51 protein-coding genes and 1 tRNA gene (2 of these 52 cut by a window edge) are annotated in these 57,513 nt (G+C 57.4%); 26 read left to right on the top strand and 26 right to left on the bottom strand.

All coding sequences use genetic code 11. The features are described from left to right. Both EKL15_RS03170 and EKL15_RS03165 read left to right on the top strand, forming a co-directional pair. A protein-coding gene (locus EKL15_RS03170; RefSeq protein ID WP_060419630.1) for a TrkH family potassium uptake protein crosses the window boundary here: on the top strand, nt 1-351 show its 3' end. The gene continues 1,110 nt to the left of window position 1, outside the view; 351 of the gene's 1,461 nt are visible here — the last part of the coding sequence; its start codon lies beyond the left edge, outside the window; its stop codon occupies nt 349-351. Between the two features lie 152 nt (nt 352-503). Next, on the top strand, nt 504-1,304 hold the full coding sequence (locus EKL15_RS03165) for a DNA/RNA non-specific endonuclease (protein ID WP_038875289.1): 801 nt from the start codon (nt 504-506) through the stop codon (nt 1,302-1,304). Nucleotides 1,305-1,353: 49 nt separating this feature from the next. On the opposite strand, the gene EKL15_RS03160 is transcribed toward EKL15_RS03165, so the two are convergent. Beyond that, nucleotides 1,354-4,434 (bottom strand): MexW/MexI family multidrug efflux RND transporter permease subunit, encoded by a 3,081-nt coding sequence (locus tag EKL15_RS03160; RefSeq protein ID WP_203088770.1) that lies wholly within the window; start codon nt 4,432-4,434, stop codon nt 1,354-1,356. A gap of 10 nt (nt 4,435-4,444) precedes the next feature. Further along, nucleotides 4,445-5,530, bottom strand: a complete 1,086-nt coding sequence (locus EKL15_RS03155) for an efflux RND transporter periplasmic adaptor subunit (RefSeq protein WP_060440252.1) — start codon at nt 5,528-5,530, stop codon at nt 4,445-4,447. A 145-nt stretch (nt 5,531-5,675) separates the two neighbouring features. Between EKL15_RS03155 and soxR the strand changes: the two genes are divergently transcribed. Then, nucleotides 5,676-6,140, top strand: coding sequence for a redox-sensitive transcriptional activator SoxR (gene soxR, locus EKL15_RS03150; RefSeq protein WP_100396517.1), 465 nt, complete (start codon nt 5,676-5,678; stop codon nt 6,138-6,140). A gap of 53 nt (nt 6,141-6,193) precedes the next feature. Here the strand turns inward: soxR and EKL15_RS03145 are convergent, their stop codons facing one another. The 8 genes from EKL15_RS03145 to EKL15_RS03110 all read right to left on the bottom strand — a co-directional run bounded on the left by EKL15_RS03145 (nt 6,194) and on the right by EKL15_RS03110 (nt 13,735). Further along, the gene (locus EKL15_RS03145) at nt 6,194-6,715 is read right to left on the bottom strand and encodes a helix-turn-helix transcriptional regulator (protein ID WP_089185781.1); all 522 of its coding nucleotides are present in this window, start codon (nt 6,713-6,715) and stop codon (nt 6,194-6,196) included. Nucleotides 6,716-6,797: 82 nt separating this feature from the next. Then, a complete protein-coding gene (locus EKL15_RS03140) occupies nt 6,798-7,322 on the bottom strand; it encodes a hypothetical protein (protein WP_145958023.1) in 525 nt (174 codons plus the stop codon). Between the two features lie 135 nt (nt 7,323-7,457). Continuing rightward, entirely contained in the window at nt 7,458-8,522 is a 1,065-nt protein-coding gene (locus EKL15_RS03135) for a fimbrial protein (protein WP_084826470.1), read from the bottom strand. A 15-nt stretch (nt 8,523-8,537) separates the two neighbouring features. Further along, nucleotides 8,538-11,033, bottom strand: a complete 2,496-nt coding sequence (locus EKL15_RS03130; RefSeq protein ID WP_100396516.1) for a fimbria/pilus outer membrane usher protein — start codon at nt 11,031-11,033, stop codon at nt 8,538-8,540. A 14-nt stretch (nt 11,034-11,047) separates the two neighbouring features. Next, nucleotides 11,048-11,743 (bottom strand): molecular chaperone, encoded by a 696-nt coding sequence (locus tag EKL15_RS03125; RefSeq protein WP_100396515.1) that lies wholly within the window; start codon nt 11,741-11,743, stop codon nt 11,048-11,050. A 48-nt stretch (nt 11,744-11,791) separates the two neighbouring features. After that, nucleotides 11,792-12,388 carry a fimbrial protein gene (locus EKL15_RS03120; RefSeq protein ID WP_369803984.1) on the bottom strand — a complete coding sequence of 199 codons (597 nt, stop codon included), beginning with the start codon at nt 12,386-12,388 and terminating at the stop codon, nt 11,792-11,794. A gap of 818 nt (nt 12,389-13,206) precedes the next feature. Next, nucleotides 13,207-13,419: a hypothetical protein gene (locus EKL15_RS03115; RefSeq protein WP_060419649.1), complete on the bottom strand. Its 213-nt coding sequence runs from the start codon at nt 13,417-13,419 to the stop codon at nt 13,207-13,209. 228 nt (nt 13,420-13,647) lie between these two features. Next, nucleotides 13,648-13,735, bottom strand: a tRNA-Ser gene (locus EKL15_RS03110). A 226-nt stretch (nt 13,736-13,961) separates the two neighbouring features. On the opposite strand from EKL15_RS03110, the gene yccA reads away from it, so the two are divergent. Then, a complete protein-coding gene (gene yccA / locus EKL15_RS03105; protein WP_004928091.1) occupies nt 13,962-14,621 on the top strand; it encodes an FtsH protease modulator YccA in 660 nt (219 codons plus the stop codon). A 111-nt stretch (nt 14,622-14,732) separates the two neighbouring features. After that, nucleotides 14,733-15,062: a sulfurtransferase TusE gene (tusE, locus tag EKL15_RS03100; RefSeq protein WP_100396514.1), complete on the top strand. Its 330-nt coding sequence runs from the start codon at nt 14,733-14,735 to the stop codon at nt 15,060-15,062. Between the two features lie 34 nt (nt 15,063-15,096). On the opposite strand, the gene yccX is transcribed toward tusE, so the two are convergent. After that, nucleotides 15,097-15,375: an acylphosphatase gene (gene yccX, locus EKL15_RS03095; RefSeq protein ID WP_100396513.1), complete on the bottom strand. Its 279-nt coding sequence runs from the start codon at nt 15,373-15,375 to the stop codon at nt 15,097-15,099. Between the two features lie 92 nt (nt 15,376-15,467). On the opposite strand from yccX, the gene rlmI reads away from it, so the two are divergent. Both rlmI and hspQ read left to right on the top strand, forming a co-directional pair. Further along, nucleotides 15,468-16,658 (top strand): 23S rRNA (cytosine(1962)-C(5))-methyltransferase RlmI, encoded by a 1,191-nt coding sequence (gene rlmI / locus EKL15_RS03090; RefSeq protein ID WP_100396512.1) that lies wholly within the window; start codon nt 15,468-15,470, stop codon nt 16,656-16,658. A gap of 60 nt (nt 16,659-16,718) precedes the next feature. Then, nucleotides 16,719-17,036, top strand: a complete 318-nt coding sequence (hspQ, locus tag EKL15_RS03085) for a heat shock protein HspQ (RefSeq protein ID WP_033637900.1) — start codon at nt 16,719-16,721, stop codon at nt 17,034-17,036. A 57-nt stretch (nt 17,037-17,093) separates the two neighbouring features. Here the strand turns inward: hspQ and EKL15_RS03080 are convergent, their stop codons facing one another. Continuing rightward, nucleotides 17,094-17,507: a CoA-binding protein gene (locus tag EKL15_RS03080; RefSeq protein ID WP_060419657.1), complete on the bottom strand. Its 414-nt coding sequence runs from the start codon at nt 17,505-17,507 to the stop codon at nt 17,094-17,096. Nucleotides 17,508-17,763: 256 nt separating this feature from the next. On the opposite strand from EKL15_RS03080, the gene EKL15_RS03075 reads away from it, so the two are divergent. After that, a complete protein-coding gene (locus tag EKL15_RS03075; protein ID WP_070913941.1) occupies nt 17,764-18,429 on the top strand; it encodes a DUF2057 family protein in 666 nt (221 codons plus the stop codon). Nucleotides 18,430-18,551: 122 nt separating this feature from the next. Then, nucleotides 18,552-19,010, top strand: coding sequence for a methylglyoxal synthase (locus EKL15_RS03070; RefSeq protein ID WP_100396511.1), 459 nt, complete (start codon nt 18,552-18,554; stop codon nt 19,008-19,010). Between the two features lie 33 nt (nt 19,011-19,043). Here the strand turns inward: EKL15_RS03070 and helD are convergent, their stop codons facing one another. Next, the gene (gene helD / locus EKL15_RS03065) at nt 19,044-21,098 is read right to left on the bottom strand and encodes a DNA helicase IV (protein ID WP_100396510.1); all 2,055 of its coding nucleotides are present in this window, start codon (nt 21,096-21,098) and stop codon (nt 19,044-19,046) included. 166 nt (nt 21,099-21,264) lie between these two features. Here helD and EKL15_RS03060 point away from each other — a divergent pair, with 166 nt between their 5' ends. Continuing rightward, nucleotides 21,265-21,717 carry a YccF domain-containing protein gene (locus EKL15_RS03060; RefSeq protein WP_004928120.1) on the top strand — a complete coding sequence of 151 codons (453 nt, stop codon included), beginning with the start codon at nt 21,265-21,267 and terminating at the stop codon, nt 21,715-21,717. 26 nt (nt 21,718-21,743) lie between these two features. Then, entirely contained in the window at nt 21,744-23,879 is a 2,136-nt protein-coding gene (gene yccS, locus EKL15_RS03055; protein ID WP_084826475.1) for a YccS family putative transporter, read from the top strand. Nucleotides 23,880-23,883: 4 nt separating this feature from the next. Here yccS and EKL15_RS03050 read toward each other — a convergent pair whose 3' ends face one another. Beyond that, entirely contained in the window at nt 23,884-24,540 is a 657-nt protein-coding gene (locus tag EKL15_RS03050; RefSeq protein WP_060419667.1) for a TfoX/Sxy family DNA transformation protein, read from the bottom strand. A gap of 229 nt (nt 24,541-24,769) precedes the next feature. On the opposite strand from EKL15_RS03050, the gene sulA reads away from it, so the two are divergent. Together sulA and ompA are read left to right on the top strand one after the other, a co-directional pair. Beyond that, nucleotides 24,770-25,276 carry an SOS-induced cell division inhibitor SulA gene (gene sulA, locus EKL15_RS03045; protein ID WP_047727899.1) on the top strand — a complete coding sequence of 169 codons (507 nt, stop codon included), beginning with the start codon at nt 24,770-24,772 and terminating at the stop codon, nt 25,274-25,276. 357 nt (nt 25,277-25,633) lie between these two features. Continuing rightward, on the top strand, nt 25,634-26,713 hold the full coding sequence (ompA, locus tag EKL15_RS03040; RefSeq protein ID WP_060419786.1) for a porin OmpA: 1,080 nt from the start codon (nt 25,634-25,636) through the stop codon (nt 26,711-26,713). A gap of 101 nt (nt 26,714-26,814) precedes the next feature. Here ompA and matP read toward each other — a convergent pair whose 3' ends face one another. After that, nucleotides 26,815-27,273, bottom strand: a complete 459-nt coding sequence (matP, locus tag EKL15_RS03035; protein ID WP_019454505.1) for a macrodomain Ter protein MatP — start codon at nt 27,271-27,273, stop codon at nt 26,815-26,817. Nucleotides 27,274-27,483: 210 nt separating this feature from the next. Between matP and EKL15_RS03030 the strand changes: the two genes are divergently transcribed. Then, on the top strand, nt 27,484-29,232 hold the full coding sequence (locus tag EKL15_RS03030; protein WP_060419669.1) for a Lon protease family protein: 1,749 nt from the start codon (nt 27,484-27,486) through the stop codon (nt 29,230-29,232). A gap of 68 nt (nt 29,233-29,300) precedes the next feature. Continuing rightward, nucleotides 29,301-29,819, top strand: a complete 519-nt coding sequence (gene fabA / locus EKL15_RS03025; protein WP_049200448.1) for a bifunctional 3-hydroxydecanoyl-ACP dehydratase/trans-2-decenoyl-ACP isomerase — start codon at nt 29,301-29,303, stop codon at nt 29,817-29,819. A 316-nt stretch (nt 29,820-30,135) separates the two neighbouring features. On the opposite strand, the gene rmf is transcribed toward fabA, so the two are convergent. The 6 genes from rmf to rlmKL form a co-directional block, all read right to left on the bottom strand. Beyond that, nucleotides 30,136-30,306: a ribosome modulation factor gene (gene rmf, locus EKL15_RS03020; protein ID WP_004928150.1), complete on the bottom strand. Its 171-nt coding sequence runs from the start codon at nt 30,304-30,306 to the stop codon at nt 30,136-30,138. 270 nt (nt 30,307-30,576) lie between these two features. Further along, the gene (gene pqiC, locus EKL15_RS03015; protein WP_049272921.1) at nt 30,577-31,137 is read right to left on the bottom strand and encodes a membrane integrity-associated transporter subunit PqiC; all 561 of its coding nucleotides are present in this window, start codon (nt 31,135-31,137) and stop codon (nt 30,577-30,579) included. After that, complete coding sequence (gene pqiB / locus EKL15_RS03010) at nt 31,134-32,780, bottom strand: intermembrane transport protein PqiB (RefSeq protein ID WP_060440264.1); 1,647 nt, start codon at nt 32,778-32,780, stop codon at nt 31,134-31,136. The genes pqiC and pqiB overlap by 4 nt, the downstream gene beginning before the upstream one ends. Further along, nucleotides 32,767-34,083, bottom strand: coding sequence for a membrane integrity-associated transporter subunit PqiA (gene pqiA, locus EKL15_RS03005; protein WP_060440265.1), 1,317 nt, complete (start codon nt 34,081-34,083; stop codon nt 32,767-32,769). The genes pqiB and pqiA overlap by 14 nt, the downstream gene beginning before the upstream one ends. Nucleotides 34,084-34,156: 73 nt before the next feature. Then, entirely contained in the window at nt 34,157-36,061 is a 1,905-nt protein-coding gene (locus EKL15_RS03000) for an ABC transporter ATP-binding protein (RefSeq protein ID WP_046686785.1), read from the bottom strand. A 5-nt stretch (nt 36,062-36,066) separates the two neighbouring features. After that, complete coding sequence (rlmKL, locus tag EKL15_RS02995; RefSeq protein WP_203088768.1) at nt 36,067-38,193, bottom strand: bifunctional 23S rRNA (guanine(2069)-N(7))-methyltransferase RlmK/23S rRNA (guanine(2445)-N(2))-methyltransferase RlmL; 2,127 nt, start codon at nt 38,191-38,193, stop codon at nt 36,067-36,069. 103 nt (nt 38,194-38,296) lie between these two features. Here rlmKL and EKL15_RS02990 point away from each other — a divergent pair, with 103 nt between their 5' ends. Next, the gene (locus tag EKL15_RS02990; protein ID WP_038874255.1) at nt 38,297-39,400 is read left to right on the top strand and encodes a YcbX family protein; all 1,104 of its coding nucleotides are present in this window, start codon (nt 38,297-38,299) and stop codon (nt 39,398-39,400) included. Nucleotides 39,401-39,406: 6 nt separating this feature from the next. On the opposite strand, the gene EKL15_RS02985 is transcribed toward EKL15_RS02990, so the two are convergent. Further along, nucleotides 39,407-39,955, bottom strand: a complete 549-nt coding sequence (locus EKL15_RS02985) for a cell division protein ZapC (RefSeq protein WP_004928171.1) — start codon at nt 39,953-39,955, stop codon at nt 39,407-39,409. 176 nt (nt 39,956-40,131) lie between these two features. Beyond that, nucleotides 40,132-41,142: a quinone-dependent dihydroorotate dehydrogenase gene (gene pyrD / locus EKL15_RS02980; RefSeq protein ID WP_019454516.1), complete on the bottom strand. Its 1,011-nt coding sequence runs from the start codon at nt 41,140-41,142 to the stop codon at nt 40,132-40,134. Between the two features lie 258 nt (nt 41,143-41,400). On the opposite strand from pyrD, the gene ssuE reads away from it, so the two are divergent. The 5 genes from ssuE to ssuB are packed head-to-tail and all read left to right on the top strand — an operon-like array spanning nt 41,401 to nt 45,714. Next, nucleotides 41,401-41,979, top strand: coding sequence for an NADPH-dependent FMN reductase (ssuE, locus tag EKL15_RS02975; RefSeq protein ID WP_060440267.1), 579 nt, complete (start codon nt 41,401-41,403; stop codon nt 41,977-41,979). Nucleotides 41,980-42,003: 24 nt separating this feature from the next. Further along, nucleotides 42,004-42,969 carry a sulfonate ABC transporter substrate-binding protein gene (locus EKL15_RS02970; RefSeq protein ID WP_197768604.1) on the top strand — a complete coding sequence of 322 codons (966 nt, stop codon included), beginning with the start codon at nt 42,004-42,006 and terminating at the stop codon, nt 42,967-42,969. Nucleotides 42,970-42,989: 20 nt separating this feature from the next. Next, nucleotides 42,990-44,138: an FMNH2-dependent alkanesulfonate monooxygenase gene (gene ssuD / locus EKL15_RS02965; RefSeq protein WP_060421802.1), complete on the top strand. Its 1,149-nt coding sequence runs from the start codon at nt 42,990-42,992 to the stop codon at nt 44,136-44,138. A gap of 11 nt (nt 44,139-44,149) precedes the next feature. Next, on the top strand, nt 44,150-44,944 hold the full coding sequence (gene ssuC / locus EKL15_RS02960; protein WP_060440270.1) for an aliphatic sulfonate ABC transporter permease SsuC: 795 nt from the start codon (nt 44,150-44,152) through the stop codon (nt 44,942-44,944). Continuing rightward, on the top strand, nt 44,941-45,714 hold the full coding sequence (gene ssuB / locus EKL15_RS02955; protein ID WP_159317868.1) for an aliphatic sulfonates ABC transporter ATP-binding protein: 774 nt from the start codon (nt 44,941-44,943) through the stop codon (nt 45,712-45,714). Before ssuC ends, ssuB begins: the two co-directional genes overlap by 4 nt. Nucleotides 45,715-45,770: 56 nt before the next feature. Here the strand turns inward: ssuB and pepN are convergent, their stop codons facing one another. Further along, entirely contained in the window at nt 45,771-48,389 is a 2,619-nt protein-coding gene (pepN, locus tag EKL15_RS02950; RefSeq protein WP_060440272.1) for an aminopeptidase N, read from the bottom strand. A 335-nt stretch (nt 48,390-48,724) separates the two neighbouring features. Between pepN and EKL15_RS02945 the strand changes: the two genes are divergently transcribed. The 5 genes from EKL15_RS02945 to EKL15_RS02925 all read left to right on the top strand — a co-directional run bounded on the left by EKL15_RS02945 (nt 48,725) and on the right by EKL15_RS02925 (nt 56,362). Next, nucleotides 48,725-50,425: a GGDEF domain-containing protein gene (locus EKL15_RS02945; protein ID WP_060440273.1), complete on the top strand. Its 1,701-nt coding sequence runs from the start codon at nt 48,725-48,727 to the stop codon at nt 50,423-50,425. 255 nt (nt 50,426-50,680) lie between these two features. Continuing rightward, nucleotides 50,681-51,886, top strand: a complete 1,206-nt coding sequence (gene pncB, locus EKL15_RS02940) for a nicotinate phosphoribosyltransferase (protein ID WP_203088765.1) — start codon at nt 50,681-50,683, stop codon at nt 51,884-51,886. Between the two features lie 213 nt (nt 51,887-52,099). Then, the gene (asnS, locus tag EKL15_RS02935) at nt 52,100-53,500 is read left to right on the top strand and encodes an asparagine--tRNA ligase (RefSeq protein WP_203088764.1); all 1,401 of its coding nucleotides are present in this window, start codon (nt 52,100-52,102) and stop codon (nt 53,498-53,500) included. A 301-nt stretch (nt 53,501-53,801) separates the two neighbouring features. Beyond that, nucleotides 53,802-54,926 (top strand): porin OmpC, encoded by a 1,125-nt coding sequence (gene ompC, locus EKL15_RS02930; protein WP_060421783.1) that lies wholly within the window; start codon nt 53,802-53,804, stop codon nt 54,924-54,926. Nucleotides 54,927-55,171: 245 nt separating this feature from the next. Beyond that, nucleotides 55,172-56,362, top strand: coding sequence for an amino acid aminotransferase (locus tag EKL15_RS02925; RefSeq protein WP_060421780.1), 1,191 nt, complete (start codon nt 55,172-55,174; stop codon nt 56,360-56,362). Between the two features lie 72 nt (nt 56,363-56,434). Here EKL15_RS02925 and EKL15_RS02920 read toward each other — a convergent pair whose 3' ends face one another. Both EKL15_RS02920 and EKL15_RS02915 read right to left on the bottom strand, forming a co-directional pair. Then, on the bottom strand, nt 56,435-57,082 hold the full coding sequence (locus tag EKL15_RS02920) for an MBL fold metallo-hydrolase (RefSeq protein ID WP_049195843.1): 648 nt from the start codon (nt 57,080-57,082) through the stop codon (nt 56,435-56,437). Nucleotides 57,083-57,146: 64 nt separating this feature from the next. Next, nucleotides 57,147-57,513, bottom strand: the 3' portion of a protein-coding gene (locus tag EKL15_RS02915) for a YcbK family protein (RefSeq protein WP_025302289.1). 182 nt of this gene lie beyond the right edge of the window; the window shows 367 of its 549 coding nt (coding positions 183-549); the start codon falls outside the window, past its right edge — the gene reads right to left on this strand; its stop codon occupies nt 57,147-57,149.

Below are 57,513 nucleotides of genomic sequence, written 5' to 3'. Positions count from 1 at the left end.
CTCGAGATCAACCAGCTGGTCCATCCCAACGCCATGTATACCATCAAGGTCGGCAATGCACCGATCCAGGATCGAACGCTGCGCTCCGTTTGGAGCTTCTTCTTTCTCTATGTGCTGTTCACCTGCTTGTTTATCTGGCTGCTGAATCTGATGGGCTATGATCTGGTCACCGCCTTCGCCACCGTCGCCGCCTGCATCAACAATATGGGGCTGGGGTACGGAGAAACCGCCGCCGGTTTCGGCACGTTGAACGATGCGGCGAAATGGCTGATGTGCGCCGCCATGCTGCTCGGCCGCCTCGAGATCTATCCGATGCTGATCCTTTGTTCACGCGCATTTTGGCGTTTTTGATCGGCCAAGCGGCGTGTAAGGCGCCGTTCCGCTCTGCTAACGCTGACACATTCGCAACATGAATATGTTGCATTGTTGTATTCGTTTCACTGCGATAAGTTTAATTTACTGTAAATATATACAGTATTTTTTAACTTATTGAGGATATGAATATGCGCTTTAACAACAAGATGTTGGCCCTGGCCGCCCTGCTGTTCGCCGTACAGGCGTCGGCCGACACGCTCGAATCCATCGACAACTGCGCGGTCGGCTGCCCGACCGGCGGCAGCAGCAACGTGTCGATCGTGCGTCATGCTTATACGTTGAACAACAACAGCACCACCAAGTTCGCCAACTGGGTGGCCTATCACATCACCAAAGACACGCCGGCCAGCGGCAAGACGCGCAACTGGAAAACCGACCCGGCGCTCAATCCGGCGGATACCCTGGCGCCCGCCGATTACACCGGTGCCAATGCGGCGTTGAAGGTCGATCGCGGCCATCAGGCGCCGTTGGCCTCGCTGGCGGGCGTTTCCGACTGGGAATCGCTGAACTACCTGTCCAACATCACGCCGCAAAAGTCCGATCTTAACCAGGGCGCCTGGGCGCGGCTGGAAGATCAGGAACGCAAGCTGATCGATCGCGCCGATATCTCCTCGGTCTATACCGTGACCGGGCCGCTGTATGAACGCGATATGGGCAAACTGCCGGGCACCCAGAAAGCGCACACCATCCCCAGCGCCTACTGGAAGGTGATTTTCATCAACAACAGCCCGGCGGTAAACCACTATGCCGCCTTCCTGTTCGATCAGAACACGCCGAAGGGCGCCGATTTCTGCCAATTCCGCGTGACGGTGGACGAGATCGAGAAGCGTACCGGCCTGATCATCTGGGCCGGTCTGCCGGACGACGTACAGGCCTCGCTGAAGAGCAAGCCCGGCGTCCTGCCGGAGCTGATGGGCTGCAAAAACTGACGAAAAAACCCGCCTCGGCGGGTTTATTTTTCATTCGGGCGCCGGCGGTTTATTCCGTCAGCGCCTTTTGCGCGGCGGCCAACTCACGCTGCCGGGGCGACGCCACCGCGTGATCGCGCGCCAACAGTGTGTACACCGTCGGCAGCACAAACAGGGTGAACAGCGTGCCCACCAGCATGCCGGACACGATCACCAGCCCCAGACCGAAGCGGCTGGCGGCGCCGGCGCCGCTGGCGAACAGCAGCGGGATCAAGCCGAACACCATCGCCCCGGTGGTCATCAGCACCGGCCGCAGGCGAATTTGCGCCGCCTGCAAAATCGCGGCGCGCCGCGTCAACCCCTGATGCATCTGCAGTTCGTTGGCGAACTCCACCATCAGAATACCGTGCTTGCTAATCAGCCCGATCAGGGTCACCAGCCCGACCTGGGTATAAATATTCATCGTGGCGTAACCCAGCGCCAGCGGCAATAAGGCGCCGCAGATCGACAGCGGCACGGTGATGAGGATGATCAGCGGATCCTTCAGGCTCTCATACTGCGCCGCCAGCACCAGGTAGATGATCACCAACGCCGCCAAGAACGCGAACGCCAGCGCGCTGCCTTCCTGGGTATATTGGCGCGAATCCCCCTGCCAGTCGTGGCTAAATTCGGCCGGCAGCGCATTGGCCTGCCGCTCGAGGAAGGCGACCGCTTCGCCCATCGAAACGCCGGGGGCGGGGATGGCCTGCAGGGTGGCGGCGTTCTGCTGGTTAAACTGGGTCAGCTTGTTCGGCTCGACCTTAACGGCCACCGACACCACGGTGGAGAGCGGCACCAGCGTATTGTCCTGCGTGCGAACGTACTGCCGCGCCAGCGCCTGCGGCGTCAGCCGCTGTTCACGCAGGCTCTGCGGGATCACGTCATAGGCGCGCCCGTCCATGCCGAAGCGGTTGAGGTAGTTCTCCCCCACCAGCACCGCCAGCGATTCGCCGATGTCGCTCATGCGTATCCCGAGGCTGTTGGCCTTGGCGCGGTCGATATGCACCTCCGCCAGCGGGTTGTTGTAGTCCAGATCGCTGTCCACCACCATAAACAGGCCGCTGTTTCTGGCATTCTGCTTCACCTCTTCCAGGGTGCGATACAGCTGCGGGTAGTCCTGCGGCGTGCGCAGCACCATCTGCACCGGCAGCCCGCCGGTGGAGCCCGGCAGCGCGGGCAGTTGGAAGGCGAAAATGCTGGTGCCTTCGACGTCGTTCACCGCCCGTTGCAGATCGGCCTGCACCGTCGACGCCGAGCGCTGGCGCGCCTGCCACAGCGTCAGGTTGATGCCGCCGATGCCGGACGCGGTGCCGTCGCTGCCGTTGATGATCCAGCGGCTTTCGGTTTCCGGCATGCGGTTGTAAACCTCGTCCAGCTTGTACGCAAAACGCTCGACATAGTTCAGGTTGGCGTGCTGTGGCGCCTTGATGGCGGTCAGTACGATGGCCTGATCCTCGGTCGGCGCCAGCTCGCGCTGCGGCATCAGGTACAGCAGCGGCAGGCTGATCATCACCAGCAGAGCCAGCACGCCGGTCACCCAACGGTGGTGCAGCGAGAAATCCAGCGCGCGCGCATAGCGCCGCGTCAGGCCGCCGAAGAACCACTCGGCGGCGCGCGCCACGCGCCCTTCGCTCTGTTTGGCCGGCAGTAGAAGAGAACTCATTACCGGCGACAGCGTCAGCGCGACTACGCCGGATACCACCACCGCGCCGGCTAGCGTCAGCGCGAACTCGCGAAACAGCGCGCCGGTCAGCCCGCCCATCAGGCCGATCGGCGCGTAGACCGCCGCCAGCGTCAGGGTCATGGCGATCACCGGCCCCGCCACTTCGCGCGCGCCGATCATCGCCGCCGCCAGCGGCGTTTTCCCCTCTTCGATATGGCGATGCACGTTCTCCACCACCACAATGGCGTCGTCCACCACCAGACCGATCGCCAAAACCATCGCCAGCAGCGTCAGCAAATTGACGCTGAAGCCGAAGGCCAGCATCAGCCCGGCGGCGCCAAGGATCGACAGCGGAATGGTCACCACCGGGATCAGCACGGTGCGCAGCGATCCCAGACACAGGTAGATCACCGCCACCACGATCGCCAGCGCTTCGAGCAGGGTATGCACCACTTCATCGATCGAGGCCTGGATAAAGCGTGCGGTTTCGAACGCCAGCGCCATCTTCACGCCCGGCGGCTGCATCTTGTCAATTGCCGGCATCAGGTGACGAATGCCGTCGACGATCACCAGCGGGTTGCCGGTCGGCGTGGGGAAGACGCCGAGAAACACCGCCGGTTCGCCATCCATCAGCGCGCTGGTTTCCGTGGCTGCGGCGCCCAGCTCCACGGTGCCGACGTCTTTCAGGCGCACCAGGCCGTTGCCGTCGTTGCGCACCACCAGGTTACGGAACTCCTCCACGCTGGTGAGATCGGTATTCACCCGCACGTTGGCAACCACATACTGCCCTTTCACCTTGCCCGGCGCCGCCTGGTAATTGTTGCGCCGCACCGCGTCGGCCACGTCGGCGGCGGTCAGGCCGCGGCCGGCCAGCCGATCGCTGTCCAGCCACAGGCGCATCGCCATTTTTTGCCCGCCGAACACTTCCACCTTGGCGACGCCGTCGATAGTGGTGAACATCGGCTCCACCACCCGCGTCAGGTATTCGCTCAGCGCCGGCGTGGACAGCGTTTTACTGGAAAAGCCGACATAGGCGACGGCGGTAGCTTCACCGGCGGAGCGCTCAATCACCGGATCGTAAGCCTGCTCCGGCAGCTTATAGCGCACCTGGTTGACCTTGGCCATCACTTCAGTCAAGGCCTGGGTCGAATCGCGGTTCAGCGCCATGCGCACCGTCACCACGCTGCGCCCCTGCACCGACGAGGATGAAAGGTAGTCAACGCCCTCGACGGACGACACCGCCTGGGCGATCGGCTGCGTGACAAAGCCCTGCATCAGCTCGGACGACGCACCGGGATAGTCGGTGCTGATGGTGATGGTGGAGTTTTCCAACAGCGGGTATTGACGGATCGGCAGTTGGCTGAGCGCCAGCGCGCCGAACAGCAGGATCAGGGTGCTGACCACCAGCGCCAGCACCGGCCGGCGCACGAACAGATCGGTAAATGTCATCGGTCTCTCCTCAAGAACCAGCCTGGGCGGCGTTCAACGTATCCTGCGCCACCGGCTCGGCCGCCATGCCGTCGCTCAGCTTGAGCTGGCCCGAGGTCACCACCCGATCGCCTTCCTGCAGGCCGCTGACGATCTCGACGCGCCCGTCGTTGCGCTCACCCACGGCGACCGAAACGCGTTTGACCGTCATGCCCTTTTCACCCTGCTGCGCCAGGAACACGGTATCGCCGTAGGCCGTGTAGGTCAGCGCCGTTTCCGGCACCGTCAACACCGCCACGCGCTGCTGCTGCGTGACGCGAATGCCGGCGTACATGCCGGCCTTCAGCAACCCCTGGCGGTTGGTCAACGTCGCCTGCACCTGCACGGTGCGGGATTTGCCGATCATCGGGTCGATAGCGGTAATGGCGGCAGGGAAAGCGCGATCGGGATACGCCCCAACCTGCACCGACACCGCCTGCCCCAGCGCCAGCCCGGCGCTGCTTTGTTCGTCCAGCGAGAAGTTGACGCGCAGCGTATCGGCGTCCACCAGGTTCGCCACCGCGTCGGCGGCGTTGAGGTATTGCCCTTCATGCACGCGGCGAATGCCGATGGTGCCGGCGAACGGCGCGCGGATCGCCTTTTGCGCGATTTTGGCCTGCGTTTCCTGCACCGCACCGAGCGCCATATCCCGTTCGGCCAGCGCATCGTCCAGCTGTTGCCGCGCGGTGGCGTTGAGGTTCATCAGCTTGCGCATGCGCGCCAACAGCAGATCGGCATTGCGCAATTGCGCCTGCAGGCGCACCAGCTCAGCCTGCTCGACCGCATCGTTGAGCTGCACCAGCAGTTGCCCCTGCCGCACCGTTTGGCCGGATTCGAACAGAATGCGCGTGATGCGGCCGCTGGTCTCCGCCGCCACAGCCACCTGGCTGGCCGCCTCCAGCTCGCCCACGCCGGCGTAACTGCGCGCCGCCTGTTCACGCAGGGCGGGCGCCAGCGCCACTTTCACCGGCGGATAGGCCGGCGCGCCTTCGTTTTGCCGCGCGGTGGATCGCATCGCAACGGCGGCGACGGCGAGCGCCGCCAGCAGCGCGGCAATAATGAGGTATCGTTTCATCATGTAACGGTTTCTTCCTGATTTTACAGCCAAAGCCATCCTTCCCCCGACGCAGCGCAGGCAGGTGACGAGAGATGCCGGTTGCCAAGCCTGGCTGGCTGCACTATAAAACCTCAGGTTAACTTGAGGTCAAGCTGAGGAACGTGGAATGACAAGAAATGAACCGATTGACACCTATCGGCTATTGACCGTGGGGGAAGTGGCGAAGCGCAGCGGCGTGACGGTATCCGCGCTGCACTTTTACGAAAGCAAGGGGCTGATTCAGGCAACGCGCAACGCCGGTAACCAGCGCCGCTACACGCCGGTGGTGTTGCGCTACATCGCGGTGATCAAAATCGCGCAAAGCGCGGGCATTCCGCTGGAGGAGATCCGCGCCACGCTGGGCCGCTTTCCTGCCGGCAGCAAGCTGACCGCCGAACAATGGGGAATTTTGTCCTCCGCCTGGCGCAAAACGCTGGATGAGCGCATTCAGCGGCTGACGGTGCTGCGCGACCATCTCGACAGCTGCATCGGCTGCGGCTGCCTGTCGCTCACCGACTGCCCGCTGCGCAACCCAAACGATATTTTGGGCCAACAGGGCGCCGGCGCGCATATTTTCGAACGCCCAGGCTAACACGGGTGAACAGGTGTTCTTCCTGCGGCCCAACGCTCCCTGTGGGATAGCGATTAAACTCGCTCATCCGCAGCCAAAATGAACTGATGAAAACGTTCAATCTCCAGCTTACGCATGGCATTCATTTTATGTTGGCTGACGGTTTTCTCGGAAATGCCTAATGCTTTGGCAATACGAGTATTGGGTTTTCCCGCCAACAGCATGGCCAATACCGCAATCTCTCTCGACGACAGACGCTGCCCTTTGGCGCTTGCAACAAACGACGTGATGGCCTCCGTGAACGCGACCAACCCGATGTTTTTTTTTAGGCAATTAAAATTCGAGAGGCGCGGCGTTTCCACACCGGTCAGCACGATAGCATGGTCAGGTCTGTCTATAATATGCGACAAAAAATTCATAATCCGGCAGATAGAAGAAAAAGAAACAATAACCATATCCGCATGACAATAAACGGCATGCATTCTACCACCGGCGGGTGAATAGAGATTAATGACCTCAATACCCTCAAAAGGTATCAAGAGCTGCGACATCCCATAAAATAAATAGTAATCGTCGGAAAAAATAGCCACTTGCATAAAGTCATTCCGTTGCCATTCGTGATGGGCCGTTTTTTAGACAGCCCATGAAAGCGATGTTAGTTAATCGGTGTTGGTTAACTTACTTCAGAGAAGTACATAATGAGCTCAACAACCCGGACAACGATGAAAGATAAAAATCATCCAGATACATAACACCTTCTTCACTGTATTTTACATTATTCTCTAAAATTTCATGAATACCCTCTACCGCACATACGGCATCCTTCCAGACGACACGCTGGCCAAATGGCGAAATACCTAGATATTGCGCATTCTGGCGGAATCCAACGACGAAATCGTGCAGTATATCGAGAATGATCAGCACCTCCCCCCTACTTATACTTTGTTTTAATTGGACTTTATCAAAAAATACGCGAAGTGTGTTCTGTAAGGAGAATAGGTTTTTGAACAAACCTCCGGCGATGTCCTTCGGTGTTTTCACACTGGTTGATATGACAAAAGGAAGTTCACCGTGCTGCGAAATATATTGATAGAGTCCATTTATCGCCGTCGTCGGTTTAATATCCAAACCGCGAAGAATTACGTCAACCTCATCTTTTAGCGACTTTTCCACCTTAACACCGATCTGGATTTGTTCCGTCATACAGTTCATCCTCAACATAGAGATCCTGATTAAAAACCAATATTATTCAAATAATAATATTTGCCATCAATTACCATGTTAAGATTTTTCTTATTCGTATCAACCTGTTTTTTATTATTAAAAATAACAGAAGATTTATTTATATATAATATTAAGCGTGGCGGATGTGTTAATCGTCCCGCTGCTCAGGGTAACCTTGTCGTAAGGATAATAATAGGCCGCCATGCCGATGGAAAATTGCGCATCTAACGCATTACCGACGCCAACATGAAATAATGATGTCGCCGAGCCTTGTACCGTGTTGGAAAGCGCTAACATAACGGGCGCATCTGGTGTTTTAGCATTCACCAGTCGAATACCTACACCTCTCGCCGCCCCAGCACTCTTATCAATCAAAACTGAATTATCCGATGACAGCAGGTTGTTGCTGGATAAAAACATATTGATATCACGATCGGTCTTCCCGTCATTTTGTCGATTCTGACAGCTGAAATTGAGCGTAAAAGGCGTCAGCCCATTTTGCACGCCCTGAGTTATCTGGGACACTCCCAGCGTCGGCAGTTTCACCGCCAAGCCGGCGTTGTCGAAAGAACAGGTCGTCATTTTAGGCGCATATTTGATAGTCATCGGCTGCCCGTACATGTCGCGCTGATCGTAAGGCCAGTTGAAACCGTTGAGCAGCCAGGTCAAAATCTTCAGCAACTGCTTGGCCGGCCATAAAATGATCTCCAGCAACGACATTCCGCTCAGATCGGTCACGAACATCACGTCCTTAAGGCTGACGGTATCGCCGGGTATCGATGTGCCTGTCTTGCTGACCAGACTGAAGCGAATATTCATCGGCTCATTCAATTCCGAGGCGTTGTGCGTTCCCCAGCCACTGAGTTTCTTGTTAGCGACATCGTTGATTATCTCTGCGCGCACCCAATACTTTCCATTACTGAACCCCAGAATGGTCGCTTTCGAGCTATCGGTTGACAGGATCCGGGTATAGCCGAATTCGCTGCTTGAGGTTGAACAGCTAAATGAACCACTGTATTGCGTATAAAAACTGCCTTCCCAGACCGGTGTCTTGGCGCTGAGCTTATCTGACAAGTCGACGTAGATAGGCGGCGCATATTGGATGCCGTTGCCGTAACATGAAGCGTAACTGTAACCGCTGAACACTAAGGACAGCGTCAGTGCGAGTATCCTGAGCATGGTGTAATTATCCTTTTATCGACAAATGTTGGCTGCGCTGTCCATCGAGATTTGCGGGCGTTCAATCTTGCAGATACCGTCATTCAGCCTGACTTCCAGCGACGTGGGTTGCTGTTCCACACGCAGATACAGGACGCTGGCCTGCCCGACGAAGCCAATGGCATGTCCGCTTTGATCCGCCACCTCCGCACCAAATGGCAAGGGGACATCGCCATGTTTAAAGGCGCGAAGCGTATAAGGCCGACGCTGATCGGTTTCGAATCTCAAATAGTTGACGGCGCCGGCATAAGGCACGCTGTTGGCGATATTGCCGACGATCTCCGCCCCGGAGCTATTGCCGGAATCCGACAACGTTACGGAGTTTTGCCGGTAAGGCGTCGCGTACGGCACCAAAGCCAATCCCTCGTCGTTAGTGACAATACTTTCGTCACCGTTCACCATCAGCCCTTTGGCTTTAGGCGCGTCCACCACCATCATGGTGTTACCCATTTCGTTTGACGCCAGCAAATGCCAAGGGATCGCCACCAGGCTGCCGCGGGCGCTCATACCCAATTGTCGATAGTCAGAGGATTCGCTGTAGGAGCCGCCGACGGTCGTCGCGTTGGTGCGATAGGCAGCATTCACACTCGCCATGCTGTTGCCACCGCTTTGATTACTGCCGGCAAGCGCATAACTCAGTCGGTTCGATTCCAGCGCATTACCGCTCAGGCTCAGCGTGCTTTGTTGATAATGTGAATCGGTAGCCGACAAGCCGGTGCTGAGATAGGCATTATTGTCGAATATCGACAGCGGCACGCTTAGCGAAAGATAAAATCGCGTCTCCTCTTTTCGATCGGAGTTTCTTACCCTGCTGGCGGAAACGTTATAGCTGATACGTTCAAAGGCGTTTGAATACCCCAGTTGATATTCCCGGCTTTTATTAGTATCCGACCAGTAATCACGCTGGGTGCCGGAAAAATACAGCGTTCCCCATCCCTCACCGAGCCGTTGATTAAGGTTCAGATTGAAGGTATTGCGCGGACGAGCGGCGCGAACGGCATCCCAAGTATTCAAATCCAGCGGTGTAAGCTCATCGTCATCTTGGCTGTTCCAGTAGTCATGGAAGCGTTTGTCGCGTTCTCGGTAACCTTGATGGGTATAGATGGCATCGTTGAAACTGTAATAACCTTTAGTCGAATAACGGTAAGCGGCCAGCGTGAAGTTGGTCGCGGTGGCATCCAGAAATTTGCTGTAGGCAATGCGGAAACTCTGCCCATCCTCTGTGCGATCCTGCAAAGACGTCGAGGCTTGAGTCACATCGACGGATACCGCGCCGATCGGCAAGTTCCAGCCACTGCCGAGCAGCCAGGCGCGGTAATCCTCACTGAGGATCGTGCCGGCATAACCGGTGACCAGATTATTGAATCCATACTGCAGCGTGCCCTGAACGAAAGCAGGAGAGTAGTCGGTATTTGCCTGATTGACTTTACCGGCAACCAGGCCGTATTTGCTGACGCCCTGCTTCAACATATTGGGTACGGCGGAAAACGGCACGGTAAAGGACTGCTCTCGCCCGTTAGCTTCCTTGACCACCACCAGCAGATCACCCGCGGAGCCGGTAGGCAAGATGTTGTCCAACGTAAAGGCGCCCGGCGGGACGTTCTCCTGATAGATAAGGTTGCCGTTTTGTAGCACTTTCACCAAGGCGTTGCTCTGTGCGACACCCCGCACTATCGGAGAAAACCCCTGCTGTGAATTGGGTCGCATATTGATGTCAGACGCTAAGGCGCCGCCCCGAACCCGGATAGAGTCGAACAAATCGCCCGGCGAGTAAAAATCGCCCATGGTCAAGTTTGATTTGATGGCAGCGAAGCCACGCTGCACATAGCGAGTATTATTTTGCCAATCGCTACCTTGCCGAGAACTGCTACGGAAATTGCTGCTGTCTCTGAATTGCCAGCCCGCAAGGTTGAATCCAGACTCCAGGCCGGTATAAAAATCGTCCGCAGACGCTTGATCGCCCTGCAACGATTGCACGTGGTAATAGGTCGCGTTATAAGCCAACAACAGCGCCGGTACGCCACGATCCCAAAACTTGGCATCAACATAGCCGGCTTCTGCGCGAATGACTCGCGACTGGGGCACTGTCAACTTCAGGCTAAGCGTTGCCACTTCAAAATCGAAACGCCCCCCTTGCACCAACTTATCAATGGGAATAAGGTCGTTGTCCACAACGGCGGGCAATGCGTCCAGATCGATGCCCAATAAAGCGGCATCGCGACCGGCAATGCGGATATCGCCTTGGTGCTCGCCGAACAGCAACGAGAATCGGCCTTTCCAGCTTTGGTTGACATAAACGTCGACAGTCTGGGTTCCCGCCGGCATATCATTGTTGAGGTAAAAGCGCGACAGGTCTGACTCGCGGGATGCCCCTGCCAATAAAGAGGTGTCAAATTTCATTGCCGATGCTTTATTCGGCGAGATGAATGCAGATACGGTCAGTATCGAAAGCAATTTTATTTTAAGCTTCATTGCTATTATTCACGTTAGCGGGCAGTAATGGCTTTGGATTTATAAGCCCCCAGGTCATCGATATACAGCAGGGTATAAGGGACGTTTCGGCTCACTCCAGACTTCGTCGCGGCAAATAGGCTGGAAAATGGCGCGACCATCACTGAATCGACCAACAGGTTTTTCTTGCCCTTCCGATCAACATTGGCCAACGTAAAAAAATAAGGGCTTTTGTTGATAACCTTAAATCCCGCTCCTGCCGCCTGTAACTCAATAAAATCCGTAATGGCATTAGCGTTGCTGCTTAACCCTGCCGGACGATAAAATAACTTGATACGCGATTTTATGGCTAACTGCAGCGTATTGACCCCCTGCAAATTCTCCGGCGTAGGTGGAATATCTAACACATTCAAATAAAATACAGACTCACGATCGCCAGGAAGCGCGGCACCCATTTTCTGTATGCGCAATTGCTGGCCATTATTTCCAGCCACTTTCACCACCGGTGGAGATAACAAGAACGGTACGTTTGCCGTCTCAGGCGTCGAGTTTATATCACCGTCATCAATCCATGCCTGCACGAGCGCCGGATCGTTACCGTTGTTCACCAACTGAACGATAACATCTTTGTTTTTTTCGGGATAAATAACACGTGTTCCATTAATTACAATATTGGCATCGGCGAAAAAGCTGCTGAAAAATAGCCCAACAAAGATTAAGCATTGTTTCATAGTCACCTCAGAAGCCAGGCCTCTGGCACAGGCCTGGCTTAATTGCGATTACAGGTAAGAAATGGTGTAAGTCACGTTGGAGCTCAATTCCCCTACTTTCGCCGCAGTCACATTGGTCTTGTAGTAATAGACGTCCAGCGTCAGCGTTTCGGCATCTGGCGCCGTTTTATCGCCTTTGATCTTGGTGACATAAGGTACGTTCAACGGAATCGGCGTGGATGAACCCGGCTCGGCAAGAGAGAAACCGACGTTTTTCGCTACGGCGGCGTCGCTTTCATTAACAGAGCTGTTTAACAGATATTTTCCGTCGGTAGAGATATTATTCGCCGAAGAGAAGTAGATCTTCAGCTTCGAATCCGCTTCCGATGCCGCCGGCTTACAGCCGGAGAACGTCAATGAGAAAGTTTTCTTGTTTTTGGGTATTGGCCCGACGACGGTGCCCGCATCAGTGACGGAAATAGGGCTGAGCGCAACGGTAAAGTCAGCGCTTTTTCCACCGTTGATGGTACAAGTGGTATCCGTCACGGCACCGCTAAACGAAATAACGCCACCGGCAGAATTATCTGCCGCCGTTGCGCTCACAGAAGTTAACGCGGCAGCCAATACCGCCAAAGAGATACCTTGCTTAATCATAATAAACTCCATTACTTTCTTCGCTGAAAGAGCATATATAAAACGACCTATACCATTAAACCGTTCAGAGGCTAACGAAGCTTAGACAATAGCAGAGCATTGACAGCATCCTGCCATCTCAAAGTTTATATTTGAAGGTATATGCTTATATATATCCAAGTGTATTTAAAAATATATCCAGCAATGGGAAAAATCTCATTCATCGCCAGACGCAGAACATATTAATTCCAAAGGCAAAAAGATTGCAACATCGAATCAAATAATTTTCACAACAATAAAAAAATGAATCAGGCAATAGATGGGAAGCTACGCATCATAAAAGAGTGGGCATGGTATGCATGCATACTACTCAGGTTAAATGAGTACACCCATTTTTTCATGAAGTATGATGTGAGATAAAAACAAAAAACCATTGAAAATAAAAAGAAAAATACACAGGAGAAAATCTTAAATTTCTTAATTAACCCTCTTAGCGCCCACGCAGGGTTAGCTTATTTCTACCTTAAAAATTATCTGGCCTACCGATATAGGAGTAGGACAAAAACGCGATACCATCTACGTTTGGGTATCTATACATATCAAGAATAATCCCCATTATTCCCTCTATCAGCCGATGAGGCTAAACGCGTCAGACTGAAATATATCTTTTGTTATAAATACAAAGCCATCTTTGAAGTATATTTTTTAATATACCGAGAGATAAATCACGCCAATAAAACGCTATAGGGGCTGATCAATGCTGGGTAGAGAAAAACTCAGAAAGAGAAAGGGCAGGAATAAAAAACCCGAACGCACTGGCTCGGGTTTATAGAAAGACAGGCATTTGACGCTCAGAGCTGTTTTTCAGCCCGAACGATGCCATGGTTTTTCATCACCTCTTCCATGGTGAGGTTCTCATCATACGGCTTATCGTCCACCACGACGTCTTGCGGGCGCACATAGGGTTTGGTCGCGCGTTTGAACATCCACCACCACACGAACACCAGGAAAGCGCCGGACTTCAAAAATATCATGGTCCATAGGGCGACTTGATACCAGTTCATCTCTGTCTCCATAAGAGCATTAAGCGAAATTGATAAGGTGGCGTTGATTATCACCCCGGCGGCGCCTGGCAGCAGCAGGCATCCGGGCAGCCAACCTTGATGACCGCATAATCTCACCGATGCGTGGCCCTTATCAATAGCCGATCGCGTTTCCTGCAAAAGCGCCCCAGTTTCTGAGCACGCAAAAGCAAAAAACCCCGTGCTCAGAGAGCACGGGGTCAGAATGTATGGCGGAGGAGCAGAGATTCGAACTCTGGAACGGTTTCCCGTCGACGGTTTTCAAGACCGTTGCCTTCAGCCACTCGGCCACCCCTCCGCAACGACGCGCACTATAAACAGACCTCATTCGCTTGTAAAGCCCAAGCGCGTTCAACCGCGCGAAAAATCGGCGAAGGCGCAGCAAACGGCGAACAAACGCGCACCTCCCCCCGCTGTTGCCGTAATGATAACTAAGGGTAAAGATTGGTAAACAAACTTTAATCAAGCGCTTGCGCTGCCTATTATCGGGATTATTTTGTGATGGCTTGATAAGAGAGAGCATTATGGACCGCATTGTCGTCTCATCTTCTTCGCGCGACTCGCTGCTCAGCACGCATAAAGTCCTGCGCAACACCTATTTCCTGTTATCCCTGACCCTGGCCTTCTCAGCCCTGACCGCAACCGCCAGCACGATGCTGGGTCTGCCGGCTCCGGGTCTGCTGCTGATGCTGGTCGGTTTCTATGGCCTGATGTTCCTGACCCATAAACTGGCCAACAGCCCGGCGGGCATTCTGGCGGCGTTCGCGCTGACCGGTTTCATGGGATACGCCCTTGGCCCAATCCTCAGCTCGTTCCTGAACGCCGGCGCGGGCGACCTGATCATGCTGGCGCTGGGCGGTACCGCAGCCGTCTTCTTCTGCTGCTCGGCGTACGTGCTGACCACCCGTAAAGACATGTCGTTCCTGTCCGGCATGATGATGGCCGGTTTTGTGGTGCTGCTGGTGGCGGTGATCGCCAACCTGTTCCTGCAGATCCCTGCCCTGCACCTGGCTATCAGCGCGCTGTTCATCCTGTTCTCTGCCGGCGCGATCCTGTGGGAAACCAGCAACATCATTCACGGCGGCGAGACCAACTACATTCGCGCCACCGTTAGCCTGTACGTGTCGCTCTACAACATGTTCATCAGCCTGTTGAGCATTCTGGGCTTCGCCCGCAGCAACTGATCGCACGTTACGCATGCCTTCCTGGCCCCGCTCCGGCGGGGCTTTGTTTTTTGCGGCCGAAAAAATTTGCTAAACTGGCGGCCGTTCCGAATTATCCGTTATCGAGGCAGTATGTTGGAGTTTGAAGGTCAGGTTATCGACACTGACGCGCAGGGCTATCTGAAAAACAGCGCCGACTGGCATGAAGGACTGGCGCCACTGCTGGCGGCACAGGAAGAGATCGTGCTCACCGAAGCACACTGGGAAGTGGTGCGCTTCGTGCGCAACTTCTATCAGGAATTTAACACCTCCCCGGCGATTCGCATGCTGGTCAAGGCCATGGCGCAAAAATACGGCGAAGAAAAAGGCAACAGCCGCTATCTGTATCGCCTGTTCCCGAAGGGGCCGGCTAAACAAGCCACCAAGATCGCCGGATTGCCGAAACCGGTAAAATGCATCTGACCGCTCCGCCCGCAGCGCCGCTGCAGCCCGGCATTCAATAGCGAATGCCAAACCCGGCGTAATCGACCACGCCCTGCGGCTCCACCAGCACGCGTTCGACGCGCGCGCTGCGCGGGCCGCCCTGTTTCAACCACGCCACCAGCTTGTCTACCTGCGCCTGCGTGCCGCAGGCCACCACCTGAACGCTGCCGTCATCAAGGTTACGCGCATAGCCGGTCACCCCCAGCGCCTCGGCCTGCCGCCGTGTGGAATAGCGGAACCCGACCCCCTGCACCACGCCATACACATACGCAGCTATGCAAACTTGTGTCATAATCGCCCCCTTATTCAGTTTTCGTTATGGCATTGCCGTGCTTTTGCACCGCCGTGTCACTCTTTTTCTCCTAGCTGGCAGCATTATTAATTATGACCGTACGCCTGTTTCTCGCCAAAGGACGTGAAAAGTCCTTACTCCGTCGCCACCCTTGGGTGTTCTCCGGCGCCGTTCAACGCGTTGAGGGCAAAGCCCACTCCGGTGAAACCATCGATATTCTCGACAGCCAGGGAAAATGGCTGGCGCGCGGCGCCTATTCGCCCGACTCGCAGATCCGCGCACGCGTCTGGACCTTCCAGCCAGATGAAGAGATTAACATCGATTTCTTCATCCGCCGCCTGCAGCAAGCGCAAAGCTGGCGCGATTGGGTCGCGCAGCGCGACGGTCTGGACGGATACCGCCTGATCGCCGGCGAGTCCGACGGCCTGCCGGGCATCACTATCGATCGTTTCCAGAATTTCCTGGTGCTGCAGCTGCTGTCCGCCGGTGCCGAATACCAGCGCCCGGCCCTGCTTTCCGCCCTGCAACATTGCTACCCGGAATGTTCGATCTACGATCGCTCCGACGTTGCGGTGCGCAAAAAAGAAGGCCTGCCGCTGGCACAGGGCCCGGTGCTGGGCGATCTGCCGCCGGAACTGCTGCCGATCACCGAACACGGCATGAAGCTGCTGGTGGATATTCAGCAGGGGCACAAGACCGGTTTCTACCTCGACCAGCGCGACAGCCGCCTGGCGGCGCGCAATTACTCCGCCGGCCGTCGGGTGCTGAACTGCTTCTCCTACACCGGCGCCTTCGCCGTTTCCGCTCTGATGGGCGGCTGCGCGCAGGTGATCAGCGTGGATACCTCGCAGGCGGCGCTGGATATCGCCCGGCAGAACGTCGAGCTCAACAAGCTGGATCTGAGCAAAGCGGAGTTCGTCCGCGATGACGTGTTCCAGCTGCTGCGCAACTACCGCACCCAGGGCGAGAAATTCGATCTGATCATCATGGATCCGCCGAAGTTCGTCGAGAACAAAAACCAGCTGGCTAGCGCCTGCCGCGGCTACAAAGACATCAACATGCTGGCGCTGCAGCTGCTGAATCCGGGCGGCATTCTGCTCAGCTTCTCCTGCTCCGGCCTGATGCCGACCGACCTGTTCCAGAAAATTTTGGCCGACGCCGCTGTAGATGCCGGACGTGATGTACAATTTATAGAGCAGTTCCGGCAGGCTGCCGATCACCCGGTGATCGCCACGTATCCTGAGGGGCTGTACCTGAAAGGATTCGCTTGTCGGGTGATGTAACTTGAAATGCGCTGCCTTGCCCCCATATATGAGCAAGGCATTGTTTCTCAGGAGGTCATCATGATTGCCAGCAAATTCGGTATCGGACAACAGGTTAGGCATAAACTGCTGGGGTATTTGGGTGTCGTGATCGATATCGACCCGGAATACTCTTTGGAACAACCCAAAGCTGACGAGATAGCGGCGAACGATGAACTGCGTTCCGCCCCTTGGTACCACGTGGTGATGGAAGACGAGGAAGGCCAACCGGTACACACCTATCTGGCGGAAGCGCAGCTGGATAGCGAAGCCCAGGAGGCACACCCCGAGCAACCATCGCTGGATGAACTGGCGGAATCCATCCGCCACCAGCTACAGGCGCCACGCTTGCGCAATTGACCGCGCCAAGACCTGAGAAACCCGAGAGGGCCTGGCATCGCGCCAGGCCCTTTTTATTCAACGCTCCAGCCCCAAACGCGGAATGTCGATTTTCGGACAGCGATCCATCACCACGCGCAGCCCGGCCTGTTGCGCCAGCTCCGCCGCCTGATCGTTAATCACGCCAATCTGCAGCCACAGCGCCTTGGCGCCGATCGCTATCGCCTCTTGCGCCACGCCGTAAGCCGCCTCCGAATTGCGAAACACGTCAACCATATCCACCGGCTGCGGTATAGCGGCCAGCGTAGCGTAAACCGGCTGCCCCAGCAGCGTCTGCCCCGCCAGTTTTGGGCTGACCGGGATCACCTGGTAGCCTTGCGCCAACAGATATGCCATCACCCCATAGCTGGGCCGCGACGGGTTATCGCTGGCACCGACCAGCGCGATAGTTTTCACCTGCTGCAACAGCTCGATAATCTCTTGATCTTGCATCTTTCAACTCCCGTTTATCACTCCACCACTCTCCGCTTCGAGTGTAACCGATCGGCACCCGCTCGGCTAAACGCAACGCGAGGGAAACTTCAGCACAATCTTATGGTCAGAGGCTGTCGCGGTTCAGCTGCCCATGGTCGTGTCTAATCGCGATAAAATATGTAAAAATGTGAACATAACGCCCGATTGAAAAATTTTGACACAACCTGTGCCGTGTTCAACACTTAGAGCTACGTCACTTTATAAGGAGATAATGATGAAATTTGGTCTGGTGGTTGCGGCGTTGCTCAGCATCAGCATGCCTGCCGCGGCTACGACCCTGAAACTCTCCCCGGACATCGACCTGCTGGTGGTCGACGGCAAGAAAATGACAGGTTCGTTGTTAAAAGGCGCCGACAGTCTTGAACTGGATGGCGGACAGCACCAGCTGCTGTTTAAAGTGACCAAAAACGTCCGCGCCGGCCAGCATACGCAGGCCTATGCTTCCCTGCCGCTGGTTGCCTCCTTCAATACGCAAAAGATCAGCCAGGTGGCGATCGAACTGCCGCGCATCGAGAACGATCGCGATGCGCAACGCTTTGACAAGACGCTGAATTATCTGGTGGTCGATAAAGACGGCAACGCCCTGCCGTTCCGGCATGACGTGCTGCATCCCGACAGCGTCACCTTCAATGCCGATTTGGAAAAGGTGATGACGGATTACAACCGCCAGAATCGCTCCGCCTCCGTCGCGTCCTTCGTTCAGGCGAACGCCGGTAATCCCTCAACGCCCTCGCTGGCCGGCACGCCGCTGAACGCTCCAACGGTCACGCTGAAAGGGGAAAACGTGTCGGAACAGATGCTGCAATATTGGTTCCAGCAAGCCGACAAGGAAACACAGAAGCGTTTTCTGCGGTGGGCCAATAAACAACCGGTTCGCTGATACTTCCCGGCGTCTTTCCCCGCAAAGGCGCCTTTTCTTTGCATTTTCAAGCGCAAACGCTAGGCAGTGAAAAACAGTTTCAGTAATCTGTCGCACATCCCCGATTAGCGAAGGACACCGAGATGGAATTGACCACCCGCACTATCGCCGCGCGCAAACACATTGCGCTGGTGGCGCACGATCACCGCAAACAGGCCCTGTTGGAGTGGGTAGAGAGCCACAAGACCATTCTTGCGCAGCATCAGCTTTACGCCACCGGCACTACCGGTAATCTGATCCAGCGCGCCAGCGGCATTCCCGTCGCCAGCATGCTGAGTGGCCCGATGGGCGGCGATCAGCAAGTTGGCGCACTGATTGCGGAAGGCAAGATAGACATGCTGATCTTCTTCTGGGACCCGCTGAACGCGGTGCCGCACGATCCTGACGTGAAGGCGCTACTGCGGTTGGCGACAGTATGGAATATTCCGGTGGCCACCAACCGCTCGACCGCCGACTTCCTGATCGACTCTCCGTTGTTCAAAAGCGAGGTGGAGATCGCCATCCCCGACTATCAGCGCTACCTGCAAGACCGCCTGAAATAGTCCTCGCGGCCTGGCTGCCGCCAGGCCTGATGCCTACGGTTTTTTCTGCACCGGTACGCCAAGATCTTGCAGCTGTTCGACGAACACCGAAGGGCGTTCACGATCCTGCAACAGCCAGACCTGGTGTTTGGCGCGAGTCAATGCGACATACAGCAGGCGGCGCTCTTCGGCATCCGGAAAATCCTCCGGCTGTGGCAGCAGCACCTCTTCCAACACCGACTCGCGCGCCACGGCCGGGAAACCGTCACGCCCGTCATGCAAACCGGCGATGATGACGTATTCCGCCTGCTGCCCCTTGCTGGCGTGGATGGTCATAAACTCCAGATCCAGTTTGGGCCAGCGGGTGGCCGCTTTCGCCAGCGCTTCCGGTTTCAGATGATGGTAGCGCGCCAGTACCAGAATACGCTCGTCCGGCTTGGCATAGCCGCTCAGTTTATCCAGCAAGGGCTCCAGCTGCTCGTGCGGCAGGATCGCCACCGACTTTTTATTGCCCTTGCTCAGGCTGTTGAGCGGTTTTTTCAACTGGTGCGGGTTCTGCTGCACGAACCGGTTGGCTACCTCACCGATACGTTCATTAAAGCGATAAGTGGTGTCCAGCGCGCACTGCGCCCCTTCACCGAAGTGAGTGGTGAACGCCGTGGTTAACGTCAACTCTGCGCCGCTGAAGCGATAAATCGCCTGCCAGTCATCCCCCACCGCAAACAGGCAGGTCTGTTTGTTTTGTCGACGCAGCGCCGCCAGCAACAGCGCACGCTGCGGCGAGATATCCTGAAACTCATCGACCAGAATATGTTTCCACGGGCTGACAAAGCGCCCCTTGTCGAGAATATTGACCGCCTGATGGATCAGACCGGAGAAGTCCACCGCCCCTTCCTCTTTCAAGGCGCTTTTCCAGGCTTTCAGCAGCGGTGCCATCAGCCGGATGCGTTTTGAAAACAGATCGCGGATTTCTTCATCCGCCTGCTCAATCATTTCCGCCTGGCTGCCGCCGTGCATGCGCATCAGCCCCAGCCAGCGTTCCAAGCGGCCCGCCAGCCGATCCGCCAGGCGTTGATCCTGCCAAAAGTCGCCTTCCGGCACTTCCCATTCCAGTTCGTCGCTCAACCATTGACGCCACCCCTTGGCCTGGGCTTTTTTCTCTGCGCACTGTTGTCGCCAATGGGTAATCAGCAACGCTTTGCGCGCTTTGGCATCGGTTTCCAATCGGCTGATGGCCGGGGCTTTGCGGCTGCCCTGTTGAATGATCTGCAGCGCCAATGCATGGAATGTCTTGGCCTGAATGCCGACATCGCCCAAACGCGCTTTGATGCGATCATTCATCTCACTCGCTGCCTGACGGCCGAACGCCAACAGCAAAATTTGGCCCGGCTCCGCCTCCTGACGGCGCAGCAGCCAGCCGGCGCGCGCCACCAGCACCGACGTTTTGCCGCTGCCGGCCCCCGCCAATACCAGAATGGAATCCTCGCCGTTGACCACCGCACGGCTCTGAGAGTCATTGAGCGGTGAACTCTCGACGGTCTGGAAGAAGTCGTGATGTTGCTCCAGCATGCGCTCGGTCCACTGCCGGTTGCGTTGTTCGACGCTGCGCAGCCCCTGCTGCAGCCATTGCAGACACAGATGATAATCAGCCCGGCAGTTATCAAACTCATCCAGACGCGCCACCGGCATCGGCAACGCGGAGAAAGCCTCGTGGATTTGCTGCTGCAGCTTACCCAGCTCAGACTTTTTAAACCATTTGTCTTGCTGCTCGATGCGCTGGATCTGCGCCACCTGCTGTTGCAACACGCCGGCGCTGACCTCGCTCATTTCTGCGCTCCACTGCTGCCAGGCCTGCTGCAGATAATGATGAAAACGCTGCGTTTCCTGCCATTCGGTGCCGTGCAGCCGCACCACTTTTTCGTCCGGCAATTCAAATTCCAGCTCGCCCCAGACGATGCCGCGCTTGCACCTGACCTGAATCAATTGATTGAAGGGGATCAGATATTCATGTTTTTCCCCGCTCACCTCAACGCCGGCGTGCAGCAACCGCACGCGGTTATAAGGGTGCTGAGCCAGGTGTTTCCCCAGCGATGTCGCTTTAAGTTCCATATCGTCGCGCCATGACTATGTTGAGATTAAATAACGGATATCTGCCAGTTTACCTGTGATAAGCAGTGGCACTCTAGCGCTAAAAAAAGGGTAGAATAGATTTTGCGTTTTTATCGTGAATACGCCCGCATCGCGGTTTGGCCATCATTAGAGCAGAATGACGTCTATGCGTACTGTACTGAATATTCTTAATTTTGTGTTGGGCGGTTTCTTCACCACGCTGGGTTGGCTCATCGCCACGGTGTTCAGCGTGCTGCTGGTCATCACGCTGCCGCTCACCCGCTCCTGCTGGGAAATCACCAAGCTGTCGCTGGTGCCTTTCGGCAATGAGGCAATTCACGTCGATGAACTCTACCCGGAAAAAAGCAATGCGCTGCTCTCCGCCGGCGGTTCGCTGCTCAACATTATCTGGTTGGTGCTGTTCGGCTGGTGGCTATGCCTGTCACACATCGCCGCCGGCATCGTGCAGTGCGTTTCGATCATCGGCATTCCGGTCGGCATCGCCAATTTCAAAATTGCCGCCATCGCGCTGTGGCCGGTGGGGCGCCGCGTCGTCTCGGTAGAAATGGCCCAGCAAGCGCGTATTGAGAATGCTCGCCGCCACTATCATCAGCGTTAATTTTTTCTCCGTTTGAGGAGTTTTTCGTGCTCTCTTTTGCACCCGCAGTTCGTCGTTATACCTACAACAGCAACCTGCTGTATCACCTACGCATCCTTATTGCGCTGATCGGCACCACCGCCGTTCCCTGGTGGTTGGGCATTCCCAAGCTGACCATCCCGCTAACGCTGGGCGTCGTGGCGGCGGCCCTGACTGATTTGGATGACCGCCTGGCCGGCAGGTTACGCAACCTGCTGATCACGCTGGTGTGCTTCTTTGTCGCCTCTGCTTCAATCGAGCTGCTGTTCCCCTACCCCTGGTTGTTCGCCCTTGGCTTAACCACGTCGACCTGCGGTTTTATCCTGCTCGGTGCCTTGGGGCAACGTTACGCCACCATCGCCTTCGGCGCGCTGCTGATCGCGGTTTATACCATGCTCGGCACCGCCATGTACGATGCCTGGTATCAGCAGCCGCTGCTGTTGGTGATCGGCGCACTGTGGTACAACCTGCTGACGCTGGCGGGCCACCTGCTGTTCCCTATCCGGCCGCTGCAAGAGAACCTGGCGCGCTGCTACGATCAGTTGGCCAACTATCTGGATGCCAAAGCCAATCTGTTCGATCCCGATGCCGAGCGCGACGCCGATCTGCCCTGGATGGATGTCGCGATGGCCAACAGCGCCCTGGTCGCGTTGCTTAACCAAACCAAAGCCTCGCTGCTGACGCGCCTGAAAGGCGATCGCGGCCAGCGTGGCACCCGCCGCACCTTGCACTACTATTTTGTCGCGCAGGATATCCACGAACGCGCCAGCTCTTCCCACGTTCAGTACCACGCACTCAGCCGGCAATTCCGCCACAGCGACATTTTGTTCCGCTTCCAGCGTTTGCTGAGCATGCAGGCGCGCGCCTGCCGCCAATTGGCGCAATCGATCCTGCTGCGGCAAAAGTACCAGCACAACCCGCGCTTTGAACCGGCTTTCAGCCGCATTCAGGAGGCATTGGCGCGCATCGCCGAAACCCAGGGCAATACCGAGCAGACCAAGGCGCTGGCGCATCTGTTGAAAAACCTGCATGCGATCGATGCGCAGCTGGCCAATATCGAATCAGAGCAGACGCTGGCCAGCGGGCAAGCGGAAGAGAACAGCCTGGCCGATGACCGCTTAACTGGCTGGAGCGATATCCGGCTGCGCATCAGCCGCCATTTGACGCCCCAGTCGGCCCTGTTCCGCCACGCGATCCGCATGTCGGTGGTGCTGTGCGTGGGTTACGCCTTCATTCAATTCACCGGCATGCAGCACGGTTACTGGATCCTGTTGACCAGCCTGTTCGTCTGCCAACCGAACTACAATGCCACCCGCCGACGCCTGGCATTGCGCATCATCGGCACCCTAGCCGGTATTCTTATCGGCCTGCCAATCCTCTATTTCGTGCCTTCACTGGAAGGACAGCTGGTGTTGATCGTCATCACCGGCGTTCTGTTCTTCGCTTTCCGCACCGTACAATATGCGCACGCGACGATGTTCATCACGCTGCTGGTGCTGTTGTGCTTTAACCTGTTGGGTGAGGGATTCGAAGTGGCAGCTCCGCGCGTTTACGATACCTTGCTGGGCTGCGCCATCGCCTGGGCGGCAGTCAGCTTTATCTGGCCGGACTGGAAGTTCCGCCAACTGCCGGCGGTGGTGGATAAAACGCTGAATGCCAACTGCCGTTATCTGGACGCCATTCTGGTGCAATACCACCAGGGTAAGGATAACGGCCTCGCCTACCGCATTGCGCGGCGAGATGCCCACAACAGCGATGCCGAGCTGGCTTCGGTCATCTCCAACATGTCCGCCGATCCCAAGGCCGACAAGGCGCTGCAGGAAGCCGCCTTCCGCCTGCTCTGCCTGAACCACACACTCCTGAGTTATATCTCGGCGTTGGGTGCGCACCGCGAGCGGCTGAATACCCCTGCCACGCTCGACCTGCTCAATGATGCCGTGTGTTACGTGGACGGCGCCCTGCATCAGGAAGAACAGAACAGCCAGCGCATTGCTCAGGCGCTGGAACAGCTGGCGGAGCGTATTCGCCAAGCCGTTCCGGAACCTGAAAGCAAAGAACAGCTGGTTTTGCAGCAGGTGGGGCTGGTGCTCGAACTTCTGCCGGAACTCACCGCGCTGCACACCCAAATCAATAAGACAGTCTAATCATTCAGGGCCCGCTCGACGGGCCCTGAATCACCGGCTCATGTCCATGGCGGCGCATCGCCATCATATGATCGAACCAGCGCACCAATTCGTTATGCAATTCAGCCGGTAATGCCGCCTGATGATAACCGGCTATCGCCCCGCCCAGCGACAACAGGACTCGCAATCCCAGATTGGTCTGTTGTTGCAGCAGGCTAAGATAGCTGCGTTTCGCGCCCTGCAACCGCAGGTCATAGGCGTTGCGGATACCCGCTCGCCACAACAGCCGCTCCATATTGACATCTATATTCGGCAGCGCCTTCAATCTGCCGTGGTCGCCGGCCTTGAGCCGCTGTTCCCGACGGGCCTCCCTGACAGCTTGCCAAGCCAGCCCCACCAATTCGTTACGTTCCCGCCACAGGGACTCGTCAACCCAGTAATAGCGCAAAGTGATGGGCACTCCGCGCTTGGAATAGACCATATTGACCATGCCCCGAGCGCGAAAGGCCGGTTCCATGCTCGCCGTAGCCCGCAAATACAGCTCGCCTTCCGCTATCACTGCAAACATCACCCCCTCAGCCAACAGCCCATAGCCGCCAAACTGTGACCGCGTGGTGATGGTGCCCAGCGCCGCGAAGCAACTTTTAGCCTGCGTGATTCTTCTCGTCGACATCCTTTTCATAGCGTTCCTCCTTTTTAGGTTCCGGTCGTATTATTTCTCTCATCAATGAAAAAAGTAACGTGAACAACTAATTAGAAAAATACGCACTATCCGTCTGCATGCCAATCACAAAAAACACCGGTACAAAAAATGATCGCAATTATGCGAGCCGCTACGAAAATTTGGGTTGATCTTATCCGAAATCAGGGATACTGTATAAACATACAGTAACACGACGGGCGGGAACTTTATGCGTACTCAATCACTCTACCAACCTCATTTTAGCCATGGCTCTTTTACCGCGAACAGCGTTGCGAAGAACACAAATGTCGGCAAAGAGAATGGCTTGATCAGTGAACTTGTTTACAACGAGCGCCAGCCCGCAGTGGCTCAACTGCTGTTGCCCCTGCTCCAGCAACTGGGCAAGCAATCTCGCTGGCTTCTGTGGCTGACGCCGCAGCAAAAGTTAAGCAAGCAATGGCTGCAGCAATCCGGCCTGCCGGTGGATAAAATGGTGCAGTTGAGCCAAATCAGCCCGGTGAATACGGTTGAGGCAATGGAAAAAGCGCTGCAAACGGGGAACTACAGCGTGGTTCTCGGCTGGTTGCCCGAGCTAACGGAGGAGGATCGTCTAAAATTGAGACGTGCGGCAGAATTGGGTAATGCCTACGGGTTTATCATGCGTCCTCAACGTGACATTGACCCGACTCACGGACACTGTTCCACCCTAAAAATTCACTCTTCTTTGTATCATTAAGTAAATTTAGGATTTTTCCCATCATTTTCGCACCCCGTAGAGGGAACCTTTGCGGGATAAGGCACAAAGCTAGTCCGGCTGCGGTTTGACAAGCAAAAACGCCCGATGAATCGCCGTTTTTTTAGGCTAAGAATGTTAGCAAATATGTACGATTCCGCGTTTTTTTTTAGAGCCTTATCACATCACACTTGTAACTTTCGCGCCACGTTGTAGACTTTACATCGCCAAGGTTGCTCTATAACGTCAGAAAAACTGGCGAGTAACAAACGAGGGCTTAAACCTTGGCGAAGGAATTTAACCAAGGGCTTAAAACAGCTTTAAAGCTCATTGCCTATTTGGATGATAACGAGGCGCAAAATGAAAAAGACAGCTATCGCATTAGCAGTGGCACTGGCAGGTTTCGCTACCGTAGCGCAAGCCGCTCCAAAAGATAACACCTGGTACACCGGTGCTAAACTGGGCTGGTCCCAGTACCACGACACTGGTTTCTACGGTAACGGTTACCAGAACGGTATCGGCAACGGCCCAACCCACAAAGATCAGTTGGGTGCCGGCGCGTTCCTGGGCTACCAGGCAAACCAATACCTGGGCTTCGAACTGGGCTATGACTGGCTTGGCCGTATGCCTTACAAAGGCAGCGTGAACAACGGTGCTTTCAAAGCGCAGGGCGTTCAACTGGCCGCTAAACTGAGCTACCCAATTGCTGACGATCTGGACATCTACACTCGTCTGGGTGGTATGGTATGGCGTGCAGACTCCAAAGCTAACTACGGCAACGGCACTCGCCTGAGCGACCACGACACCGGCGTTTCTCCGCTGGCTGCTGTTGGTGTTGAATACGCACTGACCAAAAACTGGGCTACCCGCCTGGACTACCAGTTCGTAAGCAACATCGGTGACGCAGGTACCGTTGGCGCACGTCCAGACAACACCATGCTGAGCCTGGGCGTTTCTTATCGCTTCGGTCAGGATGACGTAGTTGCTCCAGTTGCTCCAGCTCCAGCTCCGGCTCCAGTTGTTGAAACCAAGCGTTTCACTCTGAAGTCTGACGTGCTGTTCAACTTCAACAAAGCAACTCTGAAGCCACAAGGTCAGCAGGCTCTGGATCAGCTGTACTCCCAGCTGAGCTCCATGGATCCTAAAGACGGTTCCGTAGTTGTTCTGGGTTACACCGACGCCGTTGGTTCTGCTCAGTACAACCAGAAACTGTCTGAAAAACGCGCACAAAGCGTTGTTGACTACCTGGTCTCCAAAGGCATCCCGTCAGACAAAATCTCTGCACGTGGCATGGGCAAAGCTGATCCAGTTACTGGCAACACCTGTGGCTACAAAGCTGGCCGCGCTACCAAAGCTCAGATCGACTGCCTGGCACCAGATCGTCGCGTAGAGATCGAAGTTAAAGGTATCAAAGACGTTGTAACTCAGCCTCAGGGCTAAGTTTACTCGCCTAATAAAAAACCCCGCATTGCGGGGTTTTTTTTCGTCCTGCTGTTATCAGAACATTCAAGACCCAGTGTAACTAAGGCGCTCTGCCCCGTTTACTTAGGTTCTTTACCGAGAATCGCCTTCAAATCTTCTTTCAACGACGACATCTGATTCGCATACTTCTCTTTGCGCTCAGCATCTTCGATAAGCTGCACAACCGTTTCCGACAGCGTGACGCCACGACGGCGCGCCAGGGCAGCCAAGCGTTGCCAAACCAAAAACTCCAGATCGATAGATTTTTTACGCGTATGCTGGTGTTCTGCGTTAAAATGACGTTTGCGGCGGGCGCGGATCGTTTGTTTCATCCGGTTATCCAGCTCCGGATTCATATGAGCGGCAATCCATGCAAGTACCTTGACCGGCTCATTTTCCAGCTTCAGCAGTTCGTTAACCGCCTCCTGAGCAGCGCTGTTTTCAATGTAGCGGGTAATAAGTTCCCCTTCCCGGTGCTTCTTCACCAGGTACTTCCATTTCCAACCGCTCTCCAGATTTTCCAGTTGCTGATATTTCATCTTGAGCTCTTCAGTGACCGCGTAACTTCAAATAAGCATAACAGCTTTGCGCCGAATTTCCCCGGCAATTAAGCCGTCTTTTAGACTGTTTTTTGCACAGTCATCGCGCGATGTCAAACTCCCTGACGCCAACTGGCACTCCACATGTATCAAGCCGCCGTTATTCTTGTATAATCGCCCTTTCCCTTTTTAACGATTGCATCTAACACTTTGACCAATAACCGACTTGAATGGCAATCTTTATTGCCGGACGTAACGCCTTATCAGGCGATATTTGATACCGCCGCTCAGTTGGCACCCGTGCCCTTTTCCGCCATTCAGCCTCGGCTGGAAAATGCCCTGACGCTATTTTGCCACCCTCAATCGCCACCGCGTTTCATGCTGTTGAAAGCGCAAGAAACGCGAGAGTACCTGGAACTGATCGCTCACGCCGTCACACCACTGCTGGCTAAGAATACGGCATGCCGCGGCAGCCACTATGCCATTCAGGATGGCAAGGTCAGCATAGAGCCGGCCAGCCGTGGCGATGAGCCTTTCGCCGCCGGCGGTGCTTGTCTGTTCCAGGAGTGGATTGAACCGGAGCAGCTGTTTGGTTGCGTACGGATCCACAATGGCGACATTACCCTGCAACCGGGTCTGGTGCACCAGGCCAACGGCGGCGTCCTGATCCTGTCGGCTCGGGCGCTGCTGGCTCAGCCATTGCTATGGCTGCGGCTGAAGCAGATGATCGGCCAGCGCCAGTTCCATTGGGTTTCGCCAGACGAAACCCGCCCGCTGCCGGTAGCCATTCCACCGATGCCGCTGGACCTGCGGCTGATTGTGGTCGGCGACCGTCACGGCCTGGCCGATTTCCACGATATCGAGCCGGAACTGAGCGAACAAGCGGTCTACGGCGAATACGAAGACGATCTGCAGCTGACCGAAGTCGATGATATGGCGCAGTGGTGCGGCTACGTCAACGGCGTGATTGCCGATCGGCAGTTGCCGATGTTAGCGGCCGACGCCTGGTCGCCGCTGATCGTCCAGGCTGTGCGTTACACCGGCGATCAGGGCATCCTGCCACTCTCGCCGGTTTGGCTTGGCCAGCAGCTGTCCGAGGCTGCACTGTATGCCGAAGAGGAGCGCATTACCGCCAAAGCGTTTGAGGCAGCGTTGAATGCCCGCGAATGGCGCGAAAGCTATCTGGCCGAGCGTATGCAGGATGAGATTGAGCTGGGTCAGATCCTGATTGAGACCGAGGGTGAAGTGATCGGGCAGATCAACGGCCTGTCAGTCCTGGATTATCCCGGCCATCCGCGCAGCTTCGGCGAGCCCTCGCGCATCAGTTGCGTCGTGCATCTTGGCGACGGCGAGTTTACCGACGTCGAGCGCAAAGCCGAGCTGGGAGGCAACCTGCATGCTAAAGGCATGATGATCATGCAGGCGTTCCTTATCGCCGAACTGGATTTGGATCAGCAGTTGCCCTTCTCCGCTTCCATCGTCTTTGAACAATCTTACGGTGAAGTGGACGGCGACAGCGCCTCGCTCGCCGAGCTGTGCGCCTTGGTCAGCGCTCTGTCGCAGCAGCCAATCACACAGCAGATCGCCGTCACCGGCTCCGTCGACCAATTCGGCAACGTACAGCCGATAGGCGGCGTTAACGAAAAGGTCGAAGGTTTCTTCGAAGTTTGTTTACGCCGCGGCCTGACGGGCAAACAGGGCGTCGTATTGCCCGTGACCAACGTGCGCCACCTGTGCCTGCGTCAAGATGTCGTCGACGCGGTACGCGAGGGGCAATTCCATCTGTGGGCGGTAGAGAGCGCGGCGGAAGCCTTGCCTTTGCTTACAGGTTGCCTCTACTCTGATGAACAACAGCCGAATTTGTTGGCGGCCATTCAGGAACGGATTGCGCAGGTGAGCCTGCAGGAACGCCGCCGTCCATGGCCGCTGCGCTGGCTCAACTGGTTCAACCACGGCTGATCGGACTTGTTCAGCGTACACGTGTTAGCTAACCTGCGTCCTTCATTAAAATAAGGCTTACTGAGAACATGGTAGATAAACGCGATTCCTATACGAAAGAAGACCTCGAAGCATCCGGCCGTGGCGAGCTGTTCGGCGCCGGTGGCCCACCGTTGCCGGCAGGTAACATGTTGATGATGGACCGCGTGGTCAAAATGAGCGAAGACGGCGGGACTCACAACAAAGGTTATGTGGAAGCGGAGCTGGATATTAATCCGGACCTATGGTTCTTCGGTTGCCACTTTATCGGCGATCCGGTCATGCCTGGTTGCCTGGGCCTGGATGCCATGTGGCAGTTGGTCGGTTTCTACCTCGGTTGGCTGGGCGGCGAAGGCAAAGGCCGCGCGCTGGGCGTCGGTGAAGTCAAGTTCACCGGCCAGGTGCTGCCAACCGCCAAGAAGGTGACTTACCGCATTAACTTCAAGCGCGTTATCACCCGCAAGCTGATCATGGGCGTCGCCGATGGCGAAGTGCTGGTTGACGGCGAAGTGATCTATACCGCCACCGATCTGAAAGTGGGCCTGTTCAAGGATACCGCAGCGTTCTAATCACGCTGACGAGAAGACGGCCACCGCCTTCTTTTCCAACGATCGCGCATGCCGTCACGTCTCTCGTGGCGGCATTTCTTTTATCCCTCAATGCCTTGCACCGCCTCCGCCCTCCCTTTAGGATTTCCTGTTTACCCACCGCCAGAGCGCCTAAAGCGTGCCTCATCTATACGAATCACGCTTTCTCGCTCCTCGTCAGGCCAGCGCGAAGCAATAACCCCGCTGAGAACGCCCTGGGTGATGCCACCTCAGAGGCCACAAACAAAAACCTCCGCCAAAGGGCGGAGGTTATTCCTTTTATTTGACAGGGAGCCGCTTAAGCGGTCACAGCCCTGTCTTCCATGGCTTCTCGCCAACCTCCCAGCCATTGAGACCGGGCGTCCACTGATGATTGGTAGGGACAATGTTCCCTGGAACGCCCTAAAATACCTGCCTGATACCCTCTCGAATGCGCCCTTTCCAGACGATCGCGTTTCTGTCTCTTCATGCCTCGTTTCCCTCATTTTGGTCTGGTGGAAAGAAAACAATGGCTGCTTTTTGCGCAGCCACGAGTTATCAATAGCGCTAAAAGAAGAGAAGATCAATGCGCAAAATTCACGCCAATGTCATATTTGTGAGCTACGCCCGAGGAAAGTGCTAAGTGGCTGATCTGCCGGGAAAGGGTTTAACTTTTTGAAATGAAAAAGAAATCCCTGCCAGGGAGAAAAAAAGACTTTTCACGCTGACAGGGATTAGACGATTTTAGACCAAATTATGACTAAATGCCGCCCATCTGTGCTGCGATAGCCTGGGCTTCCTGCTGCCAGCCCTGCGCCAGCGTGCGCACCAGGGCATCATAGCCGTCCTCACCCTGTTTCAACTCCAGGCTGAAAGGCCGTTTGATCAAGCGCCCCTGGCGGTTCAGCACCCACTCGCCGCGAACGATCGCCTTGCCGTCAAAGCGGCCATGGAAACCGCTGATGGTCACGTTCAGCACATCCTGATCGCTGCTCATCGGTTGCGAAGAAACCACCCAGCCTGGCAGCGCGCTGCTCAGGTTGGTGACCAGCGTTTGCTGCAGCTGCTGGTCGAGCGGGCTGGCCCACAGGTTGTTCTGGGCTATCACATACTGTACGTCGTTGGTTTGATACACCACGCCGCTCTGCGCCAGATAATCCGCCACGCTCACGTGCTCCAGCCACAGCTGGCGCGTGGAAGCGCCGCTGCTGCTGGCAGCGGCCGGCGCCCCCAGCGCCGGCAACTGATAGTAGGTCTTCTGTGGCGAACTGCTGCAGGCGCTGAGCAACAGCGCCAGGGCTACCGGGATCCATTTCATCATTTCGTGGCCTTCTTCGGCTGAGGGTCAGTGCTGCCGGCGGCTTCAAACACCAGCGCGTTGCTCTTCTCATTCAGGGTGCGCAGCACCGGTTGCAGCTCACGCAACACCTGGTCGAGGCGCTGCATATCGCCCACCATCTTGTTGTAAGCCGGTGAACCAGGCTGGAACCCTTTCATGCTGCGGTTCAGCTCCAGCAGCGTTTTCTGCATGTCCTGCGGCAGCGCCTGCATCTCTTTGCTGGCGATGATGTCGTTCAGCGACTTCATGGTCTGCTGCGTCGACTTCATGGTTTTCTGACTTTCCGCCAGCGTCTTGGTCGCTTCGTTGATCATCGGATTGATCGGCATCGCGTTGATCTTGTCCAGCGTCTGCATCAGTTTCTGCTGGATCTGCGCCAGCCCGCCGCTGGTGGTCGGCATCAGCGGATAACCGAACAGCTCGCGCGGCCCTTTCCACGGTTTCTCCTGCGGATAGAAGTCGAGATCGATATACAGCGAACCGGTCAGCAGGTTGGCGGACTTCATCGAGGCGCGCATGCCGCGGGACTCGGCGTCTTTCAAGTGCCCTTCGATATCGAAATTACCGCCCAGCTGTTTCTGGAAGCGATCCGGCTCGATGCGGATCAGCACCGGAATGCGGTAGTCGTTATCCAGGCGTTGCGCCATGCCCTCTTTATAGAATGGCACCTGCGCCACCGTGCCCAGGCGGATGCCGCGGAACTCGACCGGGGCGCCCGGCTGCAGGCCGCGTACCGAATCGGAGAAGAACAGCAGGTAATCCTTATGCACGGTATACAGCGAATCCTGCGTGCTGCGCTGGTTGTCGAACAGCTGGTACTCCGCCTTCTCTTTCGCCAGTTCACCGCGATCCCAGCCGTCCGGTACGTCGAAGCTGACGCCGCCGCTGAACAGGGTAGTCAGCGATCCCATCTCCACCCGCATCCCTTGCGCCGACATGTCGAACGCCACGCCGCTGTCTTTCCAGAAGCGCACGTTGGTGGTGACCAGCTGGTCGTAAGGCGCGGTGATGAACAGCTGATAGCGCATGGCGCGTTCTTTAGGATCGAAGTAGCTGGTTTCCACCGACCCGACGCGATAGCCGCGGAACAGCACCGGATCGCCGGCGTTGAGCTGGCCCGATTTCTCGCTGTCCAGCACGATGCGCAGCCCCTTGGCGTCCGGGGAGGCCAGCGGCGGCGCGTCGAGCAGCTGATAGTTGTCTTTGCCGTCTTTGCCCTTGCTGCCCGGCTGCAGTTCGATATAGGCGCCGGACAGCAGCGTGCCCAGCCCGGAGACGCCTTCACGGCCGATCTGCGGCTTCACCACCCAGAAGGCGGAGTCCTGACGCAGCAATTTCTCCATGCCGGAATTGAGACGCGCTTGCACCATCACCTTGCTCAGATCATCGCTCAGCGTGACGGTTTCCACCACGCCGACGTCCACGCTGCGGCTTTTGATTTTGGTTTTACCCGCTTCCAGCCCTTCCGCCGTCGTGGTGACCAGCGTCACCACCGGCCCCTGATGGCTGAAGTGGTAAAACAGGATCCAGGCGCCGATCAGCGCGGTCACGATGGGAATGATCCACACCGGCGACCAGCGTTTGATCTTCTCAACGTCTGCGACGCTATGATTATTTTCCGTCACCTTGCGGCTCCTTGTTGATTGTTTCACTTGCGCGATCCCAGGTCAGCCGGGGATCAAATGTCATGGCGGCGAACATGGTGAGGATCACCACCAGCGCGAACAGCACGGCGCCCGTCGCAGGATAAATGCTCATCAACTGCCCCATTCGCACCAGCGCCGACAATACGGCGATCACAAATACGTCGATCATTGACCAGCGGCCAACGAACTCGACCACTTCATAAATCAGGTGCATCCGCTCGCTGTCGGCACGCGGCTTCTTCCTGCCGTTGGCATCCCAGCACAGCCAGCCGATCGCCAGCATTTTCAGCGACGGCACCATGATACTGGCGATGAAAATCACCATCGCCACCGGATAAGAGCCGTCCCCCCACAGCAGGATAACCCCCGCCATGATGGTGGAGTTCATCTTGTTGCCCAGCGCCTCGGTCACCATGATCGGCATCAGGTTGGCCGGGATATACAGCATGATGGAGGTCACCAGCAGCGCCAGCGTCCACTGCAGGCTGTGGCGGCGGCGCACGTAGCCGTTGGTGTGGCAGCGCGGGCAGCGTACCTGATTGGCCGGCAGGATCGCCGTGCAGCAGGCGCAGGAGCGCACGCCCTGGCGCATGCCGGTGCGCCCCACCGTCAGCGGACGATCGAGACGCGGCGCCGGTTCGATGTCCTGCCACAGCCAGCGCCGATCCACGCACTGGAAGGCGCGCACCTGCAGCAGGCAGAACAGGCAATAAGGCACGAAGCTGCTGCCGATGCCGATATCGCCGTAGGCCATCAGCTTGACGAAGCTGACCAGCACCCCGGCGAGGAAAATTTCCACCATGCACCAGGTTTTGAACTGGAACAGCACCCGGGCCATCCACTCTTTGAGCCCCAGCGGCAAGCGCACTTTGGCGCACAGCAGAACGATCGCCACCATGCAAAACGCCGGGATCAGCTGCACGAACACCATAAACAAGGTGGCCATACTGGCGTAATCTTCCGCCACCATGACCTCCGGGATTTGAATCAGCCGGATTTCGTTGCCGAGGCCGGCGACGCGCATGTTGATAAACGGGAAAATGTTGGCCAGCACCAGCATGAACAAGGCACTGAGCGCGTAACCGATCGGCCGCTTGCGCGGTTCGTCCCAGCGGACGCTGAGCGTGGTTTTGCAGCGCGGGCATACCGCTTTGCTGCCATAGGCCAGCGGCGGTAGCGCCACCAGCATGTCGCACTGCGGGCACAGCATCAGGTTATCCTGGTGCTCCGCCGAAGGTACGGAATGACTATGCTGCTGATGATTGTTGTGGGAACACACCATATTCCTCCTCAATAACGTTGCTCACCGGCACGTCGATACCGCCCGCAGCAGCGCGCGGGCGGTATCGCAACGGTCAGCCGTTTTTCATCGCTTCCAGCTCTTCCCAACGGGCGAAGGCCTGCTCGAGCGCCTGCTCTGCGTTAGCCAGCGCCGTCAGCACTTCTTGCGTTTCGCTGTGCGGCCGCGTGAAGAAGTCGGCATCGCTCATCTGCGCCTGCAGCGCTTCGATTTCCGCCTCCAGCTGTTCGAGCCGCTGCGGCAGCTGTTCCAGTTCGCGCAGCAGGTTGTAACTCAGCTTGGCCGCCGCTTTCTTCGGCTGTTCGGCCTTTTTCTCCGCCGCCGGTTTGCTCGCGCTCGGCGCCGCCTGACGAATCGGTTTCGCCGTGGCGCGCTGATGATGCGCATCGTAATAGCCGCCGACGAAGGCGTTGATCACGCCGTTGCCTTCAAAGATCCAGCACTCGGTCACCGAGTTGTCGACGAACTGGCGATCGTGGCTGACCAGCAGCACGGTGCCCTGATAGCCGTCGATCAGCTCTTCCAGCAGCTCCAGCGTTTCGACGTCGAGATCGTTGGTTGGTTCATCGAGGATCAGCAGATTGCTCGGTTTCAGAAACAGCTTAGCCAACAGCAGGCGGTTACGCTCACCGCCCGAAAGTGCCTTCACCGGCGTCATCGCACGTTTCGGGTGGAACAGGAAGTCCTGCAGGTAGCCCAAGACGTGACGAGGACGGCCGTTGACCATCACTTCCTGCTTGCCCTCCGCCAGGTTGTCCATCACCGTGCGCTCCGGATCGAGATCCGCGCGGTGCTGGTCGAAGTAAGCCACTTCCAGCTTGGTGCCGCAGTGCACGCGGCCGCTGTCGGCTTTCAGCTGACCGAGCATCAGTTTCAGCAGCGTAGTTTTGCCACAGCCGTTCGGCCCCACCAGCGCAATCTTGTCACCGCGCTGTACCTGAGCGGAGAAACCGCGCACCAGCACTTTTTCGCCGACCTGATAGTTGACGTCTTCCAGCTCGAATACGATTTTGCCGGAGCGGGTCGCCTCTTCCACCTGCATCTTGGCGGTGCCCATCACTTCACGGCGCTCTGAACGCTCGACGCGCAGCGCCTTCAGCGCGCGCACGCGCCCCTCGTTACGGGTACGGCGCGCTTTGATGCCCTGACGGATCCAGACCTCTTCCTGCGCCAGCTTGCGATCGAACTCGGCGTTTTGCAGCTCTTCCACCCGCAGCGCTTCTTCTTTGCTCTGCAGATACAGATCGTAGTTGCCCGGCCAGGAAACCAGCTTGCCACGATCCAGATCGACGATGCGCGTCGCCATGTTGCGGATAAACGAACGGTCGTGCGAGATGAAGACGATGCTGCCGTCAAACTCTTTCAGGAAGCCTTCCAGCCAGTCGATGGTTTCGATATCCAGGTGGTTGGTCGGTTCGTCGAGCAGCAGCACGCGCGGCGAGCTCACCAGCGCGCGGCCCAGCGCCGCTTTACGCAGCCAGCCGCCGGACAGCGAGGAAAGCTCGGCGTCGCCGTTCAGCCCCAGCTGCAGCAGCACTTCGCTGATGCGGCTGTCAAGCTGCCAGAGCCCCTGGTGGTCGAGGATCTCCATGATTTGCGCCATGCGCGCCAGGTTTTTCTCGCTCGGATCGCTCTCCACCAGGTGGGAAATCGCATGATACGCCTTCAGGTGTTCCGCCTGCTCCGCGACGCCTTCGGCCACGAAGTCGAACACGCTACCGCCGATATTGCGCGGCGGATCCTGTTGCAGGCGCGCCACGATCAGATCCTGTTCGTAGATCACCCGGCCGTCGTCCAGCGGGATCTCTTTGCCAAGGATCTTCAGCAGCGTGGACTTACCGGCGCCGTTGCGCCCGACCAGACACACGCGCTCGTTGTCTTCGATATGAATTTCGGTGTTGTCTAAAAGCGGCGCATCGCTGAAAGAGAGCCAGGCGCCGGACATGCTGATTAACGACATAGTAATTATTTTCCTTCGCCGGCGTGAGTCACCAGCCAGCAGTTGTGGATCTGACGGTTACGGGCAAAGTCCTGCGACAGCGTCTTGGCGGTGATCTCTTTCGCCTCCAGGCCCAGCGCGCTCAGCCCTGCCATATCCATTTGGAAACCGCGCTTGTTGTTCGAGAACATGATGGTTCCGTTACGGCGCAGTAACCGTTTCAAATCTTTCATCAGCGCCAGATGATCGCGCTGCACGTCAAAAGTGTTCTCCATCCGCTTGGAGTTGGAGAACGTCGGCGGATCGATGAAGATCACGTCGAACTGTTCGTTGGCGTTGCTCAGCCACGACAGGCAGTCGGCCTGGATCAACCGATGCTGACGGCCAGTCAGGCCGTTGGCGCGCAGGTTCTTCTCCGCCCATTCCAGATAGGTACGCGACATGTCCACCGTGGTGGTGCTGCGCGCGCCGCCCAGCCCGGCATGCACGCTGGCGGTGCCGGTATAGGCGAACAGGTTGAGGAAGTCCTTGCCGTTGCTCATCTCGCCCAGCATGCGGCGCGCGATGCGGTGATCGAGGAACAGGCCGGTATCGAGATAGTCGGTCAGGTTGACCCACAGCTTGGCGTTATACTCTTCCACCAGCAGGAATTCGCCTTTCTGCGCCAGTTTCTCGTACTGGTTCTTACCCTTCTGCCGCTCGCGGGTTTTCAGGATCAGCTGATTCGACGGCAATTCCAGCACCGCCAGCGTCGCGTTGATCACATCGAACAGGCGCTGACGCGCTTTTTGCGCATCGACGGTTTTCGGCGGCGCATACTCCTGCACCACCACCTTGCTGCCGTAGCGGTCCACCGCGACGTTGTATTCTGGCAGATCGGCATCGTACAGGCGGTAGCATTCAATGCCCTGCTGTTTCGCCCACTTGTCGAGCTTCTTCAAGTTCTTGCGCAGACGGTTGGCGAAATCTTCCGCCACCTGCACGCCGCCGGTAGTGGCACCGGCCGGGTTCGCCGCCAGCTGATAGTTTTTCTGCACGCACTCCAGCGGGCCGTTTTTCGCCTTGAACTGGCGCTCGGCGCGCAGCTGCAGGCAGCTCAACAGCTCCGGCGAGGCGCTGAACAGCGAAAGCTGCCAGCCGCCGAAGGCGCTTTTCATCACGCGGCCCAGCATGTTGTGCAGCGCGATCAGCGCCGGTTCGCTTTCCAGACGCTCACCGTACGGCGGGTTGCTGATCACGGTGCCGTGCGGGCCTTCCGGCAGCGGATTGGTCAAGCGCGCCACGTCGCCGACGTTGAAGGTGATCAGCTCGGCGACGCCGGCGCGGCGGGCGTTGCCGCGCGCCATTTCAATCACCCGACGATCGATATCGGAGCCGAAGAAGCGAGAGGCGGTTTCCTGCAGGCCGCGGCGTGCGCGCACCTGCGCTTCGGTGGTGACTTCACGCCACAGTTCGGCGTTGTGGCCGTTCCAGGCGCTGAAGCCCCAGTGTTGGCGGTGCAGGCCCGGCGCGCGATCGGCAGCGATCATTGCCGCTTCGATCAAGAGCGTGCCGGAGCCGCACATCGGATCGAGCATCGGCGTGCCCGGCTGCCAGCTGGAACGCAGCACGATGGCGGCCGCCAGGTTTTCCTTCAGCGGCGCCTGGCCGGTGAGATCGCGGTAACCGCGCTGATGCAGGCCTTCACCGCTCAGATCGAGCGCCACGCTGGCCATATCGCGCTGCAGGAAGACGTTAACGCGAATATCCGGCTGCTGCTTGGCGACCGTCGGGCGTTGGTCAAGTTTGCGGGTAAAGCTGTCGACGATGGCGTCTTTCACCTTCAGCGCGCCATACTGGCTGTTGCGGATCTCTTCGTTCACGCCGCTGAAATGCACGGCAAAGGTTTTATCCACGCCAAAAATGCTCGGCCAGTCGATCGCCTGCACCCCGAGGTACAGATCCAGATCGCTGTGCACGCGGAATTCGTTCAGCGGCAACAGAATGCGCGAAGCCAGGCGGCTCCACAGCAGGCTTTGGTACAGAAGACGATCGTCACCCTGAAAATGTACCCCACCCTGCACCACTTTGCAGTCGTGAGCGCCAAGCGCTTCCAGCTCGCTTTTTAACAGTTCTTCCAATCCACGCGCCGTGCTGGCAAACAGAGAGTTCATATCGTGCTTATCACCAAAAAGAAAATTGTTGCGCATTATAGCTAATCCGCACCGCTTGTCATAAAGTTGCTCCCTTCTATTTAATAATCGCACGGAGATAAGGGTGATCACGCTTTCCAGACTCTACGTCCATCCGGTTAAATCACTGCGCGGTCTGCAGCTTTCTTACGCCCAGGTCGGCAGCAGCGGTCTGGCCTTCGACCGCAACTTTATGATCACCGAGCCGGATGGCACCTTTATTACCGCGCGCCAATACCCGCAGATGGTGCTGTTCACGCCGGCGCTGCTGCCGGACGGGCTATTCCTGACCGCGCCGGACGGCGAAAGCGCCGCCATTCGCTTCAGCGACTTCGCCGCCGCGCCGCAGCCGACCGAGGTATGGGGCAACCATTTCACCGCGCTGATCGCGCCGGATGAGATCAACCGCTGGCTGAGCGGCTATTTCCAGCGTGACGTGCAGCTGCGCTGGCTGGGGCCGGAGTTGACCCGCCGAGTGAAAAAGCACCCCGAAATCCCGCTGACGTTTGCCGACGGCTATCCTTATCTGCTGATTAACCAGGCTTCGTTCAACGATCTGCAGCAGCGTTGCCCCGGCAGCATCAAGCTGGAGCAGTTCCGCCCCAATCTGGTGGTGAGCGGCGCAACCGCCTGGGCCGAGGACGGCTGGCAGGTGATCCGCGTCGGCGACGTCATGTTCGATCTGGTGAAACCCTGCAGCCGCTGCGTGCTCACCACCGTCAGCACCGAGCGCGGCCGCAAGCACCCGAGCGGCGAACCGCTGAGCACGCTGCAAAAATTCCGTTCCGCCGACAACGGCGACATCGATTTTGGCCAGAATATGATCGCGCGTAACAGCGGCATCATTCGCGTGGGCGATACGGTGGAAGTTCTGTCGACCAAGCCGCCGCGCCCTTATGGCGCCGGGAAAGTGGTGGAGAGCGTGCAAGCGCCGCAAGACAGCGAGCACAGCGTCACTATCGAATACGAAGGAAAGGTGTTTACCGGCAATAACCAGCAGATCTTGCTCGAGCAGCTGGAACAGCAAGGCATCCGCGTACCTTACTCCTGCCGTGCCGGGATTTGCGGCAGTTGCCGCATTACGTTGCTGAGCGGTGAAGTCGCGCCCCTGAAGAAAAGCGCGCTGGGCGACAACGGCACCATCCTGTGCTGCAGCTGCATCCCGAAAAGTGATTTGACCCTGGCGTAATCCGCCTTATACCGCCCTGTCGTAAGCCGGGGCGGCGCTTTCATCCTGCGCACAGGGTTTCAACCGATCGTGCATCACCTTGATGGCATCGCCCAATACCATGGTGCGGCCGGCGACCGTCAGCTGATTTTGCGCCAGCAGGCACAGGCTGGCGTTATCCCCGGCCTCTACCACCAGCAGGCGCGCTTCCGCGCCGCTTTCCATCACTTTCACCGCCGCCAGCTCGCCGTTTTTCGGCTGCAACGGGTAATGCTGCTGCGAGAAATGCCAGCTCTTCGGCATCAGCGGTTTCAGGAAACGGTAGGCGACCAGCGCATTCAACACCAGCTCGGCGCGCTGCTCATGGCTGAGTTTGACCTGTTTGCACTGTTCTTCATAGGTGAAATAAAGGGCAGCGTCGTCCACGCAAAAAGCGCATTCATCGAAGGCGTCCGGCGTTAACATTTTGGCCGGGAAACGTGAACGAAAGATCATACCATTAGCTAAATCCAGCATTAGCCGATCGTGTTCGGCATCAAAATACCAACGCCAATTATCGTCAGGTTTTATCTTCATTTCGTATCCTTCTCGCTGCCTATGCCAACGCTGCACTCACCCTAAAAGGCGATTTTATCACCGATAAAATAGCTTAAACATCGGATAATTCCGCGAACGATATTTATGCTAACGAACAAAATATAGACGAGCCGGGGGCAGAAATAAACCCCCGGAATAAAATGAGAGGAAAAATATTAGATATGGGTAACGATATCTTTAATCAAACGTGGGCCATGATAGATAAATCCGGAATAAATTTGCAGCAGGCTCGCGCCAGCCTCCATTTTTTCGCGCGCCGCCGTCAGCGAATCGATGCCGCCCACGCCGATAATCGGCAGGCGCCCTTGCAGTTCGGTGGAGAGACGACGGATCACTTCGGTGCTGCGTGATTGCAACGGACGCCCACTTAATCCGCCCGCTTGTTCGCAGTAATTCAGCCCCTGGATCAATTTTCGATCCAACGTGGTATTGGTGGCGATCACGCCATCGATATTATGCCGCACCAGGCTATCGGCAATTTGGATCAATTCTTCTTCTGAAAGATCCGGCGCGATCTTTACCGCCACCGGCACATATTTGTGATGGCGCGCATGTAATTCCTGCTGCTTATTTTTAATCGCCGCCAAAAGATCGTCCAGCGCTTCGCCATACTGTAAGGATCGTAACCCCGGCGTATTCGGTGAAGAGATGTTAATCGCGATATAACCGGCATACGGATAAACTTTATCCATGCAGATCAAATAATCGTCTTTGCCCTGTTCGACCGGGGTGTCTTTATTCTTGCCGATATTGATCCCAAGAATGCCGCCGAAATGGGATTTCTTAACGTTTTCAACCAGATTGTCCACGCCATGGTTATTGAACCCCATGCGGTTGATCAGGCCTTCCGCCTCGACCACGCGGAACAAGCGCGGCTTGTCGTTGCCCGGTTGCGGGCGCGGCGTCACGGTGCCGACTTCCACATGGCCGAAGCCCATCGCGCCGAACGCATCGATGCACTCGCCATTTTTATCCAGACCGGCGGCCAATCCCAGCGGGTTTTTAAACGACAGCCCCATGCAGCTGACCGGTTTGGTCGGCACGGACTGACGGACAAGAAACGCTAATGGGGTGCCAGTAATACGGCTGAGCTGACGAAAGGTCACTTCGTGCGCACGTTCCGGATCGAGCTGGAACAACGCTTTCCTGATGAGGGGGTAGTACATGGACTCTCCTGATTTCCCGGTTGCAAACCGGGGGCGTATTATCCGGTATCCCCCGCCCAATTGGAATTGATTAAAGGCAAAAAAAGCGGTTTTTACGCAACCGTTTTCCCGCTTCGCCGCCAAATCGGCGCCAATCCGCTTTTGCGCATATCGAAATCAAAAAATGAGATTTAAAAAACGCGCCCGATTGCTGGTAGGTTTAAAACACTTCCTGTTGATTTTCTAATTAAACCTAACTTTTAGTTATAAGGAGTGGCAATGCGCGTTATATCACTGGCCGGCAGCCCACGCATCCCATCACGTTCCGCCGCACTGCTCGCGCTGAGCCAGAACTGGCTGCGGCAGCAAGGGGTGGAAGTGACGGCTTATACCCTGCACGACTTCGATGCCGAAGACCTGCTGTATGCCAACTTCAACAGCCCGGCGATCAAGGCGTTTGCCGACCAGCTGGCGCAGGCCGACGGCCTGCTGATTTCCACGCCGGTTTATAAAGCGTCGTTTTCCGGCGCGCTGAAGACCTTGCTGGATCTGCTGCCGGAACGCGCTCTGGATCATAAGGTAGTGCTGCCGCTGGCAACCGGCGGTTCGATCGGCCACATGCTGGCGGTGGACTATGCGCTCAAACCGGTGCTGGCAGCGTTGAAAGCGCAGGAAGTGCTGCACGGCGTATTCGCCGACGACAGCCAGGTCCAACTGACCGGTGAAGGCGCCACGCTCACCGACGCCGTCGCTACCCGGCTGGAAGAGGCGTTGGCCAGTTTTTATCTGGCGCTTGGCCGCCGCAAACCGCCCGCGCTGCGCGTCGCCTCGCCGCTGGCGGCGCGTCAGACCGCCTGAAAGGCCTGGAAAAGGAGAGCCTGAATGAAAAAACGCATCGCTTTACGGCGCTGGCTGAGCGCCGCTACCCTCACCGGCCTGCTGTCGCTGGTCTGGGCCAATGCCGCCGCTGCGCAGGATCCGGCGCAGTTCCGCATCGGCTACCAAAAAGGATCGGTCAGCCTGGTGCTGGCGAAGAGCCACCGGCTGCTGGAGGAACGTTTCCCCGCCACCCGCATCAGCTGGATCGAGTTTCCCGCCGGCCCGCAGATGCTGGAGGCCTTGAACGTCGGCAGCATAGATCTGGGCAGCACCGGAGATATTCCGCCGATCTTCGCGCAGGCGGCCGGCGCTGACCTGCTGTATGTCGGCGTTGAGCCGCCCAAACCCAAGGCGGAAGTGATCCTGGTGCCGGAAAACAGCCCGATCAAAACCGTCGCCGATCTGAAAGGCCATAAGGTCGCCTTCCAGAAAGGCTCCAGCTCGCACAACCTGCTGCTGCGATCGCTGCAAAAGGCCGGCCTGCAGTTCACCGATATCCAGCCCGCCTATCTGACGCCCGCCGATGCGCGCGCCGCCTTCCAGCAGGGTAACGTCGACGCCTGGGCCATCTGGGATCCTTACTATTCCGCCGCGCTGCTGCAGGGCGGCGTGCGAGTGCTCGGCGACGGCACCGATCTGAACCAGACCGGTTCCTTCTATCTGGCGGCGCGCCCCTATGTCGAAGCCAACGGCGCCTTTATCAGCCAGGTCTTGACGGTGCTGACCCAGGCCGATGCGCTCACCCGCAGCGACCGGGCGCAAAGCGTGACCCTGCTGGCTAACGCCATGGGGCTGCCGGAACCGGTGATCGCCAGCTATCTGGATCACCGCCCGCCGACCGCCATCACACCGCTCGATGCGCGGACGATCGCCGCGCAGCAGCAAACCGCCGACCTGTTTTACGCCAACCGGCTGGTGCCGGTGAAGGTTGACATCTCGCAACGCATTTGGCGCCCAAGCGCACAATAACTCATGGGAGAAGATTAACGATGAGCCTGAACGTTTTCTGGTTTTTACCCACCCACGGTGACGGCCACTATCTTGGCAGCGCACAGGGCGCGCGCAGCGTCGATCACGGTTATTTGCAGCAGATCGCCCAGGCGGCGGATCGGCTGGGATTCGGTGGGGTACTGATCCCCACCGGCCGCTCGTGCGAAGACTCCTGGCTGGTGGCCGCCTCGCTGATCCCGGTCACCCAGCGGCTGAAGTTTTTGGTCGCGCTGCGGCCGGGCATCATCTCCCCTACGCTGGCGGCGCGCCAGGCGGCGACGCTGGATCGCCTGTCCAATGGGCGTGCGCTGTTCAATCTGGTCACCGGCGGCGATCCGGAAGAGCTGGCGGCCGAGGGGCTGCACCTGAGCCATGAAGAGCGCTACGAAGCCTCAACCGAGTTCACCCATATCTGGCGCCGGGTGCTGGAAGGCGAAACCGTCGATTTCGACGGCAAGCATATTCAGGTGAAAGGCGCCAAACTGCTGTTCCCGCCGGTGCAGCAGCCGCGCCCGCCGCTCTATTTCGGCGGATCCTCCGCCGCCGCGCAGGATCTGGCCGCCGAACAGGTAGAACTGTATCTCACCTGGGGAGAGCCGCCGGCGCAGGTTAAAGAGAAGATCGAAGAGGTGCGCGCCAAAGCAGCGGCGAAAGGCCGCCAGGTACGCTTCGGTATCCGCCTGCATGTCATCGTGCGGGAAACCACCGAAGAGGCTTGGCGCGCCGCCGACCGGCTGATCGCGCACCTCGATGAGGAAACCATCGCTAACGCGCAGCAGGCCTTTGCGCGTTTCGACTCCGTCGGCCAACGGCGCATGGCGGCGCTACACGGCGGCAAAAAGGATAACCTGGAGATCAGCCCGAACCTGTGGGCCGGCATCGGCCTGGTGCGCGGCGGCGCCGGCACCGCGCTGGTGGGAGACGGCCCGACGGTCGCGGCGCGCATGCAGGAATATGCCGATCTGGGCATCGACACCTTTATTCTCTCCGGCTATCCGCATCTGGAAGAGGCCTACCGCGTCGGCGAACTGCTGTTCCCGCACCTCGATCTGGCGCAGGAGGAAACGCCCGTGCGCCTTCAGCCGGTGCGCCCGCAGGGCGAAGTGGTGGCCAACATCTATGTTCCGCAAAAAGTGTCGCAGAGCTGAGGAGCGCCCCGATGGCAAAGAACGCGCAACGCATCCTGTATCGGCTGGCCCCCTGGGCGCTGCCGCTGGCGCTGGTGATCCTCTGGCAGATCGCTGTCGAAACCGGCTGGCTGTCCAACCGCATTTTACCGGCGCCGAGCGCAGTGCTGGCCGCCTTCTGGAGCCTGAGCCAAAGCGGCGAACTGTGGCAGCATCTGAGCATCAGCAGCCAGCGCGCGTTGATCGGCTTTGCCATCGGCGGCAGCATCGGGCTTACCCTCGGCTTTATTACCGGGCTGTCGCGCTGGGGCGAACGCCTGCTGGACAGCTCGGTGCAAATGATCCGCAACGTGCCGCACCTGGCGCTGATCCCGTTGGTGATCCTGTGGTTCGGCATCGATGAATCCGCCAAGATCTTTCTGGTGGCGCTCGGTACGCTGTTCCCGATTTATCTCAATACCTACCACGGCATCAAAAACATCGATCGCGGCCTGTTGGAGATGGCCCGCAGCTACGGCCTGAGCGGTTTCCGCCTGTTTACACAGGTGGTGCTGCCGGGCGCGCTGCCGTCGATTATGGTCGGCGTGCGTTTCGCTCTCGGCTTCATGTGGCTGACGCTGATCGTCGCCGAAACCATCTCGGCCAATTCGGGCATCGGCTATCTGGCGATGAACGCGCGTGAATTTCTGCAAACCGATGTGGTAGTGGTGGCCATCGTGCTGTACGCCCTGCTCGGCAAGCTGGCGGACGTGGGCGCGCAGCTGCTGGAGCGTGTCTGGTTGCGCTGGCATCCGGCCTATCAACTGAAACAGGGAGAAGCACTATGACCCTTCCCGCTCGCCTTGCGCAAGGCACGCCGGTGACGCTGGAGTCCATCGGCAAAGGTTACGGCAACCGCACGGTGCTGGACAATATTCAGCTGCACATCTCCGCCGGGCAGTTCGTGGCGGTAGTCGGTCGCAGCGGCTGCGGCAAAAGCACCCTGCTGCGCCTGCTGGCCGGCCTGGAACAGGCCAGCAACGGCGTGCTGCTCAGCGGCAACGCGCCGCTTGCCGCCGTTAAAGAGGATACCCGGCTGATGTTTCAGGATGCGCGCCTGCTGCCGTGGAAAACAGTGATCGACAACGTGGGGCTGGGGCTGCGCGGCCAGTGGCGCGATGCGGCACTGCAGGCGCTGGACGCGGTCGGCTTGGCGGATCGCGCCCGCGACTGGCCGGCGGCGCTGTCCGGCGGGCAAAAGCAACGGGTCGCCCTGGCGCGCGCGCTGATCCACCGCCCTCGCCTGCTGTTGCTGGACGAACCGCTCGGGGCGCTGGATGCCCTGACGCGCATCGAGATGCAGGGGCTGATAGAAACGCTGTGGCAACAGCACGGTTTTACCGTGCTGTTGGTCACGCACGACGTCAGCGAAGCCATCGCGCTGGCGGATCGGGTGATCCTGATCGAAGAGGGGCGCATCGGGCTGGATCTCTCTCTCGATCTGCCGCGGCCGCGCCGCAAAGGCTCGGCCCGGCTGGCGGAACTGGAAGCCGAAGTGCTGGAACGGGTATTATCGCCGCCGGTTACCGGGGCCAGCCCGCGCCAGGCGGCGAATTGAACGGATAAAAAAAGGGACGGCAAAAGCCGTCCCTTGATCTATTCAGCGTGAAAAAATCAGGCGTCGAGCGCCTTGCTGATCTTCTCGTACAGATCGCCGGACAGATTTTCCAACCCTTTCAACTGTTCCAGCGCCTTGCGCATCAGCGCCTGGCGGCCCGCGTCGTAACGCTTCAGGCGAATCAGCGGTTCAATCAGGCGCGCGGCGATCTGCGGGTTACGCTGGTTGAGATCGCTGAGGATCTCCGCCAGGAACTGATAGCCGCTGCCGTCCGCCGCATGGAACGCCGCCGGGTTGCCGGAAGCGAAGCCGCCGATCAACGAACGGGTGCGGTTCGGGTTGCTCAAGCTGAACGAGCGGTGTTGCAACAGCGCGCGTACCTTGCTCAGCACGTCTGCCGCCGGGCTGCTGCCCTGCAGCACGAACCATTTGTCCATCACCAGGCCATCCTGATGCCAGCGCTCGTCGAACGCCGCCAGCAGCGCATCGCGGCACGGCAGCTGGGCCGCGACCGCGGCGGACAGCGCCGCCAACGAATCGGTCATGTTATCCGCCTGGCGATACTGTTCGCTCACCAGCTGATCCGCCAGCGCCACATCTTCGCCGAACGCCAGGTAGCCCAGGCACACATTGCGCAAGGCGCGCTTGGCGATCTCGGCGTGCTCCACGCGGTAGCCGTCGGTCTTGTTGGCGTGATACACCGCCAGCCACTCATCGGCCAACTCACGCGCCAGGCAGCGTACTATCGCTTCGTGCACCGCAGCGATCGCTTCCGGATCGATGGTGGCGAACAGCTCGGCGATTTCGTTCTCCGACGGCAGCGTCAGGATCTGCGCCGCCAGCGCCGGATCCAGTTTTTCGTCCAGCAGCACCGCGCGGAACGCATCGGCCACGTGCAGCGGCAGCGACAACGGCTGCTTCTGCTGGTGCCGCGCCACGTTCAGCTTGATATAGGTCGCCAGCAGGCTCTGCGCCGCATCCCAGCGCGCAAATTCATTGCGCGCGTGCTGCATCAGGAAGGTCAGCTGCTGGTCGCTGTACGGATAGTCCAGCTTCACCGGCGCGGAGAATTCGCGCAGCAGCGAGGGCACCGGCTTGTGCGCCACGCCGTCGAACACGAAGGTCTGCTCCGCTTCGGTGACGTTCAGCACGTTGTTGACCGGCAGACCGCCCTTTTGCAGTGGAATGACGTTGCCTTCGCTGTCGTACAGTTCGATATCCAGCGGGATATGCAGCGGCAACTTCTCCGGCTGATCGGCGGTTGGCGCGGTTTTCTGGCTGACATGCAGGCGATACTGCTGGGTTTGTGCGTCGTATTCGTCGCGTACCGTCAACAGCGGCGTGCCGGACTGGCTATACCAACGGCGGAAGCGCGAGAGATCGACGTTGGACGCATCCTCCATCGCCTGCACGAAATCGTCGCAGGTGGCGGCGCTGCCGTCGTGGCGTTCGAAATAGAGCTGCATCCCTTTCTGGAAGTTCGCTTCCCCCAGCAAGGTGTGCATCATGCGGATCACTTCGGAACCCTTTTCATACACCGTCAGGGTGTAGAAGTTGTTCATCTCGATCACTTTGTCCGGGCGGATGGCGTGCGCCATCGGGCTGGCGTCTTCGGCGAACTGCGCGCCGCGCATCACGCGCACGTTATCGATGCGGTTGACCGAACGCGATCCCAGATCGGAACTGAACTCCTGATCGCGGAACACCGTCAGCCCCTCTTTCAGGCTGAGCTGGAACCAGTCGCGGCAGGTCACGCGGTTACCGGTCCAGTTGTGGAAGTATTCGTGGCCGATCACCGCTTCGATGTTCAGGTAGTCCTTGTCGGTGGCGGTTTCTGCCTTCGCCAGCACATATTTGGAGTTAAAGATATTTAACCCTTTGTTCTCCATCGCGCCCATATTGAAGAAATCGACCGCCACAATCATATAAATGTCGAGATCGTATTCCAGGCCGAAGCGGGTCTCGTCCCACTTCATCGAGTTCTTCAGCGACGTCATCGCCCAGTCGGCGCGATCCAGGTTGCCGCGATCGACGAACAGCTCCAGCGCGACCTTACGGCCGGAGCGGGTGGTGAAGCTGTCGCGCAGCACGTCGAAGTCCCCCGCTACCAGCGCGAACAGGTAGCAAGGTTTCGGGAACGGATCCTGCCATTGCACCCAGTGGCGGCCATCGGCCAATTCGCCCTGGCCGATGCGGTTGCCGTTCGACAGCAGGAACGGATAGCGCGCCTTGTCGGCCACGATGCGGGTAGTAAAGCGTGCCAGCACATCCGGGCGGTCCTGATAATAGGTAATGTGGTGGAAGCCTTCGGCTTCGCATTGCGTGCACAGCGCATCGCCGGACAGGTACAGCCCTTCCAGCGCGGTGTTTTTCGCCGGGTGAATGTCGTTGACGATGGTAAGAGTGAATTGTGCCGGCAACTCTTCGATGATCAGTTGGTTATCCTGCTGACGATAGGCGCTCCACGGTTGACCGTCGACCTGAATGCTCACCAGCGTCAGATCTTCGCCATCCAGCACCAGCGGGGCGCCGGCCGTGCCCTGACGTTTGATTTTACTGACGGCGGTCACGCGCGTGGTTTCCGCGTCCAGACTGAAGTCCAAATCGATATCGGTCGTGGTGTAATCAGGCGCGCGATAATCGTGGCGATATTTTGCCTGTGGCTGTTGTGTCATAAAAACCCTTAAACGTCTCAGTGAGTTATAGGTGCAGGCCGCTCTTCTCCTCCGCGCCGCAGCTGGTGTGTTCCCCTGCGGCGCACGGCGGACCTGATTGTGAATAAACTGTATCACAGCTGGCCGAAAAGCCCAGAGCCGCCGGGCGACCACGAGAGAGAAATCAGAGGCAAATCATAAATCGCCCGCCAGACGACAGCGCGGGTGACCAATGGCTAAATAGAAATCAGCATTTAATGCTAAAAAACCGCCGTCCGGGCTCGCCGGCATAGTTGAGGCGGCACAGGCGGCATAGTGGTATAATTGCCGAATCAGGCCCAGGGATGACTCGCACTATGAAAATCAAATACGCAATCTATTTTTTTACCCTGTGCCTGATGACCTCCTTCTCGCTGTTCATCGTCGAGGAGCTGCTCGAAGCCCATACCGACTACCGAGATAACCAACTCAACCTGTATAAGATCGATCGCGCCAAAGAAATCTCCGAGGCCTTCCAGGCTTCGCTGCAGGCTCACCGCCTCAAACGATTGAGCCTGATCGATCCGCAAATCACCCGCGCGCAATGTTTGGCCGCCGATCGGGTGGCGCGTGAGAAAATTACCCGGATCCGCGAGCATCTGAACGATCCGGTCGCCAGGCAGCTCGGGGTGCGGCAAAAAATCGCCGCGCTGTCGATGATCGGCCTGATGGAACAGCTGTTGGATAACGACAACCTGCAGCTTTCGCAGGTCAACAACGCCAATGCCAATCTGTTCAACATCAACAGCGCCTATTACATCTCGCAAACCAGCAAGAGCTATTACCGCTACACCTACGATACCCGGATGGTGGATACCGATTCCTTTATGTTTCTCGAGGCCATTCGCCTCAACAACCGGCTGAATATGTCACTGACGGAGTTAAGCGATCAGATTATCGACGTCAACGTCAACCCGCTCGATCGCAAAGACGCCTACCTGAAGTCCATTCAGTTGACCGGCGTGCTGAACGCGCTGAGCACCCGATTGATCTTCATGAAGATCAACTACGACGACGTGCAAACCACCGAGCTCGTCAATCAGTTGCTCACCCTGGTGTCGGCCGAACGTCTCAAGCAGATCACCGATGGGTTATACACCGCCATCAATACTCAAAAACCCTATCCCGCAGCGCTTATTTCGCGCTATGTCGACGAGCTGAGCGGGCTTTCGCAGGCGCTGTATCAACGCAGCTTCGAGCTGGAAACCGTCGCTTCGCGTCACAAAATTTACGATAGCCAGACCACCATTTACGGCATGATCGCGCTCGCCGGCCTGGTGGTGTTGCTGTTCATTTTGCCGGCGCTGGTGTTCTGCACCAACATCAACCGTTGGCTGACCAAGACTCACAACAATATCGTTCGGTTGTCGCGCGGCGAGATGAATATCGATCGCAACGACGCCTTCTACAGCCGGGAACTGATCGCCATCAGCGACGCCATTCAGCAGCTCAGGCAATACCAGCTGGACAAGGTCTCGCTGGAAAGTGAGAAGCAACTGTTGATTAAAGAGCTCGAGGCCTCTTCCTTCCTCGATCCGCTCACCAATATTTATAACCGCCGTAAATTCTTCCTTGAATGCCAGCTGCTGGGTGACAGCAGCTATCCACAGGCCTTTTGCCTGATCGATATCGACAATTTCAAACAGCTCAACGACAGCTATGGCCACGACGTAGGTGACCAGGCGCTGGTGGCATTCGGCCACCTGCTGCAACGCGCGTTCCGCGCCAGCGACATTTTCTGCCGCTACGGCGGCGAAGAGTTCGCGGTGCTGCTGGGCAACTGTTCGTTGGACAACGCACGGGACATCATGGAGCAATTGCGCACTCGTACTCATCGCCTGACGCTAAATCTGACCGACGGACGGCAAGTGCGTTTCACCACCAGCTGCGGCATTGCGCCGGTCAACGCGTTCACCGCGCTGCAGGCGGCGATCAAACAGGCGGACGAAGCGCTCTATTTTTGCAAAAAGAACGGCAAGGATCGGGTCAGCGTACACACTCAGATCGGGTTTATCTGATTCGCTGTTTAAAATAATTAACATTATAATTTTTATGACTAATTAGGCTAAGTCATTCACCTTACAGGCATATCTGGCTTTTTTTCTTCCCCGCCGCCGCCAGGCCGCCATAAAGGCACGTTTAATCCTCGACCCGCTTTGGTGATTTATGGTGTGATGCAGCTTCAATAACAGGATAATCCGGGTATACTCCACCCCCACTTTTATGATTATCCGGATTTGGACACGCGCCTGACGAGGATGCTGTAACGCGCTATGACTCAATACGCTTCCCCGATTTTGACATCACTGCTTGATACCGATGCTTATAAGCTTCATATGCAGCAAGCAGTGTTCCATCGCTATCCCGCGATCAGCGTGGCGGCGGAATTCCGCTGCCGCGGCGACGAACTGCTGGGCGAATATGCCGACGAGATCCGCGCGCAGGTGGCGCTGATGAGCCGGCTGACGCTGACCGACGCCGAATTCGCTTATCTCTCGGGCCTGCCCTTCTTCCGTCAGGATTATCTGAACTGGCTGCGGACGTTCCGCTACGATCCGCAGCAGGTGATCGTCGAGAACCGCGACGGCAAGCTGCACATCCGCATCGCCGGGCCGTGGCGCGAAGTGATCATGTGGGAAGTGCCGCTGCTGGCGGTGATCAGCGAAGTAGTACATCGCCGCCGCTCTGCGCAGGTGACGCCGGAACAGGCGGTGGCACATCTGCAGACCAAGCTGGCACAGTTCAAGACGCTGGCGGGCGATCTGGACCTTTCGCGCTTCAAGCTGATGGACTTCGGCACCCGTCGCCGTTTCTCTCAGGGCGTTCAGCAGGCCATCGTCAGCACCTTGCTGGCCGAATTCCCGTACCTGTCGGGCACCAGCAATTACGATCTGGCTCACCAGCTCGGCCTGGCGCCGGTCGGCACGCAGGCGCATGAATGGTTCCAGGCGCACCAGCAGATAAGCCCGGTGCTGGCCAACAGCCAGCGCGCCGCATTGCAAGCCTGGCTGGATGAATACCCGGACCAGCTTGGCATCGCGCTCACCGACTGCATCACCATGGATGCCTTCCTGCGCGACTTCGGCCCGCAGTTCGCCGAGCGTTATCAGGGGCTGCGCCACGATTCGGGCGATCCCGTCGAGTGGGGTGAAAAGGCCATTGCCCACTACGAGAAACTGGGCATCGACCCGATGAGCAAAACGCTGGTGTTCTCGGACAACCTGGATCTGGACAAAGCGCTGGCGCTCTACCGCCACTTCTATCAACGCATCAACCTCGGATTCGGCATCGGCACGCGCCTGACCTGCGATATTCCCGGCGTCAAGCCGCTGAATATCGTGATCAAACTGGTCGAGTGCAAAGGCAAACCGGTGGCCAAGCTCTCCGACAGCCCCGGCAAAACCATTTGTCAGGATCAGGCGTTCGTCAGGGCCCTGCGCAAAGCCTTCGATCTGCCGCTGGTGAAGAAAGCCAGCTGATCCTTCTTTATATAGAGAGAAAGCCGGCCCGGTTCACGCGCCGGCTTTTTTGTTTTTATCCCGAACGCCCTCTTTTCAGCCAGCCGCGATAAATGTTGCGCCAATCCGATGATTTCTGCTTGTGCTCTGCACCGCGGCAAGTAACATAGCCATTACCCCCATATTCTTGGGTTGTAAGCTATTTCTAAACCAAATTATTAAAGAGAGAAATCTATGAGCGTAGTGCCTGTAGTCGACGTACTGCAAGGTCGTGCTGCGGTTGACAGTGAAGTCACCGTACGCGGCTGGGTACGTACCCGGAGAGATTCAAAAGCTGGTATCTCCTTCCTGGCCGTCTATGACGGTTCCTGCTTTGATCCGTTACAGGCCGTCGTTAATAATTCTCTGTCGAATTATCAGGATGAAGTACTGCACCTGACCACCGGTTGCTCAGTTGAAGTGACCGGTAAGGTCGTCGCCTCACCGGGCGAAGGCCAGAGCTTCGAACTGCAGGCCACCGCGATCAAAGTGGTCGGCTGGGTCGACGATCCAGACACTTACCCGATGGCGGCCAAGCGCCACAGCATCGAATACCTGCGCGAAGTGGCTCACCTGCGCCCGCGCACCAACCTGATCGGCGCCGTGGCGCGCGTGCGTCATACCCTGGCGCAGGCGATCCACCGCTTCTTCCATGAAAACGGCTATTTCTGGGTGTCCACCCCGCTGATCACCGCTTCCGATACCGAAGGCGCCGGCGAGATGTTCCGCGTGTCCACGCTGGATCTGGAAAACCTGCCGCGCACCGACAAGGGCACCGTCGACTTTAGCGAAGACTTCTTCGGTAAAGAAGCCTTCCTTACCGTTTCCGGCCAGCTGAACGGCGAAACCTACGCCTGTGCGCTGTCCAAGGTTTACACCTTCGGCCCAACCTTCCGCGCCGAAAACTCCAACACCAGCCGCCACCTGGCGGAATTCTGGATGATCGAGCCAGAAGTGGCCTTCGCGACGCTGGACGACGTTGCCGGCCTGGCCGAAAGTATGTTGAAGTATGTGTTCCAGGCGGTGCTGGATGAACGTGCCGATGACCTGAAATTCTTCGCCGAGCGCGTGGATAAAGACGCAATCTCTCGTCTGGAGCGTTTCGTTTCTTCCGATTTCGCGCAGGTGGACTACACCGACGCCATCGAGATCCTGCTGGCCTCGGGCCAAACCTTCGAAAACCCCGTTTCCTGGGGCATCGATCTCTCTTCCGAGCATGAACGTTACCTGGCTGAGAAACACTTCCAGGCGCCGGTGGTGGTGAAAAACTACCCGAAAGACATCAAAGCGTTCTATATGCGCATGAACGAAGACGGCAAAACCGTCGCGGCCATGGACGTTCTGGCACCGGGCATCGGCGAAATCATCGGCGGCTCGCAGCGTGAAGAACGCCTCGACGTGCTCGATCAGCGTCTGGAAGAGATGGGGCTGAATAAAGAAGACTACTGGTGGTATCGCGATCTGCGCCGCTACGGCACCGTGCCGCATTCCGGTTTCGGCCTGGGCTTTGAACGTTTAATCGCCTATGTCACCGGCGTGCAAAACGTGCGCGATGTGATTCCATTCCCGCGCACGCCACGTAACGCAAGCTTCTAATTTATACGATCAAACGTTTTTTAAACGATTTCGTTACAAAACAAAGGCCAGCATCGCTGGCCTTTCGCATTTTTTAATATTGACGCACGTCACAAAGTTCCCTAAAAATTACATTTAGTTACACATACTTTCTTTTTGCAACCTGATTGGGACATTGGTATCATTTTCGTCCTAGATTAACCCGCCTGTGAATGGAACACTGCGTTCAGACACAGGACGACACCAATCTATCAACAATAGTTCCCAAAGAATTATTGGCGGCAGTGGCAAAGGTGTCCGAATAACACCAATGAGGGTAATAATGATGAAGCGCAACATTCTTGCAGTGGTTATCCCGGCTCTGTTGGCTGCTGGTGCAGCAAACGCAGCTGAAATCTACAACAAAGACGGCAACAAGCTGGATCTGTACGGCAAAGTTGACGGTCTGCACTACTTCTCCAAAGACAAAGGTAATGACGGCGATCAGACCTATGTTCGTTTTGGCTTCAAAGGTGAAACTCAGATTACTGACCAACTGACCGGTTACGGCCAGTGGGAATACAACGTTCAGTCCAACCACTCCGAGTCTCAGGGCACCGAAGGCACCAAAACCCGTCTGGGCTTTGCCGGTCTGAAATTCGCTGACTACGGCTCCTTCGACTACGGCCGTAACTACGGCGTACTGTACGACGTGGAAGGCTGGACCGATATGCTGCCAGAGTTCGGTGGCGATACCTACACCTACACCGACAACTTCATGACTGGCCGTACCAACGGCGTTGCGACCTATCGTAACAACAACTTCTTCGGTCTGGTTGACGGCCTGAACTTCGCTCTGCAATACCAGGGCAAGAACCAGAACGACGGTCGTGACGTTAAGAAACAGAACGGCGACGGCTGGGGTATCTCCTCTACTTATGACATCGGCGAAGGCGTAAGCTTCGGCGCTGCATACGCTTCTTCCAACCGTACCGACGATCAGAAACTGCGTTCCAACGAGCGTGGCGACAAGGCTGACGCATGGACCGTGGGCGCGAAATACGACGCCAACAACGTTTACCTGGCGGCCATGTATGCAGAAACCCGTAACATGACTCCATTCGGCGGCGGTGACTTCACTAACACCTGTGCTGCTTCTGAAAAATGCGGCGGCTTCGCCAGCAAAACTCAGAACTTCGAAGTGACTGCTCAGTACCAGTTCGACTTCGGTCTGCGTCCAGAAGTGTCTTACCTGCAGTCTAAAGGTAAAAACCTGAACGTCCCAGGCGCGGGTTCTGACCAGGATCTGGTTAAATATGTTTCTGTTGGTACCACTTACTACTTCAACAAAAACATGTCCACCTACGTTGATTACAAAATCAACCTGCTGGATGACAACGCGTTCACCAAAGCAACCGGCACCGCTACTGACGATATCGTAGCTGTTGGTCTGGTGTACCAGTTCTAAGTTGTCTCGCTTAACGGCGGTTTACCGTCGGCTAAGTTAAAAAAACAGGGCCTCGGCCCTGTTTTTGTTTGTGTCAGCCGGTAACTTTTTATCCTGCCAATTTCTCCTTCCCCATCATTTTTTCTGCCTAATACTCCCCCTTCGCAAGATCGCGGTGTTTTTGTCGCAAACGGTTGGCAAAGCCGGTAACTGGCGTTACCCTGATGCTTCTGTCTGCTTAACTCCGAGATTTGGAAGCACCTGACATGTTTGAAAAAATCACCGCCGCACCCGCCGACCCGATCCTGGGCCTGACCGACATTTTCCGCGCCGACGCCCGCCCGAATAAAATCAATTTAGGGATTGGCGTTTATAAAGACGAAACCGGTAAAACCCCGGTGCTGACCAGCGTAAAAAAAGCTGAGCAGTATCTGCTGGAAAATGAGACCACCAAAAACTATCTCGGTATTGAAGGCATCCCGGCGTTCGCCAGCTGCACGCAAGCGCTGTTGTTCGGCAAAGAGAGCCCGATCATCGCCGATCGTCGCGCGCGCACCGCACAGACGCCAGGCGGCACCGGCGGCCTGCGCGTGGCGGCAGACTTTATCGCTAACCAGACCAGCGCCAAACGCATCTGGATCAGCAACCCAAGCTGGCCGAACCACAAGAACGTCTTTAGCGCCGTGGGCCTGGAAGTGCTGGAATACGCCTACTACGACGCCGCCAACCACGCGTTGGATTTCGACGGCCTGCTGAACAGCCTGAAACAGGCGCAGGCCGGCGATGTGGTGCTGTTCCACGGCTGCTGCCATAACCCGACCGGTATCGATCCAACGGCGGAGCAGTGGGCGCAGCTGGCCGAACTTTCCGTCGCCAACGGCTGGCTGCCACTGTTCGACTTCGCTTATCAGGGCTTCGCCAATGGACTGGAAGAGGATGCGCAGGGCCTGCGTATTTTCGCCGCCAAACATAAAGAGCTGATCGTCGCCAGTTCCTACTCGAAAAACTTCGGTCTGTACAATGAGCGCGTCGGCGCTTGCACCATTGTGGCTGCCGATGCCGAAACCGCCGACCGCGCCTTTAGCCAGGTGAAAGCGGCGATTCGCGCCAACTACTCCAACCCGCCGTCACACGGCGCCGCCGTGGTCGCTACCATTCTGGGCAACGACGCTCTGCGCGCGATGTGGGAGCAGGAACTGACCGATATGCGCCAGCGTATTCACCGCATGCGTCAGCTGTTTGTGAACACCCTGCAGGAGAAAGGCGCGCAGCAGGACTTCAGCTTCATCATCCAGCAGAACGGCATGTTCTCGTTCAGCGGCCTGACCAAAGAACAGGTGCTGCGTCTGCGCGAAGAGTTCGGCGTCTACGCCGTGAACTCAGGCCGGGTGAACGTGGCCGGCATGACGCCGGACAACATGGCACCGCTGTGTGAAGCCATCGTCGCCGTGCTCTAAAAGCATCGACGCAGGTCATAAAAAAAGGGGCGCTCTATGCGCCCCTTGATTTTTCCTGCCGGGAAATAATCGTTACCACACCGCCGGCTCTTCGCGCAGGAACGGGTTGGTCTGGCGCTCGTGGCCGAAGGTCGACATCGGGCCATGGCCGGGAATAAAGCGCATGTCGTCGCCCAACGGCAGCAGTTTGGTACGAATAGAGGCAATCAGCGCCTGATGGTCACCGCGCGGGAAGTCGCTGCGCCCCACGCCGCCGTTAAACAGCACGTCGCCCACCAGCGCCAAACGCGCCTGCTCATTGATAAAGACGATGTGGCCCGGCGTATGCCCAGGACAGTGCAGCACCTTGAGCGTCATCTCGCCCACCTGCATCTCATCGCCTTCCAACAGCCAGCGGGTCGGCGTCAGCGGCGCGCACTCTTCCAGTCCAAACATCCGACTCTGCGCCGGCAAACCGTCCAGCCAAAACGCGTCTTCTTTATCCGGGCCGTAGATCGGCACCTGATAATGGTCCGCCAGCTCCGCCGCCGCACCGACGTGATCCAAATGACCGTGCGTCAGCAGAATCTGAGTGATCGTCACCCCCTGCCGCGCGACTTCCGCTTTGATTTTCTCCGCTTCACCGCCGGGATCGACCAACGCCGCCTGCTGCGTGTTTTCGCACCAAATCAGGCTGCAATTCTGGCTAAAGGCGGTAACGGGAATAAGATGGTATTTCATAAGGCTCCAACGACAATAACGCCGCATCCGCAAGGGGCGGCGTTATTCACTGATGGCACAGCGATTACCAGGTCCGAACCGGGCCGGTATCGATGTGTACGAAGTTGCTACGTGGGTAATATCCTACACCACCGGCGCGCATTTTTAACGCCGCTTTACGGATATTACTCAATTGGATGCCTTCGATATGGAAATCCATCGCCTGGCCTTTGGTGTGGTAGCTGTGCTTGGCCACGCCGCGGCTATGCGCACGCAGTTCGTTGTTGGTATCTACGGAACGGTATCCGGAGATCAGCTGCACCGGCTTGCTGGTGCCCAGCAGCCCCTGCAGGCGATAGAGGTGATCAAACAAGCGGGGATCGATCGATTTAACCTTGTTGGCGCGATAATCGCGGAACAGATGATTTAGCCGCACCAACTCTTCTTTATTG

Source organism: Serratia sp. 4542, assembly GCF_016805595.1.
GTDB classification, from domain to species: Bacteria; Pseudomonadota; Gammaproteobacteria; order Enterobacterales; family Enterobacteriaceae; genus Serratia; species Serratia nevei.
This window is presented reverse-complemented; position numbering and strand designations above follow the sequence as displayed.

Excerpts from the sequence above, each read along its gene's own strand:
- EKL15_RS02920 (WP_049195843.1), bottom strand. The coding sequence starts at position 57,082 with ATGAAATACCATCTTATTCCCGTTACCGCCTTTAGCCAGAATTGCAGC.
- EKL15_RS03115 (WP_060419649.1), bottom strand. The coding sequence starts at position 13,419 with ATGAACTGGTATCAAGTCGCCCTATGGACCATGATATTTTTGAAGTCC.
- EKL15_RS03130 (WP_100396516.1), bottom strand. The coding sequence starts at position 11,033 with ATGAAGCTTAAAATAAAATTGCTTTCGATACTGACCGTATCTGCATTC.
- EKL15_RS03070 (WP_100396511.1), top strand. The coding sequence starts at position 18,552 with ATGGAATTGACCACCCGCACTATCGCCGCGCGCAAACACATTGCGCTG.
- EKL15_RS03125 (WP_100396515.1), bottom strand. The coding sequence starts at position 11,743 with ATGAAACAATGCTTAATCTTTGTTGGGCTATTTTTCAGCAGCTTTTTC.
- EKL15_RS03000 (WP_046686785.1), bottom strand. The coding sequence starts at position 36,061 with ATGTCGTTAATCAGCATGTCCGGCGCCTGGCTCTCTTTCAGCGATGCG.
- EKL15_RS02945 (WP_060440273.1), top strand. The coding sequence starts at position 48,725 with ATGAAAATCAAATACGCAATCTATTTTTTTACCCTGTGCCTGATGACC.
- fabA (WP_049200448.1), top strand. The coding sequence starts at position 29,301 with ATGGTAGATAAACGCGATTCCTATACGAAAGAAGACCTCGAAGCATCC.
- pncB (WP_203088765.1), top strand. The coding sequence starts at position 50,681 with ATGACTCAATACGCTTCCCCGATTTTGACATCACTGCTTGATACCGAT.
- EKL15_RS03165 (WP_038875289.1), top strand. The coding sequence starts at position 504 with ATGCGCTTTAACAACAAGATGTTGGCCCTGGCCGCCCTGCTGTTCGCC.
- EKL15_RS03050 (WP_060419667.1), bottom strand. The coding sequence starts at position 24,540 with ATGAAAAGGATGTCGACGAGAAGAATCACGCAGGCTAAAAGTTGCTTC.
- yccX (WP_100396513.1), bottom strand. The coding sequence starts at position 15,375 with ATGACACAAGTTTGCATAGCTGCGTATGTGTATGGCGTGGTGCAGGGG.
- EKL15_RS03120 (WP_369803984.1), bottom strand. The coding sequence starts at position 12,388 with ATGGAGTTTATTATGATTAAGCAAGGTATCTCTTTGGCGGTATTGGCT.
- hspQ (WP_033637900.1), top strand. The coding sequence starts at position 16,719 with ATGATTGCCAGCAAATTCGGTATCGGACAACAGGTTAGGCATAAACTG.
- ssuB (WP_159317868.1), top strand. The coding sequence starts at position 44,941 with ATGACCCTTCCCGCTCGCCTTGCGCAAGGCACGCCGGTGACGCTGGAG.
- EKL15_RS03135 (WP_084826470.1), bottom strand. The coding sequence starts at position 8,522 with ATGCTCAGGATACTCGCACTGACGCTGTCCTTAGTGTTCAGCGGTTAC.
- rmf (WP_004928150.1), bottom strand. The coding sequence starts at position 30,306 with ATGAAGAGACAGAAACGCGATCGTCTGGAAAGGGCGCATTCGAGAGGG.
- ompC (WP_060421783.1), top strand. The coding sequence starts at position 53,802 with ATGATGAAGCGCAACATTCTTGCAGTGGTTATCCCGGCTCTGTTGGCT.
- pepN (WP_060440272.1), bottom strand. The coding sequence starts at position 48,389 with ATGACACAACAGCCACAGGCAAAATATCGCCACGATTATCGCGCGCCT.
- EKL15_RS02985 (WP_004928171.1), bottom strand. The coding sequence starts at position 39,955 with ATGAAGATAAAACCTGACGATAATTGGCGTTGGTATTTTGATGCCGAA.
- pqiC (WP_049272921.1), bottom strand. The coding sequence starts at position 31,137 with ATGATGAAATGGATCCCGGTAGCCCTGGCGCTGTTGCTCAGCGCCTGC.
- asnS (WP_203088764.1), top strand. The coding sequence starts at position 52,100 with ATGAGCGTAGTGCCTGTAGTCGACGTACTGCAAGGTCGTGCTGCGGTT.
- ssuC (WP_060440270.1), top strand. The coding sequence starts at position 44,150 with ATGGCAAAGAACGCGCAACGCATCCTGTATCGGCTGGCCCCCTGGGCG.
- rlmI (WP_100396512.1), top strand. The coding sequence starts at position 15,468 with ATGACCGTACGCCTGTTTCTCGCCAAAGGACGTGAAAAGTCCTTACTC.
- helD (WP_100396510.1), bottom strand. The coding sequence starts at position 21,098 with ATGGAACTTAAAGCGACATCGCTGGGGAAACACCTGGCTCAGCACCCT.
- EKL15_RS03140 (WP_145958023.1), bottom strand. The coding sequence starts at position 7,322 with ATGACGGAACAAATCCAGATCGGTGTTAAGGTGGAAAAGTCGCTAAAA.
- EKL15_RS02925 (WP_060421780.1), top strand. The coding sequence starts at position 55,172 with ATGTTTGAAAAAATCACCGCCGCACCCGCCGACCCGATCCTGGGCCTG.
- EKL15_RS03075 (WP_070913941.1), top strand. The coding sequence starts at position 17,764 with ATGAAATTTGGTCTGGTGGTTGCGGCGTTGCTCAGCATCAGCATGCCT.
- pqiA (WP_060440265.1), bottom strand. The coding sequence starts at position 34,083 with ATGGTGTGTTCCCACAACAATCATCAGCAGCATAGTCATTCCGTACCT.
- ssuD (WP_060421802.1), top strand. The coding sequence starts at position 42,990 with ATGAGCCTGAACGTTTTCTGGTTTTTACCCACCCACGGTGACGGCCAC.
- ompA (WP_060419786.1), top strand. The coding sequence starts at position 25,634 with ATGAAAAAGACAGCTATCGCATTAGCAGTGGCACTGGCAGGTTTCGCT.
- rlmKL (WP_203088768.1), bottom strand. The coding sequence starts at position 38,193 with ATGAACTCTCTGTTTGCCAGCACGGCGCGTGGATTGGAAGAACTGTTA.
- ssuE (WP_060440267.1), top strand. The coding sequence starts at position 41,401 with ATGCGCGTTATATCACTGGCCGGCAGCCCACGCATCCCATCACGTTCC.
- EKL15_RS03060 (WP_004928120.1), top strand. The coding sequence starts at position 21,265 with ATGCGTACTGTACTGAATATTCTTAATTTTGTGTTGGGCGGTTTCTTC.
- EKL15_RS03155 (WP_060440252.1), bottom strand. The coding sequence starts at position 5,530 with ATGATGAAACGATACCTCATTATTGCCGCGCTGCTGGCGGCGCTCGCC.
- EKL15_RS03080 (WP_060419657.1), bottom strand. The coding sequence starts at position 17,507 with ATGCAAGATCAAGAGATTATCGAGCTGTTGCAGCAGGTGAAAACTATC.
- soxR (WP_100396517.1), top strand. The coding sequence starts at position 5,676 with ATGACAAGAAATGAACCGATTGACACCTATCGGCTATTGACCGTGGGG.
- pyrD (WP_019454516.1), bottom strand. The coding sequence starts at position 41,142 with ATGTACTACCCCCTCATCAGGAAAGCGTTGTTCCAGCTCGATCCGGAA.
- yccA (WP_004928091.1), top strand. The coding sequence starts at position 13,962 with ATGGACCGCATTGTCGTCTCATCTTCTTCGCGCGACTCGCTGCTCAGC.
- EKL15_RS03160 (WP_203088770.1), bottom strand. The coding sequence starts at position 4,434 with ATGACATTTACCGATCTGTTCGTGCGCCGGCCGGTGCTGGCGCTGGTG.
- EKL15_RS03145 (WP_089185781.1), bottom strand. The coding sequence starts at position 6,715 with ATGCAAGTGGCTATTTTTTCCGACGATTACTATTTATTTTATGGGATG.
- matP (WP_019454505.1), bottom strand. The coding sequence starts at position 27,273 with ATGAAATATCAGCAACTGGAAAATCTGGAGAGCGGTTGGAAATGGAAG.
- sulA (WP_047727899.1), top strand. The coding sequence starts at position 24,770 with ATGCGTACTCAATCACTCTACCAACCTCATTTTAGCCATGGCTCTTTT.
- tusE (WP_100396514.1), top strand. The coding sequence starts at position 14,733 with ATGTTGGAGTTTGAAGGTCAGGTTATCGACACTGACGCGCAGGGCTAT.
- EKL15_RS02970 (WP_197768604.1), top strand. The coding sequence starts at position 42,004 with ATGAAAAAACGCATCGCTTTACGGCGCTGGCTGAGCGCCGCTACCCTC.